Origin of the sequence: Streptomyces sp. NPDC097595, assembly GCF_044761525.1 — a bacterium.
Classification (GTDB): Bacteria; Actinomycetota; Actinomycetes; order Streptomycetales; family Streptomycetaceae; genus Streptomyces; species Streptomyces drozdowiczii_A.
Map to the genome: position 1 here is coordinate 283,333 of NZ_JBIWCN010000002.1, position 56,107 is coordinate 339,439.

Genomic DNA, 56,107 nt, shown 5'->3' on the forward strand with positions numbered 1-56,107 from the left:
GCGAGGTCGCCGCCCGCCTCGACGTCGAGGTGTACGGCGAGATCACCCAGCACGACGTCAAGGTGCTCGAACTCTCCGCGCTCAAGGGCGTGTTCGAGGACGTCGTGGACGAGACCGTGTCCTATGTGAACGCTCCGCTGTTCGCCCAGGAGCGCGGGGTCGAGGTCCGCCTCACCACCAGCTCCGAGTCGCCCGAGCACCGCAATGTGGTCACCGTCCGGGGCACCCTCTCCGACGGCCAGGAGGTGGCGGTCTCCGGCACGCTGGCCGGTCCCAAGCACCTCCAGAAGATCGTCGCGATCGGTGAGCACGACGTGGACCTGGCGCTCGCCGACCACATGATCGTGCTCCGTTACGACGACCGCCCCGGCGTCGTCGGCACGGTCGGCCGCATCCTGGGCGAGGCCGGTCTGAACATCGCGGGCATGCAGGTCTCCCGCGCCGACGTGGGCGGCGAGGCGCTCGTCGTCCTCACCGTGGACGACGACGTCCCGGCGGCCGTGCTGACCGAGATCTCCTCGGAGATCGGCGCCGCGTCGGCCCGCTCGGTGAACCTCACCGACTGACCTCGGGTCTCACGAGTCCCACCCGTACCCGGTATGTAGACACGTGTCTTACACAAATGTCTGCATGCCGGGTACGCTGCTGTCATGGGACATCGTGAGGATCTGCTCGAAGGCGCCAAGCGCTGCCTGCTGGAGAAGGGGTACGCGCGCACCACGGCGCGCGACATCGTGGCCGCGTCGGGCACGAATCTCGCCTCCATCGGCTACCACTACGGCTCCAAGGACGCGCTGCTCAACCTCGCCTTCCTCAGGCTGACGGAGGCGTGGGGCGATCTCGCGACCAGGGAGGCCGAGGGGGAGCGGGAGGCGGAGACGCCGGCCGCCCCGCTCGACCAGTTCCAAGTCGCCTGGGAGCGGGTGATCGGGAGCTTCGAACAGAGCCGGGCGGTCTGGCAGCTCCAGATGGAGGTCGTCTCCCGGATCAACACCGACCCCGAACTGCGGAAGGCCCTCGTCGGCCCGCAGCGCGAGGGCCGTGACGGGCTCGCCGAGAACATGCTCGGCATCGACCCCGAGGCCGACCCCGAGCGCGCCCGCGTCGCCGGCCTCTTCTGCCAGGCACTCCTGGCCGGGGTCATGGTCCAGTGGCTGATGGACCCCGAGTCCGCCCCGTCCGCCGAGGACCTGACGGAGGGCCTGAAGCTGGTCCTCGAAGGACGCGGCCCCGCCCCCGAGGACCCCCGGTGACCGTCCGGGCCGGCGAGCCCTTCGACCTCGCGCGCACCGCCGCCGAGGTGGCGGCCCTGCTCACCGCCCCGCTCCCGGCCGCCGGACCCGTGGTGGCCGAGGGCGATCCGGACACGGGGGAGTGGCGGGCGACCACCGGCGAGGGCTTCCGGGCCGTCCCGCTCTGGGAGTCCGACGGGGACGGAGACGGCGACGACGAGGCGGAGGAAGCCGCCGAGGCCGGGCTCGCCGCTCTCGTCGCGGAGCTGGACACCCGCTGGGGCCCGCACCACCGCGTCGCCGTCCATGTCGCGCTGCTCCTCAAAGAGGAGGGCACCCCGGTCCCCCCGCTCTTCGACGCCCTCCTCGCCGAGGACTGCTACGGCGACCTGGCCGCGTGGGGCCCGCTCCCCGGACCGGGGGAGCGCTGGGTCGGCGTGAGCGTCGGCCGCAGTGACGGGGACGCGCCCCTGGTCATGGCCGCCGTGGTCAGCGACCGCCCGATCACCGCCCCGCCGCCGCCCGCCTGGCTGTGAGCCCGCCTGGCTGTGAGCCCGCCTGGCTGTAAGACCCCGGTGCCTCACCGCAGCCGGGCCGCCTTCAGGGCCATGTGGAGCAGCAGCCGGTCCTCGCCGTCGTTGAGGTCGAGTCCGGTGAGCTGCTGGACGCGGGAGAGGCGGTAGTACAGCGTCTGGCGGTGGATGCCCAGCTCGGCGGCGGTCCGGGACGCCTGGCCCGCGCAGTCCAGGAACACTTCCGCGGTGCGCGCCAGGTCCCGCTGGGCCGGGGTCAGCAGGGGGCGCACGGCCGGGTCGGGCAGGGCGTCCGGGGCGAGCGCGGTCAGCGTGCGGTACGGGCCGATGGACGGCCAGTCGGCGACCGGGCCGTACCGGGTCTCCGCCGCCGCCGCCCGGGCCGCCGCCGACGCCTCGTGCCAGGCGTCCGCCAGCTCCGTGAGGCCCCGGCGCGGGACCGCGATCCCGGCGGTGGCCGTCTCCCCGGCGGTGGCGCGGAGCCGGTCGGCCGCGGTGAGCGCGGGGTCCAGGACCTCCGGCGACCGCAGCCGGATCAGCGCCGCGAGGGCCGGCGGCCCGGCGCGGCCCGGCAGCGGGGCGCCGGTCAGCGCGGCGGCCGAGGGGACGGTGCGCACGGCGGGCGCGCCGTCCGTCCACGGGGCCACGCAGACCACGGTGTGCAGCCCGTCCGCGTCGGGGCCCAGCGCCTCGGCGAGCGCGGCGACCGCCATGTCCCGCTGCCAGCCGCGCCCGGCGGCCAGCACCGCGCCGAACTCCCGGGACAGGTCGGTCCCCGCCCGCTCCTCGTCGGCCAGCAGCGCGCCGATCCGGGCGGCGACGTCCATCGCCGCGTCGAGCTGGCGGTCGGTCGGCCCCGGGTCGGCGTCGAGCAGCCATACGTAACCGAGCACGACACCCCGATGGCGTACCGGCAGGCAGATGCGGTCGCGGTAGACACCGGCCTCGGGGGCGGCCGGGATGCGGAGGGGGCCGGTGGCGCGGGTGATGCCGAAGTTCTCGAACCAGGCGCGGACCGCAGGGGTGGAGCGGCGGGTGAGGATCGACCGGGTGCGGACCGGGTCCATCGCCGTGGTGTCGTCGCTGTCGTGGGCCCCGAAGGCGACCAGCCCGAAGTCCCGGTTCTCCAGTGTCGCGGGGACGCCGAGCAGCGCGGAGATCTCGTCCACCAGCTCCTGGTAATCGCCCTTCACCCGGCCATTCTCGCACCCCTTCAGACATATGTCTGAGATCCAGTCCACGGATGTGTGGCAGCTGTCGATGGCAGGGAAACCGCGCGATCCTTAGATTTCACGGTGGTTCTCCGTGCTGTACCGCTTATGTTCGTTACACGGCATATATGGCGGTGCGGCCTCGTTCGTACTTTCCGTGGAGGTGCCCCGTGCTGGGTCCCGTGATTCTCGCCGCGTCGCGAAGCGACAAGATGCGCCGGTTCATCTCGGCCGCGCCCGGCACCAAGCAGGTCGTGGACCGCTTCATCGCCGGTGAGACGGTCGACCAGGTCGTCCCGGTCATCGAGGACGCCGCCGACAAGGGTCTCGAAGTCACCCTCGACGTCGTCGGCGAGGACATCACCACGCCCGAGCAGGCCGCCGCCGCGCGCGACGCCTACCTGGAGCTGGTCGACCGCCTCAAGGACCTCGGCCTGGGCACCAAGGCGGAGATGTCCGTCAAGCTGTCGATGTTCGGCCAGTCCCTGGACGGCGGCCACGAACTGGCCCTCGCCAACGTGCGCCCGGTCGTCGAGGCCGCCGCCGCGATCGGCACCACGGTCACCCTGGACGCCGAGGACCACACCACCCTCGACTCGATGTTCGCCATCCACGAGGAGCTGCGGAAGGACTTCCCGCAGACCGGCTGCGTCATCCAGGCGTACCTCTTCCGCACCGAGGAGGACGCCCGCCGCCTCGCCGACGCCGGGAGCCGCGTGCGCATCGTGAAGGGCGCCTACAAGGAGCCCGCCTCCGTCGCGTACCAGGACAAGGCGGAGATCGACAAGGCGTACGTCCGCATCCTGAAGACCCTGATGCAGGGCGAGGGCTACCCGATGATCGGGTCCCACGACCCCCGCCTGATCGCCATCGCCCAGGAGCTGGGCCGCAAGGCCGGGCGCAAGCTGGACGAGTACGAGTTCCAGATGCTGTACGGCATCCGCAGCGACGAGCACATCCGGCTCGCCGCCGAGGGCCACCGCATGCGTGTCTACACCGCGTACGGCACCGACTGGTACGGGTACTTCATGCGCCGCCTCGCCGAGAAGCCGGCCAACCTGCTGTTCTTCGGCCGCTCGATCCTCACCAAGGGCTGAGCCCTCCTCCACCCCCTCTACTTGAAGGAGCAAAGGACACCATGGACGCTGTGACCCAGGTCCCCGCGCCGGTCAACGAGCCGGTCCACTCCTACGCCCCGGGCACCCCGGAGCGCGCCCGCCTGGAGGCCAAGCTCAAGGAGCTCAGCCAGAACCCCGTCGACCTGCCGATGACCATCGGCGGCGAGAAGCGGATGGGTGGCGGCGAGCGCGTCGAGGTCGTGCAGCCCCACAACCACAAGGCCGTCCTCGGCACCTTCGCCGGCGCCACCGAGCAGGACGCCCAGGACGCGATCGACGCCGCCCTGGCCGCCGCCCCGGCCTGGCGCGCGATGTCCTTCGACGACCGCGCCGCGATCATCCTGCGCGCCGCCGAGCTGCTCTCCGGCCCGTGGCGCGAGACGCTGGCCGCCTCCACGATGCTCGGCCAGGGCAAGACCGCCCAGCAGGCCGAGATCGACTGCCCCTGTGAGCTGGTCGACTTCTGGCGCTTCAACGTGCACTACGCGCGCCAGATCCTCGCCGAGCAGCCCCCGGCCAACTCCCCGGGCGTGTGGAACCGCATGGACCACCGCCCGCTGGAGGGCTTCGTCTACGCGATCACGCCGTTCAACTTCTCGGCCATCGCCGCCAACCTGCCGACCGCGCCCGCCCTCATGGGCAACGTCGTCGTGTGGAAGCCGTCCCCGACGCAGACCCACGCCGCCGTGCTGCTGATGCAGCTCCTGGAGGAGGCCGGTCTGCCCAAGGGCGTCATCAACCTGGTGACCGGCGACGGCATCGCCGTCTCCGAGGTGGCCCTGAACCACCGCGACCTGGCCGGCATCCACTTCACCGGCTCCACCCCGACCTTCCAGCACCTGTGGAAGACCGTCGGCAACAACATCGCCAACTACCGCACCTACCCGCGGCTCGTCGGCGAGACCGGTGGCAAGGACTTCGTCGTCGCCCACCCGTCGGCCGACCCCGCGATCCTGAAGACCGCGCTGACCCGCGGCGCCTTCGAGTACCAGGGCCAGAAGTGCTCGGCGACCTCGCGCGCCTACATCCCGGCTTCTGTCTGGAACTCGGGCTTCAAGGAGGCGTTCGCGGCCGAGGTCGACTCCATCACCATGGGTGACGTCACCGACCTGTCGCACTTCATGGGCGCCGTCATCGACGACCGCTCCTTCGCGAAGAACAAGGCCGCGATCGACCGCGCCGCCGCCGACCCGGCGTGCACCATCGTCGCGGGCGGCACCTACGACGACTCGGTGGGCTACTTCGTCCGCCCGACCGTCATCGAGTGCACCGACCCCGAGAACGAGGTCTTCACGACCGAGTACTTCGGCCCGATCCTCGCCGTGCACGTCTACGAGGACGACCAGTACGACGCGATGCTCGCCCAGATGGAGTCGGTCTCCGACTACGCCCTGACCGGGTCCGTCATCGCGAACGACCGCGCGGCGGCCGCGTACACGATGGAGAAGCTGCGGTACGCCGCGGGCAACTTCTACATCAACGACAAGTCGACCGGTGCCGTCGTCGGCCAGCAGCCCTTCGGCGGCGGCCGCGCCTCGGGTACGAACGACAAGGCCGGCGCCCCCCAGAACCTCCAGCGCTGGACCCTCACCCGCGCCATCAAGGAGACCCTGGTCCCGCCGACCGAGTACACCTACCCCCACCAGGGCTGACGCCCTCCGGGGCGCCCGTCGCCCCGCCCCGAGTCCCGCCCCCCGTCCGGTTCCCCTGCCGGACGGGGGGCGGTTTCCATGTACGGGTCAGCCCCACCCGTGCACGATCAGCCCGAGCCCGACCGCGAAGCCGCCGCCGAGCAGCGCCAGGTAGCGCCCGTACAGTCGGCGGTGGCGGCGCAGCAGCAGGCCGAACGCGGCGAACGCGAGCCCCACGGTCAGCGTCCGCGAGCCCCGCGCCGCCGCCGAAGCGGCCACCCAGTCCGCCGCGGGCACCGAAGCCCGCCCCGCCTCCGCCCCGTACACCTTGAAGGGGATGCCGTTCCACGGCTGGTGGCGGACGGCCGACGCCCCCTCCACCGCCAGCTCCGCGCGCACCTGTGCCCGCATGCGGTCCGTGGTCAGCGGGGCAGGCAGCTGCACGCCCGCCGCCGCCAGGTGCAGTGCGAGCAGCCCGCCCACCAGGCTCCCGGCCAGCGCGCCCAGCGACATCCGCAGCGCCGCGCGCGGTACCGCCACGCACACCACGCCGAGCAGCAGCTCCGGCATCAGCGGCCAGCTCAGCGCCTCCGCGAACGCCCAGCAGAAGGCCAGCGGCAGCCCCACCCGGGACGTGACCACCGAGGCCACCCGCCTGCGCATCGCGGAGTCCCGCAGCGGTTCGGCGGCCGTGCGGTCGTGCAGCGCGCGCACCGCGTCCCGGGCCGCTTCGGGGGACACCCCGGAGGGCAGCGGCGCCCCGACCGTCACCCGGACCAGGGACGAGCGGAGCCGCCCGTGCTTGGGCAGCAACCGGTCCGTGCCCGCGATGCCCACCGGCACGACCGGGACGCCCGCCTCCTCGGCCAGCACCAGCGCGCCCTTGTGGAACGAGCCCAGGGTGCCGTCCTCGGCGCGGGTGCCCTCAGGGAAGAGCACGACCGCGCGGCCCCCGCGCAGCTCACCAGTCATCGACAGCAGGTCCGCCATCCCGCCGCCCGCCCGCCGCACCGGGAAGCCGGCCGCCAGCCTGCGGCAGATCCGGCGCCGCCACGGAGAGGCGAACCAGTAGTCCGCCGCCGCGCCGATCGCCGGGCTGTGCCGGGCGTCCAGCGCGGCCAGGAGCGCCGCCGTGTCCGCGTGCGAGCTGTGGTTGGCGACGACCACGCAGCCGCCGCGCGGCAGCCGGCCGCGCCGCTCGATGCCGCCGGTGAGGCTGAGCACGCCCCACCACAGGCCGCGCCGCAGCGCGGACGCGGCCCGGGAGCGGACCGGGAGGACAGCGGAGGTGCGTACAAGCGTGCTTCCAAGAGGCTTCACGTCATCACCATCGCCAGGAGGAGGGCCACCAGCAGGGAGTCGATCCGGTCGAGCAGGCCGCCGAAGCCCGGCAGCCAGCTGCCCGCGTCCTTCACCCCGGACTCGCGCTTGACCATGGACTCGACGAGGTCGCCGAGCACGCAGCCGCCGACGACCGCCGCCCACAGCGGCGGGCTGAACGCGCCGAGCACCAGCAGCAGCGCCCCGGTGGCGGCGGCCGCGCCCAGCACCCCGGCCCATGTCTTGTTCGGGGAGAGCGGCGAGAGCGGCCGGGCGAGCGGACCGCGCCGCCCCAGCGCCGTACCGCCGCACCAGGCGCCGACATCGCCCAGCGCCACCGCCAGGCCCACCGCCACCGCCGTGTCCCCGAGCGTGACCAGGCCGGTCAGCGCGAGCGGTATCCACAGCAGCCCGAAGGCGGTCCGGGCGGTGCGGGTGAAGCCCGTGCGGTCGTCGCCGCCCAGCACGGAGGGGAGCGCCGCCGCGACGAGCAGCAGGGCCGCCGCCCGCAGGTCCAGCAGGTGCGGGGCGAGCCAGGCCAGCCCCGGAAGGACCGCCGACGCCACCGCGAGCACGCCCAGGTCGCCCCGGCGCAGCCCCGCCATCCGGGCGTACTCCCCGGCCGCGACCACGCCGAGCCCGGCGGCCAGCGCGTACGTGCCGCCGCCGCCCAGGAAGAACGCGCCCAGGAAGACCGGGGCCACCAGCGCCCAGGTCCGCCACCGCCTGCGCAGCTCGGCGCGCATCCGGACCTTGGCGGGCAGCACCGCGACGGCGACCCCGCCCGCGCCCAGCACGCCCGCGACCAGCGGCACCGCGCGGACGGCGGCCTCCTCGGCGATCAGGACGGCGCTCATGCGAGCTCCCGCCAGAGGCCGGCCAGCCGGAGCGCGGCGGTGAGCAGGGAGCCGGCGGCGATCACGGCCAGGACCGGGACGGCCCAGCCGCTCGCGGCGGCGACCACGACGAGCAGGCAGCGCTCGGTCTTGCCGACCGGGCCCCCGTTGCGGCGGGGCGCCCCGGCGGCGGCCCCGGCCAGCGACACCCAGGAGGGCAGCGTGGCCGCGAGCCCCGTCAGCGCGACGAGCCAGAGCGGGGCGAGCGCCAGGAAGCCGGCCAGCACGAGGAGGTCGGCGACCCGGTCGCCCAGCTCGTTGAGGACGGCGCCGCGCCGGGTGGTGCGGCCGGTGTCCCGGGCGAGCGCCCCGTCCAGGTTGGCGAAGGCGAGCCGCGCCGCGAGCAGGACGGCCACCGGCAGGGCGGCGACCGGGGCGGGCAGCCAGGCCAGGGCGGCGGCGGCCCCGGCCGCGGCGGCCACCCCGGCGGCGGTGAGGGTGTCGGGCGACACCTCACGGCGGACCAGCGAGGCACGGACGCCGGAGAGCCGGTCCGCGTACCAGGGCTTGAGAGCGTAGAGGCCGTTCATGACCGCAACTCTCGTGCGGAGCAAGCCGTTTCGGCAGCGGACCGGTACTCAGGCGGGCCTGAGTACGTGCGCGGGCCGGGCGCCCCCGTCTCAGATAGTAGGAAGTCCGAGTAATTGTGGAGACAGACCGGCCAGGCTGTTCTAGCTTTGTAGGAGCCGAACGTCTCGCTAGATCAAGCGACTGGCGGTCGAGAGCGCGCGCCCTTGCGCAGGCAACCCCTGCGGCGCCCGTTCCCCGCCCCTTCCGGCGCCTCGAAATCAACGATCTCGACATCACCCCACGCTGTTCGATCTCGAAATCCTCGCGATCTCAAGGAGTCGATCCACCATGGCCGAGACCACCACCCGCCGCCGTGTCCGTCACGCCCACCGCCCGACCGAGTCGGAGCGCCGGGCTGCCGCCGCCGCCCTGCAGCGCGCCCTCGACCGCAGGGACAACGGCGGCTCCACCGGTCACTGACCGGGATACCTAGCCCCGGCTGATCTCGAAGTGGTCGATGCGCTCGCCCGACTCGGCGAGTGCGGTGACCTTCATCCGGGCGTGCCGTCCGGCCTCCACCTCCACCGCGAGGAACGAGAAGCCGGTGTACCGCACCCGCGACCACTCCACGGTCTCGGCGGCCTTCGTACCGCCCTTGGCCACGTGGTACGTGTTCACGCTCTCCTGGTCCGCGACGTGGCCCTCGTAGCTGTCGGGCACCGGGAAGTCGTACAGCGCCTTGCCCGCGCCGCCCGCCGTGACATAGACGATGCCGTCCCGGCGGGGGTCGGTGCGCTCGCCGATCGGCACCGGGCGCTTGACGGCGTTCTTCAGGATCGCGTCGGTGCGCTCGTAGACGTGGTTGTGCCCGTTGATGACCAGGTCCACCTGGTGCTTCTCGAAGAGCGGCACCCAGGCGTCCCGCACCCCGCCGTCCGAGGCGTGCGCGTTGGTCGTGGAGAAGGCGCAGTGGTGGAAGAAGACCACCAGGAAGTCGATGTCCCGGCGGGCCCGCAGCTCGCCGAGGCGCCGGTCCAGCCAGCGGGTCTGCCGGCCGCCGCTGATGCCGAAGTTGGCGGGGATCTCGTAGCTGACGTCGTTGGCGTCGAGCGCGATCACGCCCACGTTGCCGTGGACGAAGGAGTAGGCGCCGGGCTGGTTCACCGGGTCCGGGCCGTTGTCCGGCAGGGTCCAGCGCGCGTTCTGGCCGCCGTAGCCGTCCGGCGAGTACCACGCCTCCATGTCGTGGTTGCCGGTCGTCACCATCCACGGCACGGTCTTGGAGACCGTCTCCGTCTGCGCCAGGAACTGGTCCCAGGTGCGCGCGTCATAGGTGTCGGTGGTCTGCCCGGAGCCCGACGGGTCCGCGTAGCAGATGTCCCCGGCGTGCAGGTGGAAGGCCGGGTTCTGGCCCAGGATCAGCTGGTCGTTGCCGAGCGCGTGGTAGCTGACGCCCTGGTCGCCGAAGGCGGTGAAGGTGAAGTTCTCCGCCCGCGCCGGCGCGGTGGTGAAGGTGCCGAGCGTGCCCAGGTTGCGCGCGTCCGCCGGGTCGAAGCCCTCGTGTCCGACGCCGTAGTAGTACGTGGTGCCGGGCTTCAGCCGCTCCAGGGACGCGTGGACGTAGAACTGCTCGGCCGCCGCGATCTTGCCGTTGTTCAGCTGCGGCGTGGTCAGGTGGCGCACCTCCGCGTCGATCCGCCGGCTCAGCGCCCACGGCTTGAGCCCGATGCGGATGTACGGGCGGCGCACCGCGAACGGCACCTGCCAGGAGACCGCCATCTGCGTCCTCGGGTCGGCCCCGTACGCCAGGTGCCGGCCGAAGGGCGCCACCAGCGCGCCGTCGACGCGGGTGGTGCTGTGCGAGGTGAGTACGGTGGGGGCCGCGTACGCGGGGGAGGAGGCGAGGCCGATCCCGGCGCCGGCCACGGCGGCGGTCGCCACGCCGGTGCGCAGCGCCCCGCGGCGGGTGAGCCGGGTGCGGAGGTAGTCGTGCTGCTCGGCCATGGTCATGCGGCCGGCGAGTTTCTCGGGGATGCCGAAGCGGGGGATGTCCATGGGCGACAACCTCCACCGCCCGGCTGACGGCATCCCGTCGAATAGGTGAACGGTACACGTACAGATGATCATGTGTCCGTATGGTGGACGGGACGTGTCATGGGGTGGGACGAGCAGTAGGGTGCCACCATGTCTCGCAGCATCAATCTCGCAGTGATCCCCGGCGACGGTATCGGCCAGGAGGTCGTCTCCCAGGGCCTCAAGGTCCTCAACGCTGTTCTCCCGCAGGATGTGAAGCTGGAGACCAAGGAGTACGACCTCGGCGCCCAGCGCTGGCACCGTACCGGTGAGACCCTCCCCGACGCGGAGCTCGACGCCCTCAAGGGGCACGACGCCATCCTGCTCGGCGCGATCGGCGACCCGTCCGTGCCCTCCGGCGTCCTGGAGCGGGGGCTGCTGCTGAAGCTGCGCTTCGCCTTCGACCACTTCATCAACCTGCGGCCGTCGAAGCTCTTCCCGAACACCGAGACCCCGCTCGCCGGCCGTCCGGACATCGACTTCGTCGTCGTCCGCGAGGGCACCGAGGGCCCGTACACCGGCAACGGCGGCTCGCTGCGCACCGGCACGGAGCACGAGGTCGCCACCGAGGTCAGCCTCAACACCGCCTTCGGTGTCGAGCGGGTCGTCCGGGACGCCTTCGAGCGCGCCGCCGCCCGCCCCCGCAAGAAGCTGACGCTGGTCCACAAGAACAACGTCCTGGTCTACGCGGGCCACCTGTGGAAGAACATCTTCGACCGGGTCGCCGCGGAGTACCCGCAGGTCACCACCGACTACCTGCACGTCGACGCCGCGACGATCTTCTTCGTCACGCAGCCGGAGCGCTTCGACGTCATCGTCACCGACAACCTCTTCGGCGACATCCTCACCGACCTCGCCGCGGCCGTCTCCGGCGGCATCGGCCTGGCCGCCTCCGGCAACATCAACCCGACGGGTGCCTTCCCGTCGATGTTCGAGCCGGTCCACGGCTCCGCCCCCGACATCGCGGGGCAGGGCAAGGCCGACCCGACCGCCACGATCCTCTCCGTCGCCCTCCTGCTGCGCCACCTCGGCTACGAGGCCGAGGCCGTGCGCATCGAGGACGCCGTCTCCGCCGACCTCGCGGAGCGCGACGGGACCGCCCGTACGACCGACGAGATCGGCGACGCCCTCGCGGTACGCGTAGCGGGCTGACCCGACGACTCCACCACGAAGCCGCCGGGTCGCAGACGCACCCGGCGGCTTCTCCTGTGCGGCCCCGGGTGTCACCATCGAACCCTGGACCGCATTCACGCCATTTCGTGCACGGCAGCCTTCGAGAGATAATCGAACGGGGCCGTGGCTCGCAGCGAAGCTCGGACGTCCTAGCAGTTGAAGGCGTGCACGCGGTCCTACACACACATCACGGTGAAGGACACGCACTCATGACGACCACGATCGAGCTCAAGCCCTCCTCGAACCCGCTGTCCGACGCGGAGCGCGAGGCGATCCTGGCCCAGCCCGGATTCGGCCGCTACTTCACCGACCACATGGTGACGATCAAGTGGACCGAAGGCCGCGGCTGGCACGACGCCCAGCTCGTGCCGTACGCGCCGCTGTCGATCGACCCGGCCAACATGACGCTCCACTACGGCCAGGAGATCTTCGAGGGCCTGAAGGCCTACCGCCAGCCCGACGGCTCCGTCGCCACCTTCCGCCCCGAGGCCAACGGCGAGCGCTTCCGCTCCTCCGCCCGCCGCCTCGCCATGCCGGAGCTGCCCGTCGAGACGTTCGTCGCGGCCTGTGACGCGCTCGTCCAGCAGGACGCGGCCTGGGTCCCGGCCCACGGCGGCGAGGAGTCCCTCTACCTGCGCCCCTTCATGATCGCGACCGAGGTCGGCCTCGGCGTGCGCCCGGCCAACGAGTACCTGTTCCTGGTCATCGCCTCGCCGGCCGGCGCCTACTTCCCCGGCGGTGTGAAGCCCGTCTCCATCTGGCTCTCCGAGGACCGCGTCCGCGCCGTCCCGGGCGGCATGGGCGACGCCAAGACCGGCGGCAACTACGCCGCATCCCTCCTCGCCCAGGCCGAGGCCGCCGCCAAGGGCTGCGACCAGGTCGCCTACCTCGACGCCGTCGAGCACAAGTGGGTGGAGGAGCTGGGCGGCATGAACCTCTACTTCGTGTACGGGGACCGGATCGTCACCCCGTCCCTCACCGGCTCCCTGCTCGCCGGCATCACCCGGGACTCGCTGCTCAAGCTCGCGAGTGACCTCGGCCACACCTCCGAGGAGTCCCGCGTCTCCATCGACCAGTGGCGCGAGGACACCGCCGCCGGCACCCTCACCGAGGTCTTCGCCTGCGGCACCGCCGCCGTCATCACCCCCGTCGGCACGGTGAAGAGCGCGGGCGGCGAGTGGACCCAGGGCGACGGCACCCCCGGCCCGGTCACCCTCAAGCTGCGCGAGCGCCTGCTCGACATCCAGCGCGGCACCGCCGAGGACACCCACGGCTGGATGCACTCCCTGGCGTAACCAGCCCGTACGGAGAGCCCCCGGTGTCTCGCCGGGGGCTCTCCGTACGCCCGCATCCTGAGACGGGCGGTTCGCGGCGGCGGTCCTGTGCCAGACTGCTTCCGTGTCCTCGTTCGTCATGATTATTGGCAGCAGGCGCGCCGGTCCGCAGTGACCGTTCCGTACCACCACGTACGGCACGGCCACCGTGCCCCAGACCCGCGCGCAGACCTCTCGCACCCGCGAGGGGCTTTTTTGTTTTCCGGCCTCCACCTCGGCCGGGGAACGCGGCGCACGGGATGATGGGGGCAAGTGGAGCCAGATCGTCCGGATCCACTCATCCGACAGGAGTCAGACCAGCAATGACCACCAAGGCCAAGCCCACCGACGACAGCTTCCACGTCTTCGACACCACGCTGCGCGACGGTTCACAGCGTGAAGGCATCAACCTGACGGTCGCCGACAAACTGACCATCGCCCGGCACCTGGACGAGTTCGGCGTCGGCTTCATCGAGGGCGGCTGGCCCGGCGCCAACCCCCGCGACACCGAGTTCTTCGCCCGCGCCCGCCAGGAGATCGAGTTCAAGAACGCCGAGCTGGTCGCCTTCGGCGCGACCCGCAGGGCGGGCGGCTCGGCGGCGACGGACCCCCAGGTCAAGGCGCTGCTGGAGTCCGGCGCCCCGGTGATCACGCTGGTCGCCAAGTCCCACGACCGCCACGTGGAGCTCGCCCTGCGCACCACGCTGGAGGAGAACCTGGAGATGGTCCGCGACACCGTCGCCCACCTCCGCGAGCAGGGCCGTCGGGTCTTCGTGGACTGCGAGCACTTCTTCGACGGGTACCGCGCCAACCCCGAGTACGCCAAGGCCGTCGTCAAGGCCGCCGCCGAGGCCGGCGCCGACGTGGTCATCCTCTGCGACACCAACGGCGGGATGCTCCCCGCCCAGATCCAGGCCGTCGTCTCCACGGTCCTCGCCGACACCGGCGCCCGGCTCGGCATCCACGCCCAGGACGACACGGGCTGCGCCGTCGCCAACACCCTCGCCGCCGTCGACGCGGGCGCCACGCACGTCCAGTGCACCGCCAACGGCTACGGCGAGCGCGTGGGCAACGCCAACCTCTTCCCGGTCGTCGCCGCGCTGGAGCTCAAGTACGGCAAGCGGGTCCTCCCGGACGGCGCCCTCGCCGACATGACCCGCGTCTCGCACGCCATCGCCGAGGTGGTCAACCTGACCCCCTCCACGCACCAGCCGTACGTCGGTGTCTCGGCCTTCGCGCACAAGGCCGGGCTGCACGCCTCCGCGATCAAGGTGGACCCGGACCTCTACCAGCACATCGACCCCGCCCTCGTCGGCAACACCATGCGGATGCTGGTCTCCGACATGGCCGGGCGGGCCTCCATCGAGCTGAAGAGCGACGAGCTCGGCATCGACCTCGGGGGCGACCGGGAGCTGGTCGCCCGGGTCGTCGCCCGGGTCAAGGAGCGCGAGCTCAAGGGCTACACGTACGAGGCCGCCGACGCCTCCTTCGAACTGCTGCTGCGCGCCGAGGCCGAGGGCCGGGTGCGGCGCTACTTCCGCATCGAGTCCTGGCGGGCCATCGTGGAGGACCGCCCCGACGGCACCCACGCCAACGAGGCGACCGTGAAGCTGTGGGCCAAGGGCGAGCGGATCGTCGCCACGGCCGAGGGGAACGGACCGGTGAACGCCCTGGACCGGGCGCTGCGCGTGGCTCTGGAGCGGATCTACCCGCAGCTCGCCAAGCTGGAGCTCACGGACTACAAGGTCCGCATCCTGGAGGGCCGTACCGGCACAGACTCGACCACCCGTGTCCTGATCACCACCGGTGACGGGACCGCCGAGTGGTCGACCGTCGGGGTCGCCGAGAACATCATCTCCGCGTCCTGGCAGGCGCTGGAGGACGCGTACACCTACGGGCTGCTGCGCGCCGGCCTCGAACCGACCGACTGACCGCACGGGGCCGTCTCCCGCACACGCCCGCCCCCGTCCGCCCGCCTCAACCGGCAGGGCGGACGGGGGCGTTCGCGTGTACGGCCCCGTACGGGGACTGAGTGAACGGGATTCACGTGCTCGCGTCAAGAGGTCTTTGCGTTCAGGAGTTGAACGTAAGGACCGTGTTCTTCTCGTTATCAGATGGGTACGGACCAATCTCGACGTGAAGTATTGACGGCGGTGTTTCTGCGGGGTTAACTCACGCCACCAACGCCGGTACCGGTTCCGGAACCGGTTGCGGTACCGGTTCCATCGCCGGCCGTTGCGGCCGTTCTCTCTGTCCCGTTGTGTCCTGGAGGCCCCGATGCGCGTCACCATCGCTGATGTCGCCCGCGAGGCCGGCGTCAGCAAGACGACCGTGTCCCGGGTCATCAACACCAAGGGCGAGGTGGACGGTTCGACGGCCGCGCGCGTTCGCGAAGTGATCGCGCAGCTCGGTTACGTGCCCAGCTCGGGCGCCGTCGGTCTGGCCCGCGGCAGCAGCCGTACGGTCGGCATGCTGGTGCCCTCGCTGACCTGGCCCTGGATGGGCGAACTGCTCCAGGGCGTGGTCGACACCGTCGAGGCGGCCGACTACGGGCTGCTGCTGTTCACCTGCAATCGCGGGGCCGAGTCCGTCGAGCGCTTCACCAGCCAGGTGTCGGCGCGGGCCTTCGACGGCCTGGTGGTGGTGGAACCCGAGAACACCCTGGACCACCTCACGGAACTGCACCGCGACGGCCTGCCGATCGTGCTCATCGACGATCGCGGCCACCACCCCGAATTCCCCTCCGTCGTGACCACCAACCACGAAGGAGGCGCGTCGGCCGCCCGTCATCTGCGGGACGCCGGTCGCACCAGGCCCGTCGTGATCACCGGCCCCGCGCACTTCGGCTGCGTACGGGACCGGCTGGCCGGGTTCGTCTCGGTCCTCCCCACGGAACACGTGGTCCTCGGGGACTTCACCGAACTGTCCGGCCGGCTGGCCGTGGAGGAACTCCTCGCCTCGGGCACGGAGTTCGACTCGGTCTTCGCCCACAACGACATCACCGCGGCAGGCGTGCTGCGGGCGTTGCGCGCCGCGGGGAAGACCGTGCCCGGGGACATCGCGGTCGTCGGCTTCGACGACATCCCGATGTCCGAGCACACCGAACCGCCCCTGACCACCGTGCGCCAGCCCACCCGGCAGATGGGTGAGATGGCCGCTCGGATGCTCCTCTCCCACCTGGGCGGCACGCTCGCACCGGACACCCCGGTCGTGCTCCCCACCGAATTGGTCGTGCGCCACTCGGCGCCCTAGCGGACAAGGGCACCCCCAGGCCCACACCGCACCCACACCGCACCCGCACCACCCGCACAGCCGTACCAAGGCGCGCCCAGCGCTGCCCGTTTCCGGATCCCAAGACCCGCCAGTCCCTCCTGGAGTCGTTATGTCCGCACGCCGTCACACGCTGAGAGCCGCCGCGCTCGCCACCGCAGTGGTCGCACTCGCCGCAGGCTGTTCCTCGGCCAACTCGAACCACAACAAGAACGGCGGCAGCGCCGCTTCGGGCGTCCTGAACATCGGCAAGCCGGACGGGCCGCAGACGAACAACAGCAACCCGTTCCTCAACACCTCGGCCGGCGCCACCCTCGGCTACCGCTGGATGATCTACGAGCCGCTGGCGATGGTCCGCCAGATCAAGCCCGCCGAAAAGCCCGACCCGTGGCTGGCGACCGACTGGAAGTGGGACCTCAACTTCCAGAAGGTCACCCTCACCATCGACGAGCGCGCGAAGTGGGCCGACGGCAAGCCGCTGACCGCCGACGACGTGGCGTACACCTTCAACCTGCTGAAGAAGCACCCGGCGCTCAACGCCGACGGCATCCAGTGGGGCGGTGTCGAGGTCAAGGACAAGAAGGTCATCCTGACCTTCAACAGCTCGCAGTACGTCAACCAGAACAAGATCCTCCAGCAGTACATCGTGCCGAAGCACATCTGGGAGAAGGTCAAGAACCCGGAGACCTGGCCGAACCGGACCCCCGTCGGCTCCGGCCCGTACAAGCTGAAGACCTTCACGCCGCAGACCACCACCCTGACCGCGACGCCCACCTACTGGAAGGGCTCGACCAAGGTCAAGGAGCTGCGGTACAGCACCTACAACGACAACAACGCGGCGACCACCGCGCTGGCCAGCGGCAAGCTGGAGTGGTCGTTCGTCTTCATGCCCGACTTCAAGAAGCTGTTCATCGACAAGGACCCGAAGAACCACAAGCTGTGGTTCCCCTCGGGCCTCGGCATCCACGGCCTGTGGATCAACACCGCGCGCAAGCCGTTCGACAACGCGGCGCTCCGCAAGGCCATGGCGATGGTCGTCGACCGCAACGCCATCTACACCCAGGCCGAGGCGACCCTGTACCCGGAGATCACCAACCCCACCGGCATCCCGCTGCCCGCCGGTGAGTCCTTCATCTCCGACACGTACAAGAAGGCCACCACCAAGCCGGACGTCGCGGGCGCCCAGCAGGTCCTGGAGAAGGCCGGCTTCACGCTCAGCGGCGGCGTCCTCAAGGACCCCGACGGCAAGCCGGTGAAGCTCACCCTCACCGACCCGGCCGGCTGGAACGACTACATCACCGGCCTGTCGATCATCAAGGACAACTTCAAGAAGATCGGCATCGACGCCAAGGTCAAGACGCAGACCGCCGACTCCTGGAACGCGGACGTCGCCAACGGCAACTTCGACGCCACCCTGCACTGGACCAACAGCGGCGCCACCCCGTACGACATGTACCAGAACATCATGGACGGCGCCCTGCTCCAGCCCATCGGCAAGCCCTCGCAGTCCGGCAACTTCGGCCGCTTCAAGAGCACCGAGGCGACCGAGGCGCTGAAGGACTTCGCCCAGGCCACCACGGACACCGCCCGCAAGCAGGCGATGGACACCCTCCAGAACATCATGGTCGAGCAGGCGCCGATGATCCCGACCGCGGCGGCACCCGTCGGGGCGGAGTACTCCACGAAGAACTGGGTGGGCTGGCCCACCGAGGACAACCCGTACGCGGACCCGCAGCACACCCAGCGCACCTCGCTGGAAGTCGTGCTGAATCTCAAGCCCGCCAAGTAGTACAGCAGGGATCAGGTACCGGCCATGTCTGAACAGCCAGAGAACAACCACATCGTGCTCGAAGCACGCGGAGTCACCAAGCACTTCGCCGTGCGGCGCAACGCCCGCGACCTCCTCGCGCGCACACGCCGTACCGTCCACGCCGTGGACGACGCCTCGCTGCAACTGCGGCGCGGCACCGTCACGGCACTGGTGGGGGAGTCGGGCTCCGGGAAGTCCACCGTCGCCAGACTGCTCGCGCAGCTGTATCCGCTCACCTCGGGCGAGATCCACCTGAACGGGCAGCCGGTGAAGGCCGGACGTGGCCGGTCCTTCCGCAGTTACGTACGCCGGGTCCAGCTCATCTTCCAGGACCCGTTCGCCTCGCTGAACCCCGTGCACACCGTGCGCTACCACCTGACCCGGTCGCTGAAGATCCACGGCCGGGCGGGCAACGGCGAGGCGGAACTGGAACAGAACCTGACCGCTCTGCTGAACCGCGTCCAGCTGACTCCTCCTCATCAGTACCTGGACAAGTTCCCGCACGAGCTGTCGGGCGGTCAGCGCCAGCGCGTGGCCATCGCCCGCGCGCTCGGCGCCGACCCCCAGGTCCTCCTGGCCGACGAGCCGGTCTCGATGCTGGACGTGTCCATCCGGCTCGGGGTGCTCAACCTGCTCAAGGACCTCAAGGACCGGCTGCACCTCGCGATCCTCTACATCACCCACGACATCGCGTCCGCCCGCTACTTCGCGGACACCACCCTGGTGATGTACGCGGGCCGCATCGTCGAGGGCGGTGACAGCGAGACCGTCACCCAGCGCCCCGCACACCCCTACACCCAGCTGCTCATCGCCTCCGCGCCGCACCCCGACCGGCAGGCCGCCGAGGACGAGCCGGAGGACCAGGGCACGGGTGAGCCCCCGTCGCTCATCGCCCCGCCCGCCGGCTGCCGCTTCCACCCCCGCTGCCCCAAGGCGATGGAGCGCTGCCGCACCGAGCTGCCGCCCCGGTTCGACCTGGCCGACGGCCAGTGGGCCGCCTGCTGGCTCTACGACGGCACCGGCACCGCCCGCACCGACGACCACGAGAAGGAGGCTGCGAAGTGAAGTTCCTGCTCCAACGGCTCGCCTTCTACCTGGTCACGGCCTGGGCCGCCATCACGATCAACTTCCTCATCCCGCGCCTGATGCCCGGCGACCCCGTCCAGGCGCTCATCGCCCGCTTCCAGGGCCAGCTGGACACCAGCGCCATCGACTCGCTGAAGGCCCTCTTCGGCCTCGACAAGAAGCAGTCGATCTGGGAGCAGTACACCGACTACTGGGCGCACCTCTTCCACGGCGACCTCGGCCTGTCGTTCACCTTCTTCCCGACCCCGGTCAGCGAGGTCATCGCGCAGTCGCTGCCCTGGACGCTGGCGCTCGTCGGGATCACCACGCTGATCAGCTTCCTGCTCGGCACCGGCATCGGGGTCTTCACGGGCTGGCGGCGCGGTTCCTGGATGGACAACCTGCTCCCCGTCACCACCTTCATCTCGTCCATCCCGTACTTCTGGCTCGGGCTCATCGCGATCTCGCTGTTCGCCGTGAAGTGGCCGCTCTTCCCGGCCGACGGCGGCTACGACAACTCGCTGGTGCCCGCCTTCGACTGGCCGTTCATCTCCAGCGCGCTCTACCACGGGGTGCTGCCCGGCTTCACGATCGTCCTCAGCGCGATCGCCGGCTGGATCCTCGGCATGCGGAACATGATGGTGACGGTGTCCAGCGAGGACTACGTCATGGTCGCCCAGGCCAAGGGCCTCTCCGAGCGCCGGGTGATGTTCGGTTACGCCGCACGCAACGCGATCCTGCCCAACATCTCCGGGTTCGCCCTCTCGCTCGGCTTCATCGTCGGCGGCACGCTCCTGGTGGAGATGGTCTTCTCCTACCCGGGCATCGGCTACCAGCTCTTCCAGGGCGTGGGCGCCAAGGACTACCCCCTCATGCAGGGCATCTTCCTCATCATCACGCTCTCCGTCCTGGCGGCGAACCTCCTCGCCGACATCCTTTACATGCTCCTCGACCCCCGTACCCGAAGGGAGGCGTAGGAGATGGCCGTCACCGCCACCGAGGTCGCCGTACTCGATGCCGCCGAAACCCCGGCAGCGAGCAAGCGCAAGTTCCGGTTCCTGCGCGGCCGGAAGACCGCCATCGGCCTGGGCATCCTGCTCTTCTTCGTGCTGATCGCGATCATCGGCCCGTGGATCGCCCCGTACGACCCCAGCGCGATGAGCCAGGACCTGCTGGAGGCCCCCTCCGGGTCGCACTGGTTCGGCACCACGCAGACCGGTCAGGACGTGCTCTCGCAGATCCTGGTCGGCACCCGGGGCGTGCTCGTCGTCGGCTTCGTCGCGGGCATCCTCGCCACCGCCCTGTCCGTGCTGATCGGCGTCACCGCCGGCTTCCTCGGCGGACTGGCCGACGAGGCGCTGTCGCTGCTGTCCAACGTCTTCCTGGTCATCCCCGGACTGCCGCTGATCATCATCATCGCCAGCTTCGTCACGGACGCCGGCGACCTGCTCATCGCCTTCGTCATCGCCCTCACCTCCTGGGCCTGGGGCGCCCGCGTCCTGCGCGCCCAGACCCTGTCGCTGCGCCGCCGCGACTATGTGGAGGCGGCCCGCGCCACGGGCGAGCCGACCTGGCGGATCATCCTCTTCGAGGTGATGCCGAACCTCACCGCCGTCATCGCCTCCGGCTTCGTCGGCACGGTCATCTTCGCGATCCTCTCCGAGATCACCCTCGCCTTCATCGGCGTCGCCGACATCTCGAACTGGAACTGGGGGACCGTCCTGTTCTGGGCGCAGTCCAGCCAGGCACTGGCCCAGGGCGCCTGGTGGTGGTTCGTCCCGGCCGGGCTCTGCATCGCCCTGCTCGGCATGTCCCTCGCCCTCATCAACTTCGGCATCGACGAATTCGTCAACCCGCGCCTGCGCACCGAGACCGGCGGCTCCAAGAAGGTCAAGATGCGCGTCGGCTTCACCCCGGTGGCCCGCCCCGGCAGCACCACCCCGCGCCACAAGGAGACCCGCTCATGAGCGAGCCCGTCCTCACCATCAGCGGCCTCAACGTGGACTACGGGACCGGCGCCGACGCCGTGCACGCCCTGCGCGACATCGACCTCACCCTGCACCGCGGCGAGGTCCTCGGCCTCGCCGGCGAGTCCGGCTCCGGCAAGTCCACCCTGGCCTACGCGGTCACCCGGCTCCTCTCCCCGCCCGGCGTCATCACCGGCGGCGAGGTCCACTACCACGGGCGCGACGGCCAGGCCATGGACCTGCTCGCCATGTCGGCGGCGGAGCTGCGCGCCTTCCGCTGGCAGGAGCTGTCCATCGTCTTCCAGGGCGCGATGAACTCGCTGAACCCCGTCTACACGGTCCACGCCCAGCTCACCGACGTACTCCAGGCGCACCGCCCGGAGATGAAGAAGGCCGACCGCACCGCCCGGGCCCGCGAGCTCCTCAGCCTCGTCGGGATCTCCCCGGACCGGCTCGGCGCCTACCCGCACCAGCTGTCCGGCGGCATGCGCCAGCGCGTGATGATCGCGATGGCGCTCGCCCTGGAACCCGAGGTCGTGATCATGGACGAGCCGACGACCGCGCTCGACGTGGTCATGCAGCGGCAGATCCTGCGCCAGCTGGTCCGGCTCCGCGAGGAGCTCGGCTTCTCGGTCGTCTTCATCACCCATGACATCTCGCTGCTGATCGAGTTCTCCGACCGGATCGCGATCATGTACGGCGGCCGGATCGTGGAGGAGGCGGGCGCCACCGAGATCTACCGCGACCCGCACCACCCGTACAGCGCCGGGCTGCTGCACTCCTTCCCCGCGCTGCACGGGCCCCGCCGCGAACTCAGCGGCATCCCCGGATCGCCCCCGCACCTCTCGTCGATGCCCTCCGGCTGCGCCTTCCACCCCCGCTGCGCCAAGAAGGTCGAGGGCTGCGACACCCACGTCCCGGTGCTCGCGGCGCCCGGGACGGACGGCTCCCGCTCGGTGGCCTGCTGGCTCCACCACGAGGCCCCGGCCACCGCCGCCCGCGTCTAGCCCCCGCCGGCCGCCCCGAGCAACGCACACCACAGGAGAACCATGAACCTCGTCACCCCCCAGGCATACGCCCGCGAGATCGCCGCCCAGGCCGTACCCGGTCTGCCCGCCGGCTTCCGCTGGGGCGTCGCCACAGCCGCGTACCAGATCGAGGGCGCGGCGGCCGAGGACGGCCGGACGCCGTCCATCTGGGACACGTACTGCCGGGTGCCGGGCATGGTCGTCCGCGGTGAGAACGGCGACGTGGCGTGCGACCACTACCACCGGATGCCGGAGGACGTGCAGCTCATCGCGGACCTCGGCGTCGACACGTACCGCTTCTCGCTGGCCTGGCCGCGCATCCAGCCGGGCGGGCGGGGCCCGGCCAACGCCAAGGGCCTCGACTTCTACAAGCGCCTGCTGGACGAGCTGGAGGCCAAGGGCGTCACCCCCTGGGTCACCCTCTACCACTGGGACCTGCCGCAGGAGCTGGAGGACGCGGGCGGCTGGCCGGCCCGTGACACCGCGTACCGCTTCGCCGAGTACGCCGCGCTGGCCTACGACGCGTTCGGCGACCGGGTCACGCACTGGACCACGCTCAACGAGCCCTGGTGTTCCGCGATGCTCGGGTACGCCTACGGCGGCCAGGCGCCGGGCCGGCAGAACTTCGGCGACGGCATCCACGCCGTGCACCACCTGCTCCTCGGCCACGGTCTCGCCTCGCGGTACCTGCGCGAGCAGGCCGCCGCCCGGGGCAACGACCTCGAACTAGGCATCACCCTCAACCTGGGCACCGCCACCCCGGAGACCGACAGCCACGAGGACGCCGAGGCGTGCCGCCGCGCCGACGGCCTGGGCACCCGGCTCTACCTGGACCCGCTGGTCAAGGGCGCCTACCCCGAGGACATCGTCGCCGACCTCGCCGCCCAGGACATCGAACTGCCCGTCCAGGACGGCGACCTGGCCGCGATCTCGACGCCGCTGGACGTGCTCGGGGTCAACTTCTACCGGGGTTCGCTGTTCTCCGGCGTCACGGAGGACGGCGCGACCACGGACGCGGAGGGGCTGCCCGTCACCCGGCAGGTGGAGCGCGACCTGCCGCGCACCGCCATGGACTGGGAGATCACCCCCACCGACCTCACCGACCTGCTCGTCCGTCTGGAGAAGGACTACGGCCTCCCGACGGTCATCACGGAGAACGGCGCCGCGTTCGACGACACCGTCTCCGAGGACGGCTCGATCCACGACGCCGACCGCACCACCTATCTCGCCGATCACATCGCCGCCGTCGCCGCCGCCCGCGCCCAGGGCGCGGACGTGCGGGGCTACTTCGCCTGGTCGCTGATGGACAACTTCGAGTGGTCCTACGGCTACGACAAGCGGTTCGGCATCGTCCGCGTCGACTACGACACGCAGGTGCGGACGCTCAAGGACAGCGCCAAGTGGTACCGCGACACCATCCGGCTCACCCGCGACGCGTCATAGCCCCACTGCCGCGGGTGGCTCACCCTCACCGATACGAACGGGACACCCCACCATGCCCTCTCGTACGACCTTGGCAGCCACCACCGCCGCTCTGATCGCCCTCGCCGCCCCCATGGCCTTCGCCGCCCCGGCCCCCAAGCCGGCGGCGGCGCAGGCCGCGACCTGGGACACCGACCGGGCCGCCGCCGCGTACACGGCGAACCCGGGCGCCGTCACCGCCTCCGGCAGCGAGAACGCCGCCTCCGGGCCCGGGGCGGCGGCCGACGGCAACGGCACCACCCGCTGGTCCAGCAACTTCGCCGACGACGCCTGGATCCGGGTCGACCTCGGCTCCGTCATCCGCGTCAGCAGCGTCACCCTGGACTGGGAGGCCGCCTACGGCAAGAAGTACGTCCTGGAAGTGTCGAAGAACGGCACGGACTGGACCCCCTTCTACACCGAGGACGACGGCACCGGCGGCAGCGTCACCGCGCACACCTACCCGCAGGAGGTCACCGGCCGCTACGTCCGGATGCGCGGCATCCAGCGCGCCACCTCCTGGGGCTACTCGCTGTACTCCTTCAAGGTGTACGGAGGAGAGCCCGCCCCGGCCTCCACCACCCGCGGCAACCTCGCCCTCAACCACCCCGCGTACGGCGACTTCTACCAGCACGCGGGCAACTCCCCGGCCTTCGTCACGGACGGGGGATGGCCCGCCGACCTGAAGGCCGACCAGTCCCGCTGGTCCAGCGACTGGAACGCCAACCGCTGGGTGGGCGTCGACCTCGGCGCCACCTCCACCATCGACGCCGTGGACCTGTACTGGGAGGCGGCCTACGCCGTCGACTACCGCATCCAGGTCTCCGACGACAACCGCACCTGGCGCACCGTCTACCAGCCGTCCGCCTCCGAGGTCGCCGCCCGCCGCGCCGACGTCAAGTCGCCCGGCGACGCCGTCGGACGGCACGACACCGTCAAGCTGCCCTCCCCGGCGACCGGCCGCTACGTCCGGATGCTGGGCGTCGAGCGCCGCTCCTTCTACAACCCCGCACCCGCCACCGCCCAATTCGGCTACTCGCTCTACGAGTTCCAGGTGTGGGGCACCGGCGGCAGCGCCAACGCCGCCTATCCGGCCCTCCCCAAGAACCCGGGCGGCGCCTACACCACCACCTTCTTCGACGACTTCACCGGCTCAGGACTCGACCGCGACAAGTGGCGGGTCGTGCGCACCGGCACGGAGATGGGCCCGGTCAACGGGGAGTCCCAGGCGTACGTCGACTCGGCGGACAACATCCGCACCGAGAACGGCTCCCTGGTCCTCCAGTCGAAGTACTGCAAGGGCTGCACCCAGACCCCCGCGGGCACCTTCGACTTCACCTCCGGCCGTATCGACACCAACACCAAGTTCGACTTCACCTATGGCAAGGTCAGCGCCCGCATGAAGCTGCCGGTCGGCGACGGCTTCTGGCCGGCCTTCTGGATGCTCGGCAGCGACGTCGACAACCCGGACGTCTCCTGGCCCGGTTCGGGCGAGACCGACATCATGGAGAACATCGGCTACGGCGACTGGACCAGCTCCGCCCTGCACGGCCCCGGCTACTCGGCCGACGGCAACATCGGCAAGCAGCAGACGTACGCGAACGGCGGCCGCGCCGACCAGTGGCACACCTACGGCGTCGAGTGGACGCCCGAGGGCATGACGTTCACCGTCGACGACCGCGTCGTGCAGACGACCTCCCGCTCCAAGCTGGAGTCCACGCGCGGAAAGTGGGTCTTCGACAAGAACCAGTACGTGATCCTCAACCTGGCGCTCGGCGGCGCGTACCCCGCCGGGTGGAACAAGGTCACCAGCCCGTACTGGGGACTTCCGCAGTCCAGCGTCGACCGCGTCGCGCAGGGCGGCGTCAAGGCGGAGATCGACTGGGTGCGGGTGGAGCAGAAGAAGTAGCGCCCCCGGACCCCCGAGCCACCCCCCACGCACCACCCGCACGGCACCACCACCCCCCCACAGGCACGTCACCTTCCGGTACCACCCGCGCCCCGCGCGCGGCCCGGCACCCCGCCGGGCCGCGCGCGGGCACCGTACGAAGGAGCCGCACAGATGCCACCCCGCACCCGCCGCCGGGCGAGACCCGCGACCGCCGTGCTGGCCGCCGCCACCGTGGTGGCCGGCCTGCTCGCCGGCGCCGTCCCGTCCACGGCGGCACCGGCCGCCGACGAACCGGCGCCGGTCGCCGTCGACCGCTTCGAGGGCGAGGTGCCCTTCGCCAACCAGCCGGCCGAGGGCATCTTCACCTGGGGCGGCGACGCCGACGACCCGCCCACCCTGGCGCTGAAGGACCGGGCCGACGCCCCCGAGGGCGCCAAGGTCCTCGAAGGCACCTACGACATCAGCGGCTACGGCGGCTTCAGCCACGACTACGCCGCCGACGCGCAGCCGCACGACTGGTCCGCCCACAAGGGCATCCGCTTCTGGTGGTACGGCCAGAACACCGCGCCCCTGCCGCCCGGTTCGGGCAAGCGGATCAACTTCGAGATCAAGGACGGCGGCGCCAACGGCGAGGCGTCCGAGCTCTGGACCACCTCGTTCACCGACGACTGGGAGGGCTGGCACCTCGTCGAGATCCCGTTCGCCGACTTCGCCTACCGGGGCGACTACCAGCCCGTCGGCGGCATCGACCAGGTCCTCGGCCTCAACGAGATGTGGGGGTACGCCCTCACCCTGCCGACCGGCGCCCCCGGCAAGTTCGCCCTCGACGGCATCGAGCTGTACGGCAAGGCCGACGCGGCCCTGAAGGCGAGTGTCGTCACCGACGCGGCGGTGGTCCCGGTGAAGCAGGGCGCCTCCGCGTCCCTCGGCTTCACGCTCACCACGACCGGGTCCGTCCCGCTGGAGGAGCCCGTCACCGTCGCGTACGGGACGAAGGGCGGCACGGCGAAGCCCGGCACCGACTTCACGCCGGTCAGCGGCACGTACACCTTCCCGGCGGGCACCGCCTCCGGCACCACCCACCAGGTGAAGGTCGCGACGAAGAAGGTCTCCGGCGCCGCCACCGCCAAGACCGTCCCGCTGGAACTGACCGTCACCGGTGCCCGGCCGCCGAAGGAGAACCCGCAGGCCGTCATCGACGCCCACGGGCTCCCGTACCAGAACGCGAAGCTGCCGGTGAAGCAGCGCGTCGCCGACCTGCTCGCCCGGATGTCGCCCGCCGAGAAGGCCGGCCAGATGACCCAGGCCGAGCGCAACGCGCTCTCCTCGCAGGGCGACATCGCCACGTACGACCTCGGCTCGCTGCTCTCCGGCGGCGGCTCGGTCCCCTCGCCCAACACCCCCGAGGCGTGGGCCAAGATGATCGACGGCTACCAGCTGCGCGCCCAGGCCACCCGATTCCAGATCCCGCTGATCTACGGCGTGGACGCGGTGCACGGCCACAACAACCTGGTCGGCTCGACCGTCATGCCGCACAACGTCGGCCTCGGCGCCACGCGCGACCCGAAGCTGGCCGAGAAGACCGGCGCCGTCACCGCGAGCGAGGTCCGCGCGACCGGCGTCCCGTGGGACTTCGCGCCCTGCCTCTGCGTCTCGCGCGACGAGCGCTGGGGCCGTTCCTACGAGTCGTACGGTGAGGACCCGGCCCTCGTGAAGTCCCTGGAGACCGTGATCCAGGGCATGCAGGGCGCCGCGTCCGGCAAGGACCTGGACCGCAACGACAAGGTGCTGGCCACCGCCAAGCACTACGTCGGCGACGGCGGCACGGAGTACGGCTCGTCCACCACCGGTTCGTACCCGATCGACCAGGGCGTCACCAAGGTCACCCGGCAAGAGCTGGAGGCCGTCCACCTCGCGCCCTTCGAGGACGCGGTGAAGCGGGGCGTCGGCACGGTCATGCCGTCCTACTCCTCGCTCGACATCATCGGGGACGACCAGGGCCCGGTGAAGATGCACGGCGACGCCGAGATGATCAACGGTGTCCTCAAGGACCGCATGGGCTTCGAGGGCTTCGTCATCAGCGACTACAAGGCCATCGACCAGCTCCCCGGCGACTACGCGAGCGATGTGCGCACGTCGATCAACGCCGGGCTCGACATGATCATGGTCCCGACCGAGTACAAGGACTTCACGAAGACGCTCCAGGACGAGGTCACCGCGGGCCGCGTCCCGCAGTCCCGGATCGATGACGCGGTCTCCCGCATCCTGACCCAGAAGTTCAAGCTGGGCCTCTTCGAGCAGCCGTACGCGGACACCGCCAACCTGAAGAAGATCGGCTCCGCCGAGCACCGGGCCGTCGCCCGCGAGGCCGCCGCGAAGTCGCAGGTCCTGCTGAAGAACGACGGCGACGTGCTGCCGCTGAAGTCCTCGCAGAAGGTGTACGTCGCCGGCTCCAACGCCGACGACATCGGCAACCAGGCCGGCGGCTGGACCGTCAGCTGGCAGGGCTCCTCCGGCGCCATCACCCCGGGCACCACGATCCTGTCCGCCATGAAGAAGGACGCCGCGTCCGTCACGTACTCCAAGGACGCGTCCGCCGACACGGCCGGCTACGACGTCGGTGTGGTCGTCGTCGGTGAGACCCCGTACGCGGAGGGCGTCGGCGACGTCGGCAACGGGCACGACCTGAAGCTGTCCGACGCCGACCGGGCCGCGGTCGACAAGGTCTGCGCCGCGATGAAGTGCGCCGTCCTGATCGTCTCGGGCCGCCCCCAGCTCATCGGAGACCAGCTCGGCGACATCGACGCGCTGGTCGCGTCCTGGCTGCCGGGCTCCGAGGGCGACGGCGTCGCCGACGTCCTCTTCGGCAAGCGGGCCTTCACCGGGCAGCTCCCGGTGACCTGGCCCAAGTCCGAGGCGCAGCTCCCGATCAACGTGGGCGACGCGTCGTACGACCCGCAGTTCCCGTACGGCTGGGGCCTCACCACGCTGAAGAAGCCCCCGGCCGGCGGCGAGGTCACGCTCGCCCTGCTCGGCCTGGCCGCCCAGGTCGCCGAGAAGACCGGCCTCGGCAGGACCGAGGCCGGCCGGGAGATCGTCGGCCAGGCCCGGCTGCTGGTCCAGCAGAAGACCGGCGGCAAGCTGACCGAGAAGGTGTCCAAGCCGTTCGCGGACGCCGACCACCTGCTGCTCACCGGTGATCTGACCGGTGCGGTGGCGAAGCTCAGGACGGCCTACCGGGCCGCCTGAGGACGCGGAACGGGCGGGCGGCACCAGGAGGCCGCCCGCCCGTTTCGTACGTCCCGGCCCATTTCGCACGCGTGTGCGTTAGCTTGGGAGTATGCGGAACAGGCCGTTTTGCACTCTTACGGCCCCGGCGGCGCTCCTGGCGGGGCTCCTGGCCCTGCTGTCCGCCCTCGCCCTCTTCCTGGCCCCGGCAGCGGCCCCGGCGGTCCCGACCGCACCCGCCGCCACCAGCGCCTCCACCGTGAACGACGTCGCCCAGGCCCTGCGCAAGGGGCCCGTCTACGTCGACCCGGCCGCCTCCGACCAGCTCTCCCGGAGCCAGGCCGCCGCGCTGAGCAAGAAGATCGAGGACGCGGACAAACCGGTGTTCGTGGCCGTCCTGCCGAACACCGCGGCCTTCCCCGAGGACACCGTCCTGCGCACCCTGCGCGCCGAGACCGGCATCACCGGCGTGTACGCGATCCGCCTCGGCGACGGCTTCAGCGCCGGCGCCGACCCCCAGGTCATGTCCCGGAACGCCGTCATCAACCTCACCGCCGCCGTGAAGACCCCCGGCGCGGACACCGACGCGGCGACCCAGCTCAACGCCTTCGTGGACCGCGCCGTCGAACAGGCCCGGGGCAGCGCCCCCGCCTCCTGGAGCGGCGGCGAGCACTCCGCGTCCACCGGCAGTTCGGCCGCCGTCGGCCTGGCCGTCGTCGGTGCCGTGGTCGTCCTCGGCGGGGCCGCCGCGTACACGGTCGTACGCCGCAACCGCAGGCGCAAGGAGGAAGAGGAGCGGGTCGCGCTCGACAAGCTGCGGGTGGTCGTGGACGAGGACATCACGGCGTACGGGGAGGCCCTGGAACGGCTCGACTTCCACCCGGCGGAGCCCGGCGCCGACGACGCGATGCGCGGCGACTACGAACGCGCCCTCGACTCCTACGAGAGCGCCAAGTCCCGTATGGCGGGCGCGAAACACCCCTCGGACGTGCGCGGGGTGACCCAGGCCCTGGAGGACGGGCGCCACTCGCTCGCGGTGCTCGACGCCCGCCGCTCCGGCCGCGAGCTCCCGGCCCGCCGCCCGCCCTGCTTCTTCGACCCGCGCCACGGCCCCTCGGTCGCGGACGTCCACTGGGCCCCTGCGGGCGGCAGCGCCCGGGAGGTCCCGGTGTGCGCGGCGGACGAGACGCGGCTGAACGCGGGCGAGGACCCGATGAGCCGGACGGTCGAGGTGGGCGACGGCACCCGGCGTCCGTACTGGGAGGCGGGCCCGGCCTACGGACCCTGGGCGGGCGGCTACTTCGGCGGCGGCCTGCTGCCGGGCCTCCTGATGGGCACGATGCTCGGCTCGATGCTGGCCACCCCGGCGTACGCGGCGGACTACGGGGGCGGCGACTACGGCGGCGGTGACATGGGCGGTGACTTCTCCGGCGGTGACTTCTCCGGCACGGACTTCGACTCGTCCGGCTTCGGAGGCGGCGACGGGGGCGGCTTCGACGGAGGCGGGTTCGGCGGCGGCGGCGACTTCGGCGGAGGCTTCTGACGGCATGACGAAGGGGGTACGGGGCCCACAGCCCCGTACCCCCTTCGTGCACCGTCCTCAGCGACCCCCGTGGGCCCGCTCGAACGTGGCGAATGCCGCCTCCTGGCGCCACTCCGTCGCCGCCTTCGGGCTGCCCGCGAGATACCGCGCACAGCGCGCGCCCGGGCGGCCGTCACCGGGGCGGTCGGACCGGCAGGCCGCCACCACGCGGTAGGCGGACGGGGCGGTGCCGGCGGCCCACAGGCTGCGGCCGTCGCGGAAGGCGTACTCCAGCGAGGCGCGGGCCAGGTCCTTCAGCTCGGTGTACGAGAGGCGGTAGGTCTTCGCCGCGTACTGGTACTCGTGGCTGATGTCGATCCGGGAGACGCCCGGGTCGTCCGTGGAGAGCACGATCGGCACGCCGTAGCGGCGGTACGCGTTGAAGGGGTGCTCGTCGCCCGCGATGCCGAGGATCTGCTTGTTGCTGGAGAACGGCACCTCGACGGCCACGTGGCGCCGGGCCATGGTCCGGGCCAGCGCGCGCCAGTCGTCCTCGTGGACCAGGTCGACGCCGTGGCCGATGCGCTCGGCGCCGGCGACCCGCACCGCCTCGTTGATGTGGAAGGTCAGGTCCTCCGGCTTGACCAGGCCCGGGGCCAGCTCACCGGCGTGCAGGGTGAGGTGGGCGCCCGGGTACTGCCCGCGCAGGTACTTCAGCATCCGCATCTGAAGGCTGTAGTTCTCCAGCGAGCTGTCCCAGTCCTCCGGCTGGACGAGGTTGACCGCGACGAACCTCGGGTCGCGCTCGGCCAGCCGCATGCCGACGGCCATCTGCGTGAAGACGCGGACCGGGGAACTGCCCCGGGAGACCTGGGAGATCCACCGGACGGGCAGCTTGCAGGCGGGCGCCGGGCGCGGGGTGTCGCAGTGGGCGGCCTCGCGGAACTGCGCGTCGCTGTCGTCGGCCTCCTGGACCGCCTCGTCGATGACCTTGTCCAGCTTGCCGCCCGCCAGGAGCTTGCGGTGCAGCGCGGCGAGATCGGCGTCGTAACCCACCGCGTCGGCCAGGGACTTGGCGCTGTCCGAGGCCGGGCTGACCATCGTCTCCAGGTAGAACTGGTTCCGCTTCACCACGGTGTTCGCGACATTGGCGAGCATCTTGCCCCGGGTGTACCAGGTGGCCATGCCGAACTTGCCGAAGGTGTCGAAGAAGTGGTCGTGCCCGGACTCGTCGGCCGGGAAGTCCTGCATCGACCAGGCCCGGATGATCTGCTGCCGGAACGCGGCGTCGGTGCGCGCGTCGGAGGCCGGCCGGGCGCCCGGGGCGCACGGCGAGGCCACCGCGGTCATCGTCGCGTCGATGCAGAGCCCCTGCTCGATCGCGAGCTGGAGCAGATACTCCGTGGTCACCGCTCCGGACAGGTGGTTGTGCAGGTCACCGCCCTTGGGCAGCTCCTTGAAGAAGGCCCGCAGCCGCGCGGGCCGCTCCCGCAGCGCGTCCAGGTAGGCCGCGGTACGGCGTTCGGCGGGCGTCACCGGGCGCGGCGCGGCGTACGCGGCGGTGCGTACGGCGCTGTCGCGCGCGGGTGCGGCGGCGGTCGCGGGGATCGCCGGGATCAGGCTCAGCAGGGCGAGAACGCCGCCGAACCCGGCCAGCACAGGGGACTTGGGACGGCGGACCGTCCGGTTGGTAGAGATCACCGAGGCATGATCGCGCTCGCCAAGGTCATTTGCCCGCGAATCATGCCTTTGGGAGGGAACGTCCACCCGATCGAGTGGGGGCCGGTCCTGGCGGACCGGGCGGCCCGCGCGGAAAGTTCTGCCGGGCGGCGGGCGTTCGCGCAGTTCACGGCGGCGGGTTGCGGTCTAGACCACTAACGAAGGCTGGAAGCTATTTACCGGAGGGTCGCTTCTGTGGCTGACTGTGTCGTGTTCGCGACAAGTAGACGCGCGTAGACCCCATGCGTGAAGCGTGCTGCCCGAGCGGCCCGGCCACGGCCGCTCCCCCCACCAGCAGGAGGCTCCTCATGATCACTCGCAAGAGACTCACCGCGGCCGGCGTCCTCGGTACGAGCGCGGCGCTGCTGCTCGGCCTGATGTCCGGCACCGCCTCGGCGGCGCCCCGCCAGGACAACCCCGTCCCGCTCGGCCAGGGGTACATGGGCGTCGGCTACGTCCAGGACAGCAAGGACTTCAAGCCGGACACCCGGCACCTGCACCTCGGCGCGCAGCCGGACGCCGGCCTCAAGGCGAACCCCGAGGGCGTCGACGTCTCCAGCTGGCAGGGCGGCATCAACTGGAGCTCGGTGCGCGGCGCGGGCATCGAGTTCGCCTGGATGAAGGCCACCGAGGGACTGACGTACAAGGACCCGACGTTCAGTGCCAACTACCTGAACGCCTACAACGCGGGCGTCATCCGGGGCGCGTACCACTACGCCCGCCCGGACGTCTCCGGCGGCGCGGCGCAGGCCGACTTCTTCGCGAGCAACGGCGGCGCCTGGTCCCGCGACAACCTCACGCTCCCGGGCGTGCTGGACATCGAGGGCACCTGCTACGGCTATTCGCAGGCGTCCATGCAGCAGTGGATCCTCGACTTCTACAACCAGTACAAGGCCCGTACCGGCCGCGACGTCGTGATCTACACCAGCCCGAGCTGGTGGAACACCTGCACCGGCGGCTGGAGCGGCATGTCCGCCCGCAGCCCGCTGTGGGTCGCGAACTGGACCACCGGCACCCCCAGCATCCCGTCCGGCTTCCCCTACTACACCGTCTGGCAGTACACCTCCACCGGCGGGGTGAGCGGCGTCTCCGGCAACGTCGACCGGGACCGCTTCAGCGGCGACCGCTCCCGCCTCCTCGCCCTGGCGAACAACACGCCGTGAACGTAAACGTATAGGTGTACGAGCCGTAGCGGCCGGGTCAGGCCGCTCCGGCCCCGCCCGCCCCCATGACCGTTCACGAAGGAGCACGTCATGACCCCACCCCTGAGCCGGCGCGGCGCCCTGATCGCCGGGGCCGCGGCCCTCGCCGGCGGTCTGGGCCCGGCGGCCGGCGCGGCGGAGGCGGCCCTCCGGCTGCCGGAGAGCACCCGCCCCCGTCTCTCCGCCCTGTCGCCCCTCCAGCGCGCCGGGCAGCGCGTCATCCACTCGTACCCGGGCCTCACGCCCCCCGCGTCCCTGATGACGGCCATCGAGCAGGGCCACACGGCGGGCGTCATCTTCTTCGGCGAGAACGTCCAGAACCTGACGCAGATCGAGGGCGTCATCCGGTCCATGGAGCAGGCCCGCGCCTCGTCCCCGGTCAAGGCGCCGCTCCTCCTCATGACCGACCAGGAGGGCGGCATGATCCGCCGCCTGCCGGGGGAGCCCGTCAAGTCCGCGAAGGACGTCGGCGCCTCCTCCGACCCGCACTACTGGGCCGACTTCACCGGCAGCGGCGCGGGCCTCAACCTCGCGGGCGTCGGCATGAACGTCAACCTGGCCCCGGTCCTCGACGTGTACCGCACGGCCGGCGACTTCACCGACCAGTACGAGCGCTCGTACAGCAAGTCGGCCGCCGCGGTGGCCAGTTGCGGCGCGGACTTCATCACCGCGCAGCAGCGCGAGGGCGTCGCCGCCACCGCCAAGCACTTCCCGGGCCTGGGCCCGGCGACGGCGAGCCAGAACACCGACCTGCGGTCCGTCACGATCACCACCTCCGCCTCGACCCTCCGCAGCGTGGACGAGGCCCCGTACCGGGACGCCATCGCGGCGGGCGTCAAGCTCGTCATGCTCTCCTGGGCGATCTACACGGGCCTGGACTCCGCCCGCCCGGCCGGTCTCTCGTCGACCGTCGTCGGCGAGCTGCGCAACCGGCTCGGCTTCAAGGGCGTCACCGTCACGGACGCGCTGGAGGCCGGTGCGCTCTCGTCCTACGGCAGTACGTCGCAGCGCGCCGTCAAGGCCGCCGCCGCCGGGATGGACCTGCTGCTCTGCTCGGCCCGCAGCGTCTCCCAGGGCGACGAGGCCGTCACCGCCCTGGCCGACGCCCTGGGCGACTCCCTGGACCCGGCCGCCTTCGACGCCGCCGCGGCCCGCGTGAACGCTCTGCGCGCGGGGCTGTGACGGCCCGCCGCCCGGCGCGAGGGGGCGTCGGGCGGCTCCCCAAGGGGCCTTATCGGGAGGGGAATCGAGCCGTAGACTCCGCGATCATGACCTTCGAAACGATCTACGCGGACGCGCCCTCCGCCGATGGCCCCGCGCTCTTCCCCACGATGTCCACCATGCGAGCCATGCGCCGCCTCAAGCCGGACGCCGTGCCGGACGAGACCATCGACCAGCTCATACAGGCCGCCGTGTGGGGGCCGAGCGGCGGCAACATGCAGTGTTACGAGTACGTGGTCGTCACCGACCGCGCGGTCATGGCCGAGCTGGCCCCGCTCTGGAAGCGGTGCGTGGACGCCTACCTCGCGACGACCGGCAAGCACGCGCCGGAGGGCATGGACGACGCCGCGTACGGGCGGATGGTGGCGGCGATCGAGCACCAGCGCGACCACTTCGCGGACACTCCCGCGCTGATCATCCCCTGCTACAAGTTCCCCGAGCCGCGGTTCGACGAGGAGGGTCTCGGCGTCTACGCGGCCTCGCTCGGCCCGGCCGGCCTCGACCACATGGCGAACACCCAGACACGCTTCCAGGCGCTGGCGGAGGGCTCCTGCGTCTACCCCGGCGTCCAGAACATCCTGCTGGCGGCGCGGGCGCTGGGCCTCGCGGCCAACATCACCATCTGGCACCTGATGCTGGAGCAGGAGTGGAAGGACGCCCTCGGCATCCCCTCGGACATGCACACGTTCGCCGCGATTCCGGTCGGCTGGCCGCAGGGCAACTTCGGCCCGGTGCGCCGCCGCCCGGTGGCCGATGTGGTCCACCGCGACCGCTGGTAGCGCCATTCGCGTGTACGGTACGGCGATGACCGACGCGCCCATACCGTCGCCCGCACCCGGCAGCTCCGCCGACGTCGCCCGTACGTGGGACGCGCGCGCGGACCACTATCTGCGGCTCTTCCGCGACGAGTTGGCGGAGAAGCCGTACGACCTGGAGGTCCTGCGCGCGTTCGCTCAGCGGGTCGGTGCGGGCGGCCGGGTGTACGACGCGGGCTGCGGCCCCTGCGGCCACGTCACGGCCCTGCTCGCGGCTCACGGCCTCGACATGCTGGGCATCGACCTCTCGCCCCGCTGCGTGGCGCTGGCGCGCAGGGAGCAGCCGGGTGTGCGGTTCGCCGTCATGGACCAGTCCGCGATCACAGGCGGCCCGCTGGACGGCCTGGTCGCGTACTACTCCCTCCACGACCAGCCCAAGCACCGCCTCCCCGACACGATGGCGTCCTGGGCCGCCGCGATACGCCCCGGCGGCCGGCTGCTGATCGTCGCGAAGGAGGGCGAGGCCGATGGCGTGATCGCCGACCCCTTGGGCGGCGATCTCCCCGTCTATTGGGCGGAGTTCACCGCGTACGAGCTCCGCAGGGCAGCCCACGAGGCGGGCTTCACGACCGACGACTGCACGGTCCGCGAGGCGTACGACAACGAGATCCCGGCCCGCCGCGTGTACCTCACGGCGACGAGGCGCTAGACGCTCGCCCGGAGAAAGGCGTCCCACGCGGCGGGCGGCACGGTGAGCATGGGCCCGTCGGTGACCTTGGAGTCCCGGACGTGCACGGCGGCGGGGTGCGCGGCGACCTCGACGCAGTCGCCGCCCTGACTGCCGCTGTAGCTCGACTTGCGCCAGTCGTAAGCGACTTCGAGGCAGTCGCCGCCCTGACTGCTGCTGTAGCTGGACTTGAACCAGTTGAGGTCGGTCCCGTGTGCTGCGCGGATCATCTCTCTCCAAGCAGGTGTTTCAGTAGGCCGATGCTCTCCTCCGGTGAGAGAGCCTGCGACCGGAGCATCCCATACAACTGCTGAAGCACGCTGACTTCGTCTGGGTCCTCGTGGAGAAAGCTGACGCGCTGGCCCTCCACGTACGCGAAATGGTCGTGGTCCGGGGTCTCCAGGAGAACCATGGGACCCGCCAGGCCAGCGTGCTTGGGAAGCTTCATCGGCATGATCTGGATGCAGACGAAGGGCAGCTCGGCGCACTTGAGGAGGTGTTCGATCTGCCTCCGCATCATCGCCGGGTCCCCGATTTCGCTGCGCAGGATGCTCTCCTCAATGATGAAGTGGAGCATCGGTCGCGGCTTGCGCTGGAGGAGTCGCTGCCGGTCAAGGCGGGCCTGCACCCACTCCTCCTGCTCGTCGTCATCGATGGGTGGGTGCAGGCAGGAAAAGACGAAGCGCGCGTACTCCTCCGTCTGAAGCAGTCCTGGGATGACCTGGTTCTGGTACGACATCAGGCTGAGCGCTTCCTGTTCGTACTCGACGAAGTCCTGTACGAAGGCCGGGAACCGCTCCTTTTCTGGCACCTTCTCCACGGCGACCTGCAAGGCCCCCTTGGTTTCCAGGAGTTCATCCAGGAGCATGGCGAAGTCACGTTGAAGTAGCCGCCGCCCCTGCTCGATCGACGCGATCGTGTCGTCGCTTACGCGGCACCGATGCGCGAGGGCCGCCTGAGTTAACCCGGCCGCTCGCCGGAACATGGACACCTGGGCACCGATCAGGTGCCACGACGTGACCCGCTTCCTCTTCGCCTGCTTCGCTTGCTCCATGCGGTGCCTCTCCCCGTTCAAGCTGCGTGATGACCCGTCAGCGGTCGTACATCGACTTCGTACGACCTGACGCGGTGCACAACGGTAGTGACGTTGTGTGACCTTCGTCTCATGAACGAAGCAACTCAACTCCTCGAATTCCGCGAAGCCTTCTACCGCCGGGAGCGCAGGTCCGTGCCGCTCGTAAGGAAGTTCGTCCGGCAGGCCCTGGCCGACTGGGCGTGCGAGGAGCATCACGTGAACACCGACGACGTGCTGCTCTGCGTGAGCGAACTCGCGACCAACGCACTCGTGCACGGCGTGCCGCCGGGGCGCGGCTACCGCCTGTTCCTGCACTGGGACCGCGCGGAGACCCGGCTGAGGGTCGAGATCCACGACAGCGGCGACGGCGAGGTCCCGGAAGCGGCCCCCACCCCGGACCCCACCGCGGAACGCGGCCGCGGCCTGACCCTGGTCGCCGCCCTGGCGTCCAAGTGGGGCGTCGGCGAGCGCAACCCCGGCAAAATCGTCTGGTGCGAGTTCGCCGCCCCGGCGAGGCTGTTCGCCGAGATCCCGCGCTGAGCGGCGAGTATGTGCGTATGAGCCACGACGTATCGGCGCTGCTCGCGCCGGGTGTCCTGCACGAATCGGAAGGGTGCCTGGTCTGGCACTCGGGGGTCCTGGACACACCGGCCGGCGTCCAGTTCGGCGTAGCGGTGGAGCGGCCGGTAGGGGCGCAGCCGGCGACCGTGCTGGCGGTCGAGCCGGGCGCGCGGGCGGGGATGATCGGGTTCCCTGCGGCATCGAACACAAGTGATGCGACCACTGAGGCAATCGGCCGAGGGCCTGTTCGGGACGGGCTGGAAGAGCGTTCCGTCCCGGCAAAGACGTTTGTCACTGACTTCGGCTTGTCAGGGTGAACCTTGGCGAAGCGCCTGAGGGGGTTGAGGTGCTGGCTGTACGGACGACCGTGGCAACGGAGTCGCTCGGGCCGTCCGTCCTGCCGATGTCCGGCACCCGGACCGGCTTATTGGTGCCGCCAGCAGCCGGTGAGCCTCACGTACTGTTGCCCCGTACGTGAGCAGTGCATACGGAAGCAGGGAACATGGTGGACGAGACGGTACGCGCAGGCGCCGGGAACCGTACGGAAGCCTTCGTGTGGCTGGGTCTCGCGCTACTCCTGGGCGCACTGTCGGCCCTGGTGCTGATTCCCCAGGCCCGGCATCTGCGCTCGCTCCGCGACGGTGTGCGCGCCGACGCCATCATGCATACCCGCGGAACATGCGCGATGGGACAGTGCAAGGTCGCCTTCGAGGTGCAGGACCACACCGTCGTGGCGGCTTTGCCCCCAGGCAGTGGTGGCAGCAAATTTCCTGTGGGCGCGCACCTCACCGTCGTGTACCGGGCGGACGATCCGCAGACAGTCGCCGCGGCGGCCGACGTGAAGGGCGGTGGGGCGACCTTGCTGGCCGCATCGACCGGCGCGGGCGCCGTGTTGTTCCTGCTTCTGCCGGTCATGAAGGCGGTGGCCCGGGCGCGGCGGCGACGCGCGGCGTCCAGCGCCGTTGGATGACGTGCCCGCCCTAGGCCGAGGCGCTGAAAGCGCAGGTCCGCGAGTTGGACCGGCTGTTGTCCGAGCGGAACGACGAGCTGGCGCATGCCCGGCAGGACATCGACATCCTGCAGAAGGCGGCCGCCTAATTCGCGCGGGAGAGTTGACGCCGACGACCGTCCTACGGCCGGATCGCAGGCACAGGGCCGACCAGGGGGCCGCCCCTTCGCCTACATCGCCAGGCTCATCGAGGGGGGTGGCCGACGTGGCCTCTGGCAGGGGAGCGTGAATCTCCCGGCCGCTCGCGGTCAGCCGGACCGCCTTCCGTCACGACCCCCGCGCTGCCGGACTGACCGACGCGCCAGCCCTGCCGCATGCCGCCCGAGGGCCGCCCCGGAAGTCGAGCGCCGAGCCGCTGAAAGCCTCCGGATCGCCCAGTTGCCCGGGGTGGGGCCCTGGATCGGGCAGATCACCGGCCGAAGGCCGCGCCAACACGCGCGGATCGTGGCTGCGGCAGGTGGACAGGAGGTGAAGGGCGATCAGTCGGTGGCCTTCGGGTGTCCGGTGCCTGCATAGGTGATCCACGCGGTGCGGTTGGCGTCGTCGATGAGGTACCAGATGCGGCCGCCGCCGGTGACCTCGTACTGCCAGCGCTCCAGCGCCTGTCTCTTCCAGACCGTAGCGCCGAGCTTGCCCTTGAGGCGGTGGTGGCGCTCGGGGTCGTCGGCGGCCCGCGGGGCGGATCGGATCTTGTCGAAGGCGCGGCGGAGGTTGCCTGCGGCGTGGCGGGAGAGGTGGTCCCAGCCGTTGGCCGCTTCGGTGTTGGCGAAGCGCAGGTCGAATTCGGCGCCGATCGGGGGTGGGGCCGCGCGGTCACCGCGCTTGGGGCTCACTCGGCGGTCCCGCCTTCGGGTACGGGGGCAGGGCCGAGGTCGCCGTCGGGCTCGCGGGTGAGGAAGTCGTGCAGGGCCGGGTCGGCGTAGATCTCGGCACTGTGCCGCCACTGGGCCAGCAGCAGGGCGATAGGAGTCAAGTTCTCCAGCGCGGCAGCCCCGCGGGCAGTGTCCACGAGTTCGCCGAGCATCGCCTCGACGTCGTCCTCCGGGAGGAATACCGACCAGGGCAGGGCATCAGGCAGGGCCTGTCGCAGTGCGGCGGTGTTCTCGGTGCGGACCAGCCCGGCGAGCAGGCGAGCGGTGAAGTCGACCACGGTGGAGTCCTGCGCCAGCTGGTCGGCGCGAATGAGCGCCAGGTCTCCCGCGTCGCGTCGGCGCAGGCGTAGTGCGCGGACCGCGTCCAGGCGCCGGGCGGTGGCAGCGGGGTGGTGGAGCAGCTCGCTGAAGGGCACGTCCTCGTAGGCCGTCGTCATGACATCCACAGTAGCTTGGATGTCCTGGCTCGGGTAGCGGGCAGCGGTCCGGGCGCTGCTTGGCTATGGCCACGCTGCTCCACAGGTGACCGAAAACGGGCTGTCGGCGCGTCGCCTCCGACGGGGAGCGAAGCCTGTGAAGTGGCCCCTTCGATGCCGACACCTGAACGGCAGGTTGCGTGGCGGCCTGCGGGTGGAAGTGGTCTGCCATGGCTCGGGGCAAACGGTTCGGGGGGCATCGCCCAATTGCAGGGTGTACAAGGCGACCTCCCACTCGTCGTTCGAGAACGACGTCTTCACGCGTCCTCCGTGTCGATCAGGTCGCGTACGGTGCCGCGACCGGCGTCCGTCTGCTCGATGGAGCGCACGAGGCGGGCGGCGTTGCGGGGGGAGCGCAGCAGGTACATCGTCTCCTGCCAGGCGTTGTAGTCCTCCTCGGACATGATCACGACGGTGCCCGCCTTCGACGTGACGCGCTCCGGCGCGTGGTCTTCGATGACGCGACGGATCAGACCGAAGAAGTCCTTCCGCGCTTCGCTTGCGTTGATGGCCACGGGTTCCTCCTACGCATGTCCTGGCGTCTGCGTGCGCTTTTTGCCGCACCGGCAAGGATGTTTGCCGTGAGGGGCGGCCGCGCGCACCATCTCCGTACATGGAGGAGGTTCGCATGAGCGGCAACATGCAGGCGTACGACGTAGTGGTGATCGGTGGCGGGGCTGCCGGGCTCAGTGGGGCGCTGGCCCTTGGGCGGGCGCGGCGGTCCGTGTTGGTGATCGACGCGGGGGACCCGCGCAACGCGCCCGCGTCGCACGTCCACAACTACCTGGGCCGCGAGGGCACCCCGCCCGGCGAGCTGCTGGCGATCGGCCGGGAGGAGGTCGCCGGGTACGGGGCCGAGGTCGTGACCGGAGAGGTCACCGTGGTCGAGCGGTTGCCGGAGCACTCCGGGTTCCGGGTCGTCCGCGCGGACGGGACCACCGTCACGGCGCGGCGGCTGCTGGTCACGACCGGGCTGACCGACGAGCTGCCGCCGATCCCGGGCCTGGCCGAGCGGTGGGGCCACGAGGTGCTGCACTGCCCGTACTGCCACGGCTGGGAGGTGCGCGACGCGGCGATCGGTGTCATCGCGGTCAGCCCCATGGCCGTGCACCAGGCACTCCTGTGGCGGCAGTGGAGCGAGGACATCACGCTCTTCCTGCACGACGGGCCCGAGCCCACCGACGAGGAGTACGAGCAGCTCGCCGCGCGCGGCATCGCGGTTGTCGACGGCGAGGTCGCCGGCCTGGAGGTGACCGACGACCGGCTGACCGGCGTCCGCCTCGCGGGCGGCCGGGTGGTCGAGCGGGCGGCCGTGGTCGTCCAGCCGAGGTTCACGGCGCGCTTCGGCGTACTGGAGAGCCTGGGGCTGCGCCCCGTACCGCTGGAGATGGGCGGCCACCTCGTCGGCTCGTACATCGAGGCGGACCCGACCGGCGCCACGACGGCCGCCGGGGTGTGGGTCGCCGGGAACGTCACCGGCCTCATGGACCAGGTCATCGGCGCGGCCGCCGCCGGGCTCAAGGCGGGCGCGGCCATCAACGGGGACCTCGTCACCGAGGACACCCGGCGCGCCGTGAAGGCCCGCAACGCGCCCTCCGACGCGGAGATGTGGGACGACCGGTACCGCGAGAGCCACCGCATCTGGAGCGGCAAGCCCAACACCGTGCTCGTCCGCGAGGTCGAGGACCTGGCGCCGGGCCGGGCGCTGGACCTGGGCTGCGGGGAGGGCGCGGACGCGGTCTGGCTGGCGGGCCGGGGCTGGCACGTCACCGCGACGGACATCTCGCGCGTGGCGCTCGGCCGGGCCGCCGAGCACGCGGCGGAGGCCGGGGTCGCCGACCGGGTCGACTGGCAGTTCCACGACCTGGGCGCCACCTTCCCCGAAGGGGCGTACGACCTGGTCTCGGCGCAGTTCCTGCACTCCATGGGCGACCTGCCCCGCGAACGCATCCTGCGCCGGGCGGCCCGTGCGGTCGCCCCGGGCGGGGTGCTGCTGATCGTGGGGCACGCGGGCTTCCCGGCCTGGGACCACCACCACGCGGACATGGAGCTGCCGACCCCGGACGAGGTGCTGGCCTCGCTGGAGCTGCCGGAGGGGGAGTGGGAGGTGCTGCTCAGCGAGGAGCACGAGCGCGTCCAGAACGACCCGGACGGCAACCCCACCACCCGTACGGACAACGCCCTGAAGATCAAGCGGCGTTGAGGGCGCGTATAGGACCGGGGTTGACCTAAAGGGCTCGTACTGTCGTTCCTGACGGCGGAACAGGAACGACGGAAGGCAGAACCATGAACGCCAGCGAGACGGCCACCGCGCACACCGGCTCGGACGAGCGGGCGGACCTCCTGGAGGCGCTGGGCAAGCAGCGGCACTTCCTGCGGTTCACCACCCGCGACCTGACCGACGAGCAGGCGGGGGAGCGGACCACGAAGAGCGAGCTGTGTCTCGGCGGCCTGATCAAGCACGTGACCTCGGTCGAGCGGAGCTGGGCCGGGTTCATCGTGGAGGGGGCCGCCGCGATGCCGGACTTCAACAAGATGACCGAGGCCGACTTCGCCAAGCGGGCCGACGACTTCAGGATGCTGCCGGGCGAGACGCTGGAGGGCGTGCTCGACGCGTACGAGAAGGTGGCGGCGGACACCGACGACCTGGTCGCCTCGCTGCCCGACCTGGGCGCCGCGCACGCGCTGCCGAAGGCCCCCTGGTTCGACGGGGACGCGAAGTGGTCGGCCCGCCGGACGCTGATGCACGTCATCGCGGAGACCGCGCAGCACGCCGGCCACGCGGACATCATCCGGGAAGCCCTGGACGGCTCGAAGTCCATGGGCTGAGCACGGCGGCACAATGGCGCGCATGGATGCCGAAGTCGCCGCGCTGATAGGGGCCGCCGTCGGCTCGCTCACCACCCTGGGGGCGGCCTTCGTCACCGGGCGGACGGCGGCCCGCTCCCAGTACGACCAGTGGCGCAGGCAGCACCGCAGGGACGCGTATGTGGCGTATCTCGGGGCCCTGCACGACCGGGATATCGCCCTGGACGCCGTCTTCGAGGCGCTGCGGCCGGAGCGGCCGGACCTGGCGGCGGTGGACGAACGGGTCGGCGCGTTCGTCGGCCTCGCCCGCGAGGTGCACCGGGCCGCCGAGGTCGTCCTCGTGGAGGGGCCGGACGCCATGGTCGCGGCGGTCGGCGGCGTGGGCCGGGCGTCCGGCGAACGGGCCGAGCTCATGCGGCGGATGGTCGCGGACGCCCGCGCCGGCGACACCACGCACAAGGCCGCGCACACCGCGCTGGCCGCCCGACGCGACGAGGCCCTCCACCAGTCGGTGAAGGGCCTTCGCGCTGCCGCCGCGCGGGTGTTGGACGCACCGCGCTGAGCGGGTGAGGGCCTGTCCGAGCCCGACCCGCCCCACAGGCCTACGCCTGCGGAGCGGCCTTGATCGCGGAGATGTCGAAGTTCAGCTTCACCTTGTCGCTGACCATGACACCGCCGGTCTCCAGCGCCGCGTTCCAGGTCAGGCCCCAGTCGGAGCGCAGGATCTCGGCGCCGCCCTCGAAGCCGACGCGCTCGTTGCCGTACACATCGGTCGCGGAGCCGTTGAACTCCAGGTCGATGGCGAGCGGGCGGGTCACGTCCTTGATGGTCAGGTCGCCGGTGACGCGGTACTTGTCGCCGCCCAGCTGCTCGGCGGAGGTCGAGCGGAACGTCATCAGGGGGAACTTCTCGGCGTCGAAGAAGTCGCCGCTCACCAGGTGCCCGTCGCGGTCCTTGATACCGGTGTCCACGCTGGCGATCTTCACATCGATCGAGGCCGAGGAGCCGGCCGGGTCGCTGCCGTCGAGGTTGAGGGAACCCTCGTGCTCGGCGAAGGAGCCGCGCACGTTGGTGACCATGGCGTGACGCACGGTGAAGCCGATGCTGCTGTGCGCCGGGTCGATCGTGTAGTCACCCGTGAGCGCGGCCAGGGCGGGGTCGACGTCGACCGTGGTCGTGGCGGCAGCGGCGTTGTCGGACTTGCGGTTGAACAGAGCCATGGCTCCTCCTCGAAGACCTGGCCGAGTGGGCTCGACCTGTTGTTTAACCTTCAACGACTTCGACTGTAGACCCATCTTGTTCAAAGTTCAACATCTACGGCGAGGATCGTTGCGACGTCCGCGATCTGTTCACGCGGCCGTTACGTGAGGCCCCCTGGCGACGCGCGTAGAACTGGGGCACCATCTCTCCTGCCCCTTTGTCATGCACAGGAGGAGAGTCCCCCCATGGTCTTCCACGCGCCCCAGGTTTCCCGGATGACGCTGCGCCCCGTCCTGACCGCCCTCGCCCTCGTGCTCGGCGTGCTCTTCGCGCCCGGCTTCGGCCTGGTGAGCGGCACGACCGACGCGTACGCCGTCACCAAGCTCACCCACAGCCAGGCGACCTCCCGCTTCAGCTCGTCCGGCGTCACCTGGTCGTCCTCCGGCGGCTGCTCCAACCGGAACGTCTCCACCTGCACCTCGTTCGACCAGCTCAACCTGCCCACCGCCCAGGGCGCCCAGACCCTGAAGAGCGCCACCGGCTGCGCCCTGAACATCACCGGCGGCACGGAGACCGGGCACGCCAGCGGCACGTACTCGCACTGGAACGGCTACAAGCTGGACTTCGGCAAGACCACCTGTCTCACCAACTACATCAAGAGCGCGTTCAGTTACATCGGCCTGCGCGGTGACGGCGCCCCCCAGTACAAGTCCGGCTCCGGCAACGTCTACGCCGACGAGGGCAACCACTGGGACGTGACCTACTACAACTGCGGCGGCTGCTGACCCGGCCTCCTCGCGCGGGTGTCCCGTCCGTCCGGGCGGGGCACCCGCGCTCCCCGTACCCCCCCCCACAGGAGTCGCCATGAACGCACCGCATCCGAGCCGCCGCACCCTGCTGCGCACCGGCGCGGGGGCCGCCCTCGCCGCCGCCGGACTCGCGGCCGCCGCCCCCACCGCCGGCGCCGCCTCCCTCGTCACGGGCGGCAAGGTCCGCAACCTCACCGGGCCGGCGGAGACCGGCCGCTTCGCCGCACCCTGGACCGACCTCGGCATCCCCGCCCGCTGCCCCGACGGCTCGATGCTCCTCGTCTGCGGCGACACCTTCGACGGCGGCGGGGTCGGCGGACCCGACTGGCGCGCCCCCGTCGGACTGCGCGCCTCCAACCCCTCCCTCGGCTCCCTCGTCATCGACGGGAGCGTCGGCGGGGCCCATGCCAACGGGCTCGTCCCCGAGGGCCACGCGGGCGGCACCACGGCCATCCCGTCCGACGTGTTCACCGTCGGCTCCACGATGTACATGCACCTGATGCGCGGGGTCATCTACCGCACGCACCACTCGGACTTCTGGCGCTCCGACGACAACGGCACCACCTGGCAGTACCTCTGCCAGTGGCCCGGCGACCAGTACGGCGGCCAGTTCCAGCAGAAGACGTACGCGGTCGCCGACGACGGGTACTGCTACGTCCTGTCCACCGCGTTCAACCGGGACGTCACCTCGGGGCTGCTGCTCCACCGCGTACCGCAGGACGCCCTCGGGAACCCCGCCGCCTACCAGCCCTGGGGGTACGCGGGCGGGGCCTGGGCCTGGGGGAACGCGCCGACCACCATCACCGGGGCCCGCCGCTGGGGCGAGATCTGCTTCCGGGCCATGGGCGGCAAGTACGCCTTCACCTGGCTCAACATGGCCCCGCTCGACATCCGGGCGCAGGTCTTCGCACTGCCGACGTCCAATCTGTTCGCCACCCCGGAACAGACCATGATCGTGCCGACCGTGCCCGGCCTGGAGGTGGGCAACGCGGTGGCCAGCCCGTACGGCGGCTTCATCGTCCCGGGCTCGACGTTCGCGGACTTCCACATCGCCGTCAGCCAGTGGTTCGACAACCAGAACTACCGGGTCATGCAGTACCGCATCAACGGACTCGCCACCTGAACGCACGTGTGAGGGGCGCCCCTCGACTCAGGGACACCCCTCAAGCGTGTACGTGGGTCAGGCCGCCGCGTCCAGCGCCTGCCGCGCCCGCGCGACGACACCGGGGTCGGTGACGAAGTGGGTGTCCTGCTCGGCCGACGTGCCGCTCGCCCCCATCGGGACCCAGGTGGCGCCGGGCCGGCGCGGCGCGCGGACCTTGGCGGAGAGGTGGACGGAGGCGACTCCGGCGGCGACGAGGGCCGGGATGTCCCCGAGGCGCACGCCACCACCGGCCATCACCTCGACGCCCGGAGCGGCGGCGGCCATCGCCGCGATCGTCGCCAGGCCCTCCGCCGCCGCGGGCGCGCCGCCCGAGGTGAGGACACGGGTCAGTCCGAGGGCCGGCAGGAGCGCGGCGGTGGTCACCGGGTCCGCGGACTGGTCCACGGCCCGGTGCAGGGTCACCTCCACCGGACGGCCCGAGCCGCGGGCCGCGTCGGCGAGCCGGGCGACCGCGTCGGTGTCCAGGGTGCCGTCGGCGGTGAGCGCTCCGATGACCACCCCGGAGGCGCCGGAAGCGATGACGGACCGGACTTCGGCGACCATGAGGGCGACCTCCTCCGCGTCGTGGACGAAGTCGCCGGGCCGGCACCGGACCAGCACCTGCACCGGCAGTCCTTCCGCGGCGACCGCCTCGACCAGGCCGGCCGAGGGGGTCACACCGCCCAGTTCCAGCGCGGTGCAGAGCTCGACCCGGTCGGCGCCGTTCTCCCGGGCGGCGCGGGCGCCCGCCGGTGAGGTGACCGCGATCTCCAGAGCGGGACGGGCGGTCACTCGTCGTCCCCGGTGAGCGGCTGGTCGGAGGCGGGGATGATGCGGGCCGACAGGTCCGGGTCGGCCATCTCGCGGTCGAAGGGGAACATCGGGCGGCGGATGCGGTGGTGGCCCAGGCGCACCAGGTCCTGGTCCACGCCACCGGGGGTGAGCGCCATCTTCCAGCCGACCGACATGTCGAAGAGCTCGGGCTCCAGGTAGCCGATCTTCACGATCACGATGTCGGCGCCGCGCGGGTCGAGGCCGAGGTCGGTGAAGTCGTGCTCATGGTGGTACGGCTTGCGCAGCTCCGTGAGGATCGCGTACACGCTGCCCACCCGGATGACCACCTCGGTCCGCGCGTCGCGGTCGCCGTGCCGGACCGAGTGCACCGTGCCGGTCAGGGTGACCGGGCCCGCGTGCCGGTCGTCCACCTCGGCCCCGGCGGTGACCGTGACGGTGGCGCCCACACCGGCGGCGGCGGCCGTGGCGACGGCGGCCGGTCCGGGCACCGAGGCGTAGATGACGGTCGGGCCGTCGTCCTTCCGGAACTCCGGCCGGGCCAGGAGCCGGGTGAGCCCCCAGGTCATGTCACCGGAGCCGCCCGCGGTCGGGTTGTCCCCGGTGTCGCTGATGAAGTACGGGCGCCGGTCGGAGCCCAGCGCCTCGTCCAGGATGCCGTCGAAGGTGCCGGTCGGGGCGACGAACTCGAAGTCGTCGCGGGCCTTCCAGAAGCCCTCGGCCAGGCGCTCGGCCCCGGCCGCCACGGCGGCCCGGTCGCTGCCGGTGACCACCACGGCGGCACGGTTGCGGGGTTCGTCGGCCCAGGCGTAACCGACCCAGATGGCGGCGTCGGTCACGCCGTCCACGGCCTCGACGTCGGCCACCGCCGCGTACACGCTCTTCGCCGGCTCGATCCGGGTGGAGGTCTGTTCGCCGGCCAGCAGCACCGGGACCGGCACCCACGCCTTGACCGGGCGGGGCGCGCCCGAGGCCAACAGCTCGACCAGATTGCGGGCGGCCCGCTCCTTGGTCTCCATGTGGTCCTCGTGGGGGGCCAGCCGGTAACAGGTGATCAGGTCGCTGCCGTGGACGAGTTCACGGGAGACGTTGCCGTGCAGGTCCATCGAGGTGGAGACGATCACGTCGGGGCCGACGGTGGCGCGGATGCGGTCCAGCAGGACGGCCTCCGCGTCGTCGACGCCCTCGACCGTCATCGCGCCGTGGATGTCGTACCAGAGGCCGTCCGGGCGGGGCAGCGCGGCGAGCCGTTCGATCAGCTCGTCGGTCAGCTCCTGCCAGGCGGCGGCGGTGACGGTGCCGCCCGGCAGCGACTTGCCGACCAGGGCGCCGTGCCAGTCGGCCGCCTCGCGCAGCTCCTCGCCGGGGGCCAGGAAGGGGTAGCGGTCCAGTACTTCGGCGCCGCGCGAGGGGTGGAAGGCGGCGGCCCGGGTCCGGGCGGGGGAGAAGGTGGAGGACTCGATGCCGAGCCCGGCGATGGCGATGACCGGGCGGGATGCGGCAGTGCGGGATTGCGACATGGCTCCTCGTAGGGGTCGGGCGTCAGGGGTGGCGGGGGGCGAGTGTGCCGATCCGGTCGGTTCCGCCCACCTCGTGCAGGGCGTGGGCCAGGGCGCGCTGGAGGGCGAACTGTCCGGCGCCGACCAGTCCGGCGTCGGCGCCGAGCCTGGTCCGCTCGATGGTGAGGTGCTCGGTGACGAGCGGATGGCAGCTCTCGTAGAGCCGGCTGCGCACAGCGGCGACGAACTGTTCCAGGGTGGAGAGGATGCCGCCCAGGTAGACGGCGTCCGGGTTGAAGAAGTTGACGTTGGCGGCGAGCACCTGGCCCAGGTAGTCGCCGGCCCTGCGGACCGTGCGGGTGGCCAGCGGATCGCCGTCCAGGGCGAGACGGGCCACGTCCTCGGTGCTGTGCACATCGGCGCCGCGCTCGCGCAGGATGCGCACCAGCGCGGCGCCGGACGCCACCGTCTCCAGGCAGCCGGTGTTCCCGCAGGAGCAGGGGATGCCCGCGCCGGCGTCGATCCGGATGTGGGTGATGTCCCCGGCGACGCCCTGGGCACCCCGGTACAGGCGCCCCTCGACGATCACGCCCGCGCCGATCGCGGAACCGATCTTCACCATGATCGTCTGGGCGCTGCCGTCGGGCCGGACGGTGTGCTCGCCGACCGCCATGCAGTTGGCGTCGTTGTCCACGGCCGCGGGGACGCCGAAGCGCTCCTGGAGCCATGCGGCGACCGGGAAGCGGTTCCAGCCCGGCATGCGCGAGGGCCGGACGACCGAGCCCGACTCGGTGTCGACCGGCCCGGGCAGCGAGAGCCCGACCCCGCGCAGGCGGCTGGTCTCGCGCCGGCCGGCCAGGGCCTCCAGGGCCTCGGCCAGCCGGGGCAGGGCGGCCTCGGGCCCGTCCGCGATCAGGAAGGGGACCGTCGAGACGTCGGTCAGGCCGCCGCCCGGAAGGACCACGCCGATCCTGGCGTGCCGGCCCCCGAGGTCGGCGGCGACGGCGAAATCGTCACGGCTGCCGACCCGCAGCGCCTTGCGGGGGCGTCCGCCCGTGGAGGACTGGGTGCCTTCCTCGGCCACCAGACCGCGGTCCACCAGCTGCCCCACGGCGAGGGAGATGGTGGAGGCGGCGGCCCCCAGACGCTCGGCGAGTTCGGCGCGTGACGTGGCTTGGCCCGAAGCGATGAGTTCCAGAACACGCACGGCGAGGGACGGGGTCCCTTTGGTGGCCTTGCGGTCCCACGCACTTATTCCAGTCATGTACAAAGTTACTTCCGCAACGGGGTATGTGGCGCAGACGATACGCCCGCACTTCGCACAGGGGAACAGCGAGATGTAGGAAGTAGGTCACCCGCAATAGCCCTCAAATCAGCCCAATCTGCCCCAAGAGGTCGGGATATATCGGGCAGGGCGACTTTCGTCGAATGTGCAGTAACTTACTTGTTACTAATTCTTGTTTGTTTCTTCGACGGGTGCGGCGTTAGCTGTCGTGAACGCAGCGCCGACCTCCCCGAGCGGCTGCGGGCCCTATCAATCCGAGGAGTGTCATGATCCTTAGCCGCACGGTGAACAGCCGCCGTTGGGCCCTCACCGCGGGCGCCGCCACCACCGCGGCCGTACTGCTGTCCGGCTGTTCCGGCGGGGGCACGACCTCGTCCGGCTCCGCCTCGTCGGACAGCATCAACTACGCGCTGCCGGCGAACTTCACCCCGAACTGGATCCTCCCGGTCGGCACCGCCGCCCACCTGAACACCAACAACTCCTCGATATCCCAGTCCCTCTGGGAGCCCCTGATCGCGTACGACGGCTCCACCGGCAAGGTCGGCTGGAACAAGGACAACTCGCTCGCGACCGCCGCCGACTTCGCCGAGGACAGCAAGAGCGTCACGATCACGCTCGGCGACCGGCACTGGAGCGACGGCCAGAAGATCACCTCGCGCGACGTGCAGTTCTGGTTCAACCTGGTCAAGGCCAACAAGAAGGACTGGGCCAGCTACAGCCCGGGCAAGGCGCCGGACAACTGGACCGCGCTGAAGATCGTGGACGACACGCACTTCACGATCACCTTCGACAAGGCGTACAACACGCAGTGGATGCTCGCCAACGAGCTGAGCATGATCCGCCCGATGCCGCAGCACGTCTGGGACAAGACCGGCGACGCGGGCAAGGTGTCGGACCTCGACCTCACCCCGGCGGGCGCCAAGAAGGTGTGGACGTACCTCAACACGGCCGCCAAGAAGATCTCCGGTTACGCCACCGACCCGCTCTGGAAGACGGTCAGCGGCCCGTACACCATCAAGTCCTTCTCCACCGCGGGCAAGGTGCAGCTGCTGGCCAACGCCAAGTACGACGGTGGCGGCAAGGCCAACATCAAGACCGTGAACCTGCTCCCGTTCACCACTGCGGACGCCGAGGCGAACGCGCTGCGGGCCGGCGCGGTCGACTACGGCTACATCAACGCCACCGACCTCAGCCAGGAAGCGTCCTTCACCGCCAAGGGCTACACCCTCAAGCCGTGGGCCGGCTGGGCGATCACGTACATGCCGTACAACTTCAACAACCCCACCATGGGCCCCGTCTTCAAGCAGCTCTACGCACGCCAGGCGATCCAGATGTCGGTGGACCAGGCGACCCTGTCCAAGGTCATCTTCAACGGCACCGCCGTCTCCACCTACGGGCCCGTCCCGCAGGGCCAGACCTCCTCCTTCGTCTCCCAGGCGCAGAAGGACAACCCGTACCCCTTCTCCACCGCCAAGGCGAAGAAGCTGCTCACCGACCACGGCTGGACCGAGCGGAACGGCGTCATGGTCTGCACCGACGCCGGCAGCGGCGACGACCAGTGCGGCGCCGGGGTGGACAAGGGCACGAAGTTCAAGATGCAGGTGCTGTCGCAGTCCGGCTCGACCGTGACCGACAACCTGATGAGCGCGCTCCAGTCCTCCTTCGCCAAGTCCGGCATCGACTTCGGCATCAAGACCGCGCCGGTCAACTCCGTCCTCTCGCAGGCCGGCCAGTGCAAGGCCGGGGACTCCGGCTGCAAGTGGCAGCTGTCCTTCTTCGGCAGCGCCGGCAGCTGGTACTTCCCCGCCTATCCGAGCGGTGACTCGCTCTTCGCGACCGGCGGCGGCTCCAACTTCGGCAACTACTCCAACCCCTCCGTGGACAAGCTCGTCGAGAAGACCACCACCGACTCCTCCGACGCCGCCATGCAGAAGTACAGCGAGGCGCTGGCCAAGGACCTGCCGGTGATCTGGCTGCCGGAGCCCGACTACCAGGTCTCCGTGGTCAGGACCGGCCTCGGCGGCTTCGCCCAGGACTCGCTCGCCAACTTCCACCCCGCCATGTGGAAGTGGACCAAGAAGTGAGCCGGGTCGCCGACCACGCGCACGACTGAGCCGAAGCGACCGGAAAACACATGAGCACTTCCAAGTACCTCCTCAGGCGGGTTCTCCAGGCCGTCGTGGTGATCGTCATCGTGACGATCGTGGTCTTCGGTCTGCTGCACGCCCTGCCCGGGGGTCCCGCACGCGGGATCCTCGGCCCGCAGGCCACCGCGCAGCAGATCACGGCCTTCAACCACGAACAGGGCCTCGACAAGCCGCTGCCCGTGCAGTACTTCTACTACCTCAACCAGCTGCTCCACGGTGACCTCGGGACGTCGTACACCCTCAACGAGCCGGTGTCCCAGCTCATCACCGAGCGGCTGCCGAAGACACTGCTCCTCACCGTCCTGTCGGCCGTCGTCGGCCTCGTGCTGGCGATTCCGCTGGGCATGTGGCAGGCCATGCGGCGCAACAAGCCGGCGGACTACATCATCACCACGCTGAGCTTCATCGCCTACTCCACGCCCGTCTACTTCCTCGGTCTTGTCCTGGTGCTGGTCTTCAGCCAGACGCTGTCGTGGTTCCCCTCCCAGGCACCCCAGGGCGACACGCTCGCCCAGGTCTTCGCCGAACCGCAGGCGCTGGTCCTGCCCGTGGTCGCGGGCGCCGCCTCGATGATCGCGGTGTTCAGCCGCTACATGCGCGCGGCCACCCTGGAGAACCTCTCCGAGGACTACGTCAGGACGGCGCGGGCCGGCGGTTCCCGCTCCCGCGCCATCCTGTGGCGGCATGTGTTCCGGAACTCGCTGACCCCCGTGGTCGCCATGCTCGGGTACTACGTGCCCGTGCTGTTCGGCGGTGCGCTGGTGGTCGAGCAGCTCTTCAACTACCCCGGTATGGGGCTGCTCTTCTGGACCGCCGCACAGTCCTCCGACTACCCGGTGCTCTTGGGCTGCGTGCTCGTCATCGCGATCGCCACGGTGACCGGAACCCTCCTCGCCGACATCGTCCAGCGGGTCATCGACCCCCGAGTGAAGGCAGGCCGGGCATGAGCGCCGTCATCCAGCCGGGCCAGGTGCCCGGCAAGGTCACCGCCCCCGTCACGGCGTCCGGTGCCCGCCTCGCGGTCCGGCGCTTCCGCCGCAACCGGCTCGCGGTCGTCGGCCTCGGCGTCGTCGCCTTCTTCTTCCTGTTCTGCTTCGTGGGCCCGCTGGTGTACTCCACCGACCAGACCCACACGCTGCTCGACCAGGTCAACCTCGCCCCCAGCGGCTCGCACTGGCTGGGCACCGACGCGGTCGGCCACGACGTACTGGGCCGGCTGATGTACGGCGGCAAGGTGTCGCTGATCGTCGGCCTCGCCGCGGGCGTACTCGCCACCGTCATCGGCACTCTGTGGGGCGCCGTCGCCGGTTACGCGGGCGGTTGGATCGACGCGGTCATGATGCGCGTCGTCGACGCGGGCATCGCCATCCCCGCCCTCTTCATCCTGCTGGTCGTCTCGGCCATCACCACCCCGGACCTGACCGGGCTGATCGTCATCCTGGGCTTCGTCTCCTGGCTCGTGCCGTCCCGGCTGATCAGGGCGGAGACGCTGAGCCTGAAGAACCGCGACTACGTGCTGACGCTCCGGGCCATCGGCGGGACGCACGCCCGGGCGATCATCCGGCACATCCTGCCGAACTCGGTGTCGACCATCATCGTCGCCGCCACCTTCCAGATCGCCGACGCCATCCTGCTCGTCGCCTACGTCTCCTACCTGGGCCTGGGAGTCCAGCCGCCGTCCACCGACTGGGGCGGCATGCTGTCGGCCGGCCTCACCGCCGCCTACTCCGGCTACTGGTGGCTCATCATCCCGCCCGGCCTGGCCATCATCCTGGTGGTGTGGGCGTTCAACGCGATCGGGGACGGGCTCCGCGACGCATTCGACGTGAGGGGACGCGGATGACCGCCACCCAGCGCCCCGCCGCACCGCAGGCCGGGCCGATCCTCGAACTCGACGACCTCGGCGTCGTCTTCACCACGGAGAGCGGAGAGGTCCCCGCCGTCCGGGGCGTCTCCCTCCACGTCGAACCCGGCGAGACGCTCGCCCTCGTCGGCGAGTCGGGCTCCGGCAAGTCCACCATCGCGTTCGCCGCGATGGGCCTGCTCAGCGGCAACGCCCGGGCCACCGGCAGCGCCGTCATCGCCGGCACCCAGGTCGTCGGCGCCCGCGAGAGCGACCTCGCCGCCCTGCGCGGCCGGACCGCCTCCATGGTCTTCCAGGAGCCGGCCACCGCCCTGGACCCGCTGACCCGGGTCGGCAGGCAGATCGCCGAGGTGATCCGCAACCACCGCGAGATGTCCGCCAAGGAAGCCGCCGCCGAGGCCGTCGCACTCCTGCGCAAGGTCGGTATCCCCGAGCCGGAGAAGCGGGCCACCGCCTACCCCTTCCAGCTCTCCGGCGGACAGCGCCAGCGCGTCGTCATCGCCATGGCCATCGCCAACGACCCCGCCCTGCTGATCGCCGACGAGCCGACCACCGCGCTGGACGTCACGGTCCAGGCCGAGATCCTCGACCTGCTGCGCCGGCTCGCCGCCGAGACCGGCACGGGCGTCCTGCTGGTCACCCACAACATGGGCGTCGTCGCCGACTTCGCCGACCGAGTCGCGGTGATGTACCGCGGGGAGATCGTGGAGACCGGACCGGTCGAGGACGTGCTTCTGCGCCCGTCCCACGACTACACCCGCCGCCTCCTGGGAGCCGTGCCCCGGCTGTCCGTCGCCGAGGCGGACAAAGCCGCCCCGGCCGCCGCCACCGAGGCCCCGGACACCGAGCCGGTCGCCGAACTCCGCGACGTCTCCGTGGTCTTCGGCCGCGGCAGGAGCGCCGTACGGGCCCTGGACGGCGTCTCCCTCGCCGTGCACCCCGGCCAGACCCTGGGCCTCGTGGGCGAGTCGGGGTCCGGCAAGTCCACCGCGTCCCGGGTCGCGCTCGGCCTGATCGCGCCGACCTCGGGCACGGTCTCGCTGTTCGGCACCGATCTGGCGCGCACCCGGTCCCGGGCCCGTCACGCCCTCCGCGCGGGCATCGGCGTCGTCCTCCAGGACCCGGTCGCCTCGCTGGACGCCCGGATGACGGTGGGCGAGTGCGTGGCCGAACCGCTCAGGGTCCACCACCGCGGCCTGAGCGCGAAGGACCGCCGGAGCAAGGTGGCCGCCATCCTGGACCGGGTCCGGCTGCCGCGCGAGGTCGCCGAACGGGCGCCCCGGGAGCTGTCCGGCGGGCAGCGCCAGCGGGTCAGCCTGGCCCGTGCGCTGGTTCTGGAACCCCGGCTGCTGGTCGCCGACGAACCCACCAGCGCGCTGGACGTCAGCGTGCAGCAGGCCGTACTCGAAGTGATCTCCGAGCTCCAGGACGAGCTGGGCTTCGCCTGCCTCTTCGTCTCCCACGACCTGGCCGTGGTCCAGCACTTCGCGCAGCGCGTCGTGGTGCTGCGGGGCGGACGCATCCAGGAACAGGGCCCCACCGGGGAGACCCTGCTGCACCCGGAGACCGACTACACCCGCGGCCTTCTCGCCGCCGTACCGGTGCCGGACCCGGTGGTCCAGCGGGGACGCAGGGCCGAGCGCCTGGCCGCCCTCGCGGCCGGCCGGACGGAGGTCCAGGCATGAACACGTACGACCGCAGGCTCTTCGCGGGCGTGGACATCGGCGGCACCACCACACAGGTGGTCCTCTGTGACGACGACCTGACCGTGCTGGACCGGGCCGAGACCGCGACACCGGCGGACCGGGGCGGCCGGGCCATGACCGACGCGGCCCTGACCGCCCTGGCGCCGCTCCTGGAGCGCACCCCCGGACGGCTCACCGGCTGCGGGGCCGGTGCCGCAGGGGTCGTGGACTCCGTCACCGGACGCATCCTGGTGGCCAGCGACTCCTTCACCGGCTGGGCCGGTTACGGAGTCACGGACGCCCTGGAGGAGGCGCTGGAAGTCCCGGCCTTCCTGGACAACGACGTCAACGCCTTCCTGTACGGGGAGACCTCGGGCGGCGCGGTCCGCGACGAGCCGAACGTACTCGGGATCACCCTGGGTACCGGCGTCGGCGGCGCGCTGTGGAGCGACGGCGCGCTGTTCACCGGCCCGCACGGCGCGGCCGGCGAGATCGGGCACATCCCCGGCTTCGGTGAGCTGCTCTGCTCGTGCGGCGGGCGGGGCCATCTGGAGACCTTGGCCTCCGGCCGCTCCATCGGCGCCCGTTACGCGGAGCGCACCGGCCGGCGGCTGACCGCCCGGGAGGTCGCGGACGCGGCGGGCGGCGGTGACGAGGACGCCCTCGCGGTGTTCCGGGCCGCCGGGGAGGGCATCGCACGGGCGATCGTGATGACGGCGGGCGTCGTCGACATCACGACCGTGGTCGTGGGCGGCGGGGTCAGCCGTGCCTGGCCGCTGCTGAGCCCGGTCGTCCTCGCCTCGCTGTCCGCCGAACCGCCGGTCAGCGGACACCCCGTACGGCTGGTCAGGTCCGGCCTGGGCTCCGACGCCGTACCCGTCGGCGCCGCGGCCCGCGCGCGGCGGGAACTCGCGGTCGGCTCTCCGGCCTGACCCCGCGGCGCCCCGCACATGAAGAGAGGACCCCCGTCCCGCCCGGACGGGGGTCCTCCCGGTCTGTGCGGTG

General features: G+C 71.2%; 51 protein-coding genes (1 of these 51 cut by a window edge). 36 read left to right on the plus strand and 15 right to left on the minus strand.

What is annotated here, in order from left to right:
• From serA to ACIQZN_RS03905, 3 genes are all read left to right on the plus strand, one after another.
• Positions 1-566, plus strand: the 3' portion of a protein-coding gene (gene serA / locus ACIQZN_RS03895) for a phosphoglycerate dehydrogenase (protein WP_403988051.1). The gene continues 1,027 nt to the left of window position 1, outside the view; 566 of the gene's 1,593 nt are visible here — the last part of the coding sequence; its start codon lies off the left edge, out of view; the stop codon is at positions 564-566.
• Positions 567-650: 84 nt separating this feature from the next.
• Positions 651-1,253, plus strand: a complete 603-nt coding sequence (locus tag ACIQZN_RS03900) for a TetR/AcrR family transcriptional regulator (protein WP_403988054.1) — start codon at positions 651-653, stop codon at positions 1,251-1,253.
• On the plus strand, positions 1,250-1,768 hold the full coding sequence (locus ACIQZN_RS03905) for a hypothetical protein (RefSeq protein WP_403988057.1): 519 nt from the start codon (positions 1,250-1,252) through the stop codon (positions 1,766-1,768). Before ACIQZN_RS03900 ends, ACIQZN_RS03905 begins: the two co-directional genes overlap by 4 nt.
• Before the next feature lie 44 nt (positions 1,769-1,812).
• Here ACIQZN_RS03905 and ACIQZN_RS03910 read toward each other — a convergent pair whose 3' ends face one another.
• Positions 1,813-2,958 carry a PucR family transcriptional regulator gene (locus ACIQZN_RS03910; RefSeq protein WP_403988060.1) on the minus strand — a complete coding sequence of 382 codons (1,146 nt, stop codon included), beginning with the start codon at positions 2,956-2,958 and terminating at the stop codon, positions 1,813-1,815.
• A gap of 188 nt (positions 2,959-3,146) precedes the next feature.
• Between ACIQZN_RS03910 and ACIQZN_RS03915 the strand changes: the two genes are divergently transcribed.
• Both ACIQZN_RS03915 and pruA read left to right on the plus strand, forming a co-directional pair.
• Positions 3,147-4,073, plus strand: coding sequence for a proline dehydrogenase family protein (locus ACIQZN_RS03915; protein ID WP_403988063.1), 927 nt, complete (start codon positions 3,147-3,149; stop codon positions 4,071-4,073).
• Between the two features lie 41 nt (positions 4,074-4,114).
• Positions 4,115-5,746: an L-glutamate gamma-semialdehyde dehydrogenase gene (gene pruA, locus ACIQZN_RS03920; protein WP_403988066.1), complete on the plus strand. Its 1,632-nt coding sequence runs from the start codon at positions 4,115-4,117 to the stop codon at positions 5,744-5,746.
• Positions 5,747-5,833: 87 nt separating this feature from the next.
• On the opposite strand, the gene ACIQZN_RS03925 is transcribed toward pruA, so the two are convergent.
• Genes ACIQZN_RS03925 through ACIQZN_RS03935 form a run of 3 tightly spaced genes read right to left on the minus strand, consistent with a single transcriptional unit; the run spans position 5,834 to position 8,471 of the window.
• Positions 5,834-7,045, minus strand: coding sequence for a lysophospholipid acyltransferase family protein (locus tag ACIQZN_RS03925; RefSeq protein WP_403988069.1), 1,212 nt, complete (start codon positions 7,043-7,045; stop codon positions 5,834-5,836).
• Positions 7,042-7,902, minus strand: coding sequence for a phosphatidate cytidylyltransferase (locus tag ACIQZN_RS03930; protein ID WP_403988072.1), 861 nt, complete (start codon positions 7,900-7,902; stop codon positions 7,042-7,044). Before ACIQZN_RS03930 ends, ACIQZN_RS03925 begins: the two co-directional genes overlap by 4 nt.
• Positions 7,899-8,471 (minus strand): CDP-alcohol phosphatidyltransferase family protein, encoded by a 573-nt coding sequence (locus ACIQZN_RS03935; RefSeq protein WP_403988075.1) that lies wholly within the window; start codon positions 8,469-8,471, stop codon positions 7,899-7,901. Before ACIQZN_RS03935 ends, ACIQZN_RS03930 begins: the two co-directional genes overlap by 4 nt.
• A gap of 328 nt (positions 8,472-8,799) precedes the next feature.
• Between ACIQZN_RS03935 and ACIQZN_RS03940 the strand changes: the two genes are divergently transcribed.
• Entirely contained in the window at positions 8,800-8,931 is a 132-nt protein-coding gene (locus tag ACIQZN_RS03940; RefSeq protein WP_265540900.1) for a hypothetical protein, read from the plus strand.
• Positions 8,932-8,940: 9 nt separating this feature from the next.
• Here ACIQZN_RS03940 and ACIQZN_RS03945 read toward each other — a convergent pair whose 3' ends face one another.
• A complete protein-coding gene (locus ACIQZN_RS03945; protein WP_403988079.1) occupies positions 8,941-10,506 on the minus strand; it encodes a purple acid phosphatase family protein in 1,566 nt (521 codons plus the stop codon).
• Between the two features lie 129 nt (positions 10,507-10,635).
• On the opposite strand from ACIQZN_RS03945, the gene ACIQZN_RS03950 reads away from it, so the two are divergent.
• The 13 genes from ACIQZN_RS03950 (at position 10,636) to ACIQZN_RS04010 (ending at position 30,273) form a co-directional block, all read left to right on the plus strand.
• The gene (locus ACIQZN_RS03950) at positions 10,636-11,676 is read left to right on the plus strand and encodes a 3-isopropylmalate dehydrogenase (RefSeq protein ID WP_403988082.1); all 1,041 of its coding nucleotides are present in this window, start codon (positions 10,636-10,638) and stop codon (positions 11,674-11,676) included.
• A 230-nt stretch (positions 11,677-11,906) separates the two neighbouring features.
• Positions 11,907-12,992, plus strand: a complete 1,086-nt coding sequence (locus tag ACIQZN_RS03955; protein ID WP_403988085.1) for a branched-chain amino acid aminotransferase — start codon at positions 11,907-11,909, stop codon at positions 12,990-12,992.
• Positions 12,993-13,333: 341 nt separating this feature from the next.
• Positions 13,334-14,941 (plus strand): citramalate synthase, encoded by a 1,608-nt coding sequence (cimA, locus tag ACIQZN_RS03960; RefSeq protein ID WP_403988088.1) that lies wholly within the window; start codon positions 13,334-13,336, stop codon positions 14,939-14,941.
• 346 nt (positions 14,942-15,287) lie between these two features.
• Positions 15,288-16,262, plus strand: coding sequence for a LacI family DNA-binding transcriptional regulator (locus ACIQZN_RS03965; protein WP_403988091.1), 975 nt, complete (start codon positions 15,288-15,290; stop codon positions 16,260-16,262).
• A 130-nt stretch (positions 16,263-16,392) separates the two neighbouring features.
• Complete coding sequence (locus ACIQZN_RS03970; RefSeq protein ID WP_403988094.1) at positions 16,393-18,069, plus strand: ABC transporter substrate-binding protein; 1,677 nt, start codon at positions 16,393-16,395, stop codon at positions 18,067-18,069.
• A 24-nt stretch (positions 18,070-18,093) separates the two neighbouring features.
• Positions 18,094-19,155 (plus strand): ABC transporter ATP-binding protein, encoded by a 1,062-nt coding sequence (locus ACIQZN_RS03975; RefSeq protein ID WP_403988097.1) that lies wholly within the window; start codon positions 18,094-18,096, stop codon positions 19,153-19,155.
• Positions 19,152-20,132 carry an ABC transporter permease gene (locus ACIQZN_RS03980; protein ID WP_403988100.1) on the plus strand — a complete coding sequence of 327 codons (981 nt, stop codon included), beginning with the start codon at positions 19,152-19,154 and terminating at the stop codon, positions 20,130-20,132. Before ACIQZN_RS03975 ends, ACIQZN_RS03980 begins: the two co-directional genes overlap by 4 nt.
• 3 nt (positions 20,133-20,135) lie before the next feature.
• Positions 20,136-21,122: an ABC transporter permease gene (locus tag ACIQZN_RS03985; protein WP_403988103.1), complete on the plus strand. Its 987-nt coding sequence runs from the start codon at positions 20,136-20,138 to the stop codon at positions 21,120-21,122.
• A complete protein-coding gene (locus ACIQZN_RS03990; RefSeq protein WP_403988106.1) occupies positions 21,119-22,129 on the plus strand; it encodes an ABC transporter ATP-binding protein in 1,011 nt (336 codons plus the stop codon). The genes ACIQZN_RS03985 and ACIQZN_RS03990 overlap by 4 nt, the downstream gene beginning before the upstream one ends.
• A 42-nt stretch (positions 22,130-22,171) precedes the next feature.
• Positions 22,172-23,593: a GH1 family beta-glucosidase gene (locus ACIQZN_RS03995; protein ID WP_403988109.1), complete on the plus strand. Its 1,422-nt coding sequence runs from the start codon at positions 22,172-22,174 to the stop codon at positions 23,591-23,593.
• Positions 23,594-23,645: 52 nt separating this feature from the next.
• Positions 23,646-25,520 (plus strand): discoidin domain-containing protein, encoded by a 1,875-nt coding sequence (locus tag ACIQZN_RS04000; protein ID WP_403988113.1) that lies wholly within the window; start codon positions 23,646-23,648, stop codon positions 25,518-25,520.
• Between the two features lie 153 nt (positions 25,521-25,673).
• The gene (locus tag ACIQZN_RS04005; protein WP_403988116.1) at positions 25,674-28,751 is read left to right on the plus strand and encodes a glycoside hydrolase family 3 N-terminal domain-containing protein; all 3,078 of its coding nucleotides are present in this window, start codon (positions 25,674-25,676) and stop codon (positions 28,749-28,751) included.
• Between the two features lie 91 nt (positions 28,752-28,842).
• Positions 28,843-30,273, plus strand: a complete 1,431-nt coding sequence (locus ACIQZN_RS04010; RefSeq protein ID WP_403988119.1) for a hypothetical protein — start codon at positions 28,843-28,845, stop codon at positions 30,271-30,273.
• Between the two features lie 57 nt (positions 30,274-30,330).
• Here ACIQZN_RS04010 and ACIQZN_RS04015 read toward each other — a convergent pair whose 3' ends face one another.
• Positions 30,331-31,953, minus strand: a complete 1,623-nt coding sequence (locus tag ACIQZN_RS04015) for an adenosine deaminase (RefSeq protein ID WP_403988122.1) — start codon at positions 31,951-31,953, stop codon at positions 30,331-30,333.
• Positions 31,954-32,279: 326 nt separating this feature from the next.
• Between ACIQZN_RS04015 and ACIQZN_RS04020 the strand changes: the two genes are divergently transcribed.
• The 4 genes from ACIQZN_RS04020 to ACIQZN_RS04035 all read left to right on the plus strand — a co-directional run bounded on the left by ACIQZN_RS04020 (position 32,280) and on the right by ACIQZN_RS04035 (position 35,858).
• Positions 32,280-33,134: a GH25 family lysozyme gene (locus ACIQZN_RS04020; RefSeq protein WP_403988125.1), complete on the plus strand. Its 855-nt coding sequence runs from the start codon at positions 32,280-32,282 to the stop codon at positions 33,132-33,134.
• A gap of 90 nt (positions 33,135-33,224) precedes the next feature.
• Entirely contained in the window at positions 33,225-34,355 is a 1,131-nt protein-coding gene (locus tag ACIQZN_RS04025; RefSeq protein ID WP_403988128.1) for a glycoside hydrolase family 3 N-terminal domain-containing protein, read from the plus strand.
• A gap of 86 nt (positions 34,356-34,441) precedes the next feature.
• Positions 34,442-35,173 (plus strand): nitroreductase family protein, encoded by a 732-nt coding sequence (locus ACIQZN_RS04030; protein ID WP_403988131.1) that lies wholly within the window; start codon positions 34,442-34,444, stop codon positions 35,171-35,173.
• A 25-nt stretch (positions 35,174-35,198) separates the two neighbouring features.
• Positions 35,199-35,858 carry a class I SAM-dependent methyltransferase gene (locus ACIQZN_RS04035; RefSeq protein WP_403988134.1) on the plus strand — a complete coding sequence of 220 codons (660 nt, stop codon included), beginning with the start codon at positions 35,199-35,201 and terminating at the stop codon, positions 35,856-35,858.
• Here the strand turns inward: ACIQZN_RS04035 and ACIQZN_RS04040 are convergent.
• Positions 35,855-36,106: a DUF397 domain-containing protein gene (locus ACIQZN_RS04040; protein ID WP_403988137.1), complete on the minus strand. Its 252-nt coding sequence runs from the start codon at positions 36,104-36,106 to the stop codon at positions 35,855-35,857. The genes ACIQZN_RS04035 and ACIQZN_RS04040 overlap by 4 nt on opposite strands.
• Positions 36,103-36,930, minus strand: a complete 828-nt coding sequence (locus ACIQZN_RS04045; protein ID WP_403988140.1) for a helix-turn-helix domain-containing protein — start codon at positions 36,928-36,930, stop codon at positions 36,103-36,105. The genes ACIQZN_RS04040 and ACIQZN_RS04045 overlap by 4 nt, the downstream gene beginning before the upstream one ends.
• A gap of 111 nt (positions 36,931-37,041) precedes the next feature.
• Here ACIQZN_RS04045 and ACIQZN_RS04050 point away from each other — a divergent pair, with 111 nt between their 5' ends.
• The 3 genes from ACIQZN_RS04050 (at position 37,042) to ACIQZN_RS04060 (ending at position 38,482) form a co-directional block, all read left to right on the plus strand.
• A complete protein-coding gene (locus ACIQZN_RS04050; RefSeq protein ID WP_403988143.1) occupies positions 37,042-37,491 on the plus strand; it encodes an ATP-binding protein in 450 nt (149 codons plus the stop codon).
• Positions 37,492-37,508: 17 nt separating this feature from the next.
• Positions 37,509-37,829 carry a hypothetical protein gene (locus tag ACIQZN_RS04055; protein WP_403988146.1) on the plus strand — a complete coding sequence of 107 codons (321 nt, stop codon included), beginning with the start codon at positions 37,509-37,511 and terminating at the stop codon, positions 37,827-37,829.
• Positions 37,830-38,014: 185 nt separating this feature from the next.
• Positions 38,015-38,482 (plus strand): hypothetical protein, encoded by a 468-nt coding sequence (locus ACIQZN_RS04060; protein ID WP_403988149.1) that lies wholly within the window; start codon positions 38,015-38,017, stop codon positions 38,480-38,482.
• A gap of 518 nt (positions 38,483-39,000) precedes the next feature.
• On the opposite strand, the gene ACIQZN_RS04065 is transcribed toward ACIQZN_RS04060, so the two are convergent.
• The 3 genes from ACIQZN_RS04065 to ACIQZN_RS04075 all read right to left on the minus strand — a co-directional run bounded on the left by ACIQZN_RS04065 (position 39,001) and on the right by ACIQZN_RS04075 (position 40,384).
• Entirely contained in the window at positions 39,001-39,354 is a 354-nt protein-coding gene (locus ACIQZN_RS04065) for a hypothetical protein (RefSeq protein WP_403988152.1), read from the minus strand.
• Positions 39,351-39,830: a hypothetical protein gene (locus ACIQZN_RS04070; protein WP_403988155.1), complete on the minus strand. Its 480-nt coding sequence runs from the start codon at positions 39,828-39,830 to the stop codon at positions 39,351-39,353. The genes ACIQZN_RS04065 and ACIQZN_RS04070 overlap by 4 nt, the downstream gene beginning before the upstream one ends.
• Positions 39,831-40,126: 296 nt before the next feature.
• Positions 40,127-40,384 carry a type II toxin-antitoxin system Phd/YefM family antitoxin gene (locus ACIQZN_RS04075; protein WP_403988158.1) on the minus strand — a complete coding sequence of 86 codons (258 nt, stop codon included), beginning with the start codon at positions 40,382-40,384 and terminating at the stop codon, positions 40,127-40,129.
• Between the two features lie 113 nt (positions 40,385-40,497).
• Between ACIQZN_RS04075 and ACIQZN_RS04080 the strand changes: the two genes are divergently transcribed.
• From ACIQZN_RS04080 to ACIQZN_RS04090, 3 genes are all read left to right on the plus strand, one after another.
• Entirely contained in the window at positions 40,498-42,072 is a 1,575-nt protein-coding gene (locus tag ACIQZN_RS04080) for an FAD-dependent oxidoreductase (protein ID WP_403988161.1), read from the plus strand.
• 83 nt (positions 42,073-42,155) lie between these two features.
• Complete coding sequence (locus ACIQZN_RS04085; RefSeq protein ID WP_403988164.1) at positions 42,156-42,698, plus strand: DinB family protein; 543 nt, start codon at positions 42,156-42,158, stop codon at positions 42,696-42,698.
• A gap of 22 nt (positions 42,699-42,720) precedes the next feature.
• On the plus strand, positions 42,721-43,239 hold the full coding sequence (locus ACIQZN_RS04090; RefSeq protein WP_403988168.1) for a proline dehydrogenase: 519 nt from the start codon (positions 42,721-42,723) through the stop codon (positions 43,237-43,239).
• Between the two features lie 40 nt (positions 43,240-43,279).
• Here the strand turns inward: ACIQZN_RS04090 and ACIQZN_RS04095 are convergent, their stop codons facing one another.
• Complete coding sequence (locus ACIQZN_RS04095) at positions 43,280-43,897, minus strand: YceI family protein (RefSeq protein ID WP_403988170.1); 618 nt, start codon at positions 43,895-43,897, stop codon at positions 43,280-43,282.
• 225 nt (positions 43,898-44,122) lie between these two features.
• On the opposite strand from ACIQZN_RS04095, the gene ACIQZN_RS04100 reads away from it, so the two are divergent.
• Both ACIQZN_RS04100 and ACIQZN_RS04105 read left to right on the plus strand, forming a co-directional pair.
• A complete protein-coding gene (locus ACIQZN_RS04100) occupies positions 44,123-44,662 on the plus strand; it encodes a hypothetical protein (protein ID WP_161211145.1) in 540 nt (179 codons plus the stop codon).
• Positions 44,663-44,741: 79 nt separating this feature from the next.
• Entirely contained in the window at positions 44,742-45,809 is a 1,068-nt protein-coding gene (locus ACIQZN_RS04105) for a DUF4185 domain-containing protein (protein ID WP_403988172.1), read from the plus strand.
• Between the two features lie 57 nt (positions 45,810-45,866).
• On the opposite strand, the gene ACIQZN_RS04110 is transcribed toward ACIQZN_RS04105, so the two are convergent.
• Genes ACIQZN_RS04110 through ACIQZN_RS04120 form a run of 3 tightly spaced genes read right to left on the minus strand, consistent with a single transcriptional unit; the run spans position 45,867 to position 49,385 of the window.
• Positions 45,867-46,622, minus strand: coding sequence for a copper homeostasis protein CutC (locus ACIQZN_RS04110; RefSeq protein ID WP_403988174.1), 756 nt, complete (start codon positions 46,620-46,622; stop codon positions 45,867-45,869).
• Positions 46,619-48,142 (minus strand): M81 family metallopeptidase, encoded by a 1,524-nt coding sequence (locus ACIQZN_RS04115; protein WP_403988176.1) that lies wholly within the window; start codon positions 48,140-48,142, stop codon positions 46,619-46,621. Before ACIQZN_RS04115 ends, ACIQZN_RS04110 begins: the two co-directional genes overlap by 4 nt.
• Positions 48,143-48,164: 22 nt before the next feature.
• Positions 48,165-49,385: an ROK family protein gene (locus tag ACIQZN_RS04120; RefSeq protein ID WP_403988178.1), complete on the minus strand. Its 1,221-nt coding sequence runs from the start codon at positions 49,383-49,385 to the stop codon at positions 48,165-48,167.
• A gap of 287 nt (positions 49,386-49,672) precedes the next feature.
• On the opposite strand from ACIQZN_RS04120, the gene ACIQZN_RS04125 reads away from it, so the two are divergent.
• The 5 genes from ACIQZN_RS04125 to ACIQZN_RS04145 are packed head-to-tail and all read left to right on the plus strand — an operon-like array spanning position 49,673 to position 56,034.
• A complete protein-coding gene (locus ACIQZN_RS04125) occupies positions 49,673-51,490 on the plus strand; it encodes a peptide ABC transporter substrate-binding protein (protein ID WP_403988180.1) in 1,818 nt (605 codons plus the stop codon).
• 50 nt (positions 51,491-51,540) lie between these two features.
• Complete coding sequence (locus tag ACIQZN_RS04130; protein ID WP_403988182.1) at positions 51,541-52,500, plus strand: ABC transporter permease; 960 nt, start codon at positions 51,541-51,543, stop codon at positions 52,498-52,500.
• Positions 52,497-53,396: an ABC transporter permease gene (locus tag ACIQZN_RS04135; RefSeq protein ID WP_403988184.1), complete on the plus strand. Its 900-nt coding sequence runs from the start codon at positions 52,497-52,499 to the stop codon at positions 53,394-53,396. The genes ACIQZN_RS04130 and ACIQZN_RS04135 overlap by 4 nt, the downstream gene beginning before the upstream one ends.
• A complete protein-coding gene (locus ACIQZN_RS04140) occupies positions 53,393-55,102 on the plus strand; it encodes a dipeptide ABC transporter ATP-binding protein (RefSeq protein WP_403988186.1) in 1,710 nt (569 codons plus the stop codon). The genes ACIQZN_RS04135 and ACIQZN_RS04140 overlap by 4 nt, the downstream gene beginning before the upstream one ends.
• Positions 55,099-56,034 carry an ROK family protein gene (locus ACIQZN_RS04145; protein WP_403988188.1) on the plus strand — a complete coding sequence of 312 codons (936 nt, stop codon included), beginning with the start codon at positions 55,099-55,101 and terminating at the stop codon, positions 56,032-56,034. The genes ACIQZN_RS04140 and ACIQZN_RS04145 overlap by 4 nt, the downstream gene beginning before the upstream one ends.
• The last annotated feature ends 73 nt before the right edge of the window (positions 56,035-56,107 follow it).

What these genes read in the sequence shown, in the direction of transcription:
- ACIQZN_RS04135 (WP_403988184.1), top strand. Translation starts at nt 52,497, where the DNA reads ATGAGCGCCGTCATCCAGCCGGGCCAGGTGCCCGGCAAGGTCACCGCC.
- ACIQZN_RS03900 (WP_403988054.1), top strand. Translation starts at nt 651, where the DNA reads ATGGGACATCGTGAGGATCTGCTCGAAGGCGCCAAGCGCTGCCTGCTG.
- ACIQZN_RS04125 (WP_403988180.1), top strand. Translation starts at nt 49,673, where the DNA reads ATGATCCTTAGCCGCACGGTGAACAGCCGCCGTTGGGCCCTCACCGCG.
- ACIQZN_RS04080 (WP_403988161.1), top strand. Translation starts at nt 40,498, where the DNA reads ATGAGCGGCAACATGCAGGCGTACGACGTAGTGGTGATCGGTGGCGGG.
- ACIQZN_RS04140 (WP_403988186.1), top strand. Translation starts at nt 53,393, where the DNA reads ATGACCGCCACCCAGCGCCCCGCCGCACCGCAGGCCGGGCCGATCCTC.
- ACIQZN_RS04115 (WP_403988176.1), bottom strand. Translation starts at nt 48,142, where the DNA reads ATGTCGCAATCCCGCACTGCCGCATCCCGCCCGGTCATCGCCATCGCC.
- ACIQZN_RS04085 (WP_403988164.1), top strand. Translation starts at nt 42,156, where the DNA reads ATGAACGCCAGCGAGACGGCCACCGCGCACACCGGCTCGGACGAGCGG.
- ACIQZN_RS04145 (WP_403988188.1), top strand. Translation starts at nt 55,099, where the DNA reads ATGAACACGTACGACCGCAGGCTCTTCGCGGGCGTGGACATCGGCGGC.
- ACIQZN_RS04130 (WP_403988182.1), top strand. Translation starts at nt 51,541, where the DNA reads ATGAGCACTTCCAAGTACCTCCTCAGGCGGGTTCTCCAGGCCGTCGTG.
- cimA (WP_403988088.1), top strand. Translation starts at nt 13,334, where the DNA reads ATGACCACCAAGGCCAAGCCCACCGACGACAGCTTCCACGTCTTCGAC.
- pruA (WP_403988066.1), top strand. Translation starts at nt 4,115, where the DNA reads ATGGACGCTGTGACCCAGGTCCCCGCGCCGGTCAACGAGCCGGTCCAC.
- ACIQZN_RS04000 (WP_403988113.1), top strand. Translation starts at nt 23,646, where the DNA reads ATGCCCTCTCGTACGACCTTGGCAGCCACCACCGCCGCTCTGATCGCC.
- ACIQZN_RS03975 (WP_403988097.1), top strand. Translation starts at nt 18,094, where the DNA reads ATGTCTGAACAGCCAGAGAACAACCACATCGTGCTCGAAGCACGCGGA.
- ACIQZN_RS03965 (WP_403988091.1), top strand. Translation starts at nt 15,288, where the DNA reads ATGCGCGTCACCATCGCTGATGTCGCCCGCGAGGCCGGCGTCAGCAAG.
- ACIQZN_RS03955 (WP_403988085.1), top strand. Translation starts at nt 11,907, where the DNA reads ATGACGACCACGATCGAGCTCAAGCCCTCCTCGAACCCGCTGTCCGAC.
- ACIQZN_RS04005 (WP_403988116.1), top strand. Translation starts at nt 25,674, where the DNA reads ATGCCACCCCGCACCCGCCGCCGGGCGAGACCCGCGACCGCCGTGCTG.
- ACIQZN_RS04105 (WP_403988172.1), top strand. Translation starts at nt 44,742, where the DNA reads ATGAACGCACCGCATCCGAGCCGCCGCACCCTGCTGCGCACCGGCGCG.
- ACIQZN_RS04050 (WP_403988143.1), top strand. Translation starts at nt 37,042, where the DNA reads ATGAACGAAGCAACTCAACTCCTCGAATTCCGCGAAGCCTTCTACCGC.
- ACIQZN_RS04095 (WP_403988170.1), bottom strand. Translation starts at nt 43,897, where the DNA reads ATGGCTCTGTTCAACCGCAAGTCCGACAACGCCGCTGCCGCCACGACC.
- ACIQZN_RS04040 (WP_403988137.1), bottom strand. Translation starts at nt 36,106, where the DNA reads ATGATCCGCGCAGCACACGGGACCGACCTCAACTGGTTCAAGTCCAGC.
- ACIQZN_RS04055 (WP_403988146.1), top strand. Translation starts at nt 37,509, where the DNA reads ATGAGCCACGACGTATCGGCGCTGCTCGCGCCGGGTGTCCTGCACGAA.
- ACIQZN_RS04070 (WP_403988155.1), bottom strand. Translation starts at nt 39,830, where the DNA reads ATGACGACGGCCTACGAGGACGTGCCCTTCAGCGAGCTGCTCCACCAC.
- ACIQZN_RS04090 (WP_403988168.1), top strand. Translation starts at nt 42,721, where the DNA reads ATGGATGCCGAAGTCGCCGCGCTGATAGGGGCCGCCGTCGGCTCGCTC.
- ACIQZN_RS04035 (WP_403988134.1), top strand. Translation starts at nt 35,199, where the DNA reads ATGACCGACGCGCCCATACCGTCGCCCGCACCCGGCAGCTCCGCCGAC.
- ACIQZN_RS04030 (WP_403988131.1), top strand. Translation starts at nt 34,442, where the DNA reads ATGACCTTCGAAACGATCTACGCGGACGCGCCCTCCGCCGATGGCCCC.
- ACIQZN_RS03930 (WP_403988072.1), bottom strand. Translation starts at nt 7,902, where the DNA reads ATGAGCGCCGTCCTGATCGCCGAGGAGGCCGCCGTCCGCGCGGTGCCG.
- ACIQZN_RS03935 (WP_403988075.1), bottom strand. Translation starts at nt 8,471, where the DNA reads ATGAACGGCCTCTACGCTCTCAAGCCCTGGTACGCGGACCGGCTCTCC.
- ACIQZN_RS04120 (WP_403988178.1), bottom strand. Translation starts at nt 49,385, where the DNA reads ATGACTGGAATAAGTGCGTGGGACCGCAAGGCCACCAAAGGGACCCCG.
- ACIQZN_RS04060 (WP_403988149.1), top strand. Translation starts at nt 38,015, where the DNA reads ATGGTGGACGAGACGGTACGCGCAGGCGCCGGGAACCGTACGGAAGCC.
- ACIQZN_RS03950 (WP_403988082.1), top strand. Translation starts at nt 10,636, where the DNA reads ATGTCTCGCAGCATCAATCTCGCAGTGATCCCCGGCGACGGTATCGGC.
- ACIQZN_RS04100 (WP_161211145.1), top strand. Translation starts at nt 44,123, where the DNA reads ATGGTCTTCCACGCGCCCCAGGTTTCCCGGATGACGCTGCGCCCCGTC.
- ACIQZN_RS03990 (WP_403988106.1), top strand. Translation starts at nt 21,119, where the DNA reads ATGAGCGAGCCCGTCCTCACCATCAGCGGCCTCAACGTGGACTACGGG.
- ACIQZN_RS04025 (WP_403988128.1), top strand. Translation starts at nt 33,225, where the DNA reads ATGACCCCACCCCTGAGCCGGCGCGGCGCCCTGATCGCCGGGGCCGCG.
- ACIQZN_RS04020 (WP_403988125.1), top strand. Translation starts at nt 32,280, where the DNA reads ATGATCACTCGCAAGAGACTCACCGCGGCCGGCGTCCTCGGTACGAGC.
- ACIQZN_RS03995 (WP_403988109.1), top strand. Translation starts at nt 22,172, where the DNA reads ATGAACCTCGTCACCCCCCAGGCATACGCCCGCGAGATCGCCGCCCAG.
- ACIQZN_RS04010 (WP_403988119.1), top strand. Translation starts at nt 28,843, where the DNA reads ATGCGGAACAGGCCGTTTTGCACTCTTACGGCCCCGGCGGCGCTCCTG.
- ACIQZN_RS03985 (WP_403988103.1), top strand. Translation starts at nt 20,136, where the DNA reads ATGGCCGTCACCGCCACCGAGGTCGCCGTACTCGATGCCGCCGAAACC.
- ACIQZN_RS04045 (WP_403988140.1), bottom strand. Translation starts at nt 36,930, where the DNA reads ATGGAGCAAGCGAAGCAGGCGAAGAGGAAGCGGGTCACGTCGTGGCAC.
- ACIQZN_RS03970 (WP_403988094.1), top strand. Translation starts at nt 16,393, where the DNA reads ATGTCCGCACGCCGTCACACGCTGAGAGCCGCCGCGCTCGCCACCGCA.
- ACIQZN_RS03945 (WP_403988079.1), bottom strand. Translation starts at nt 10,506, where the DNA reads ATGGACATCCCCCGCTTCGGCATCCCCGAGAAACTCGCCGGCCGCATG.
- ACIQZN_RS03940 (WP_265540900.1), top strand. Translation starts at nt 8,800, where the DNA reads ATGGCCGAGACCACCACCCGCCGCCGTGTCCGTCACGCCCACCGCCCG.